General features: G+C 57.0%; 50 protein-coding genes and 1 riboswitch (1 of these 51 cut by a window edge). Of the genes, 16 read left to right on the plus strand and 34 right to left on the minus strand.

Going from position 1 to position 53,824, the window contains the following annotated elements; translation table 11 throughout:
* The 7 genes in view from selD to AC2FI9_RS13695 are tightly spaced (at most 7 nt apart) and all read right to left on the minus strand, a layout consistent with a single transcriptional unit that may run on beyond the window.
* A protein-coding gene (gene selD, locus AC2FI9_RS13665; RefSeq protein WP_496768311.1) for a selenide, water dikinase SelD crosses the window boundary here: on the minus strand, nt 1-138 show its beginning. It extends 2,022 nt beyond the left edge of the window; the window shows 138 of its 2,160 coding nt (coding positions 1-138); it begins with the start codon at nt 136-138; the stop codon falls past the left edge of the window.
* Between the two features lie 5 nt (nt 139-143).
* Nucleotides 144-530 carry a Na+/H+ antiporter subunit G gene (locus tag AC2FI9_RS13670; RefSeq protein ID WP_282119930.1) on the minus strand — a complete coding sequence of 129 codons (387 nt, stop codon included), beginning with the start codon at nt 528-530 and terminating at the stop codon, nt 144-146.
* A gap of 7 nt (nt 531-537) precedes the next feature.
* Entirely contained in the window at nt 538-807 is a 270-nt protein-coding gene (locus AC2FI9_RS13675; RefSeq protein WP_058274196.1) for a K+/H+ antiporter subunit F, read from the minus strand.
* On the minus strand, nt 804-1,304 hold the full coding sequence (locus AC2FI9_RS13680; protein WP_496768313.1) for a Na+/H+ antiporter subunit E: 501 nt from the start codon (nt 1,302-1,304) through the stop codon (nt 804-806). The genes AC2FI9_RS13675 and AC2FI9_RS13680 overlap by 4 nt, the downstream gene beginning before the upstream one ends.
* Nucleotides 1,301-2,845, minus strand: a complete 1,545-nt coding sequence (locus AC2FI9_RS13685; protein WP_496768315.1) for a monovalent cation/H+ antiporter subunit D — start codon at nt 2,843-2,845, stop codon at nt 1,301-1,303. Before AC2FI9_RS13685 ends, AC2FI9_RS13680 begins: the two co-directional genes overlap by 4 nt.
* Nucleotides 2,842-3,201 carry a Na+/H+ antiporter subunit C gene (locus AC2FI9_RS13690; RefSeq protein WP_108860216.1) on the minus strand — a complete coding sequence of 120 codons (360 nt, stop codon included), beginning with the start codon at nt 3,199-3,201 and terminating at the stop codon, nt 2,842-2,844. Before AC2FI9_RS13690 ends, AC2FI9_RS13685 begins: the two co-directional genes overlap by 4 nt.
* Nucleotides 3,201-6,071 (minus strand): monovalent cation/H+ antiporter subunit A, encoded by a 2,871-nt coding sequence (locus AC2FI9_RS13695; RefSeq protein ID WP_496768317.1) that lies wholly within the window; start codon nt 6,069-6,071, stop codon nt 3,201-3,203. Before AC2FI9_RS13695 ends, AC2FI9_RS13690 begins: the two co-directional genes overlap by 1 nt.
* 218 nt (nt 6,072-6,289) lie before the next feature.
* Here AC2FI9_RS13695 and AC2FI9_RS13700 point away from each other — a divergent pair, with 218 nt between their 5' ends.
* Both AC2FI9_RS13700 and AC2FI9_RS13705 read left to right on the plus strand, forming a co-directional pair.
* Nucleotides 6,290-6,763: a rhodanese-like domain-containing protein gene (locus AC2FI9_RS13700; RefSeq protein ID WP_496768318.1), complete on the plus strand. Its 474-nt coding sequence runs from the start codon at nt 6,290-6,292 to the stop codon at nt 6,761-6,763.
* Complete coding sequence (locus AC2FI9_RS13705) at nt 6,760-7,575, plus strand: CE1 family esterase (protein ID WP_496768320.1); 816 nt, start codon at nt 6,760-6,762, stop codon at nt 7,573-7,575. The genes AC2FI9_RS13700 and AC2FI9_RS13705 overlap by 4 nt, the downstream gene beginning before the upstream one ends.
* Here the strand turns inward: AC2FI9_RS13705 and mdoH are convergent, their stop codons facing one another.
* The 13 genes from mdoH to cbiE all read right to left on the minus strand — a co-directional run bounded on the left by mdoH (nt 7,576) and on the right by cbiE (nt 22,292).
* Nucleotides 7,576-9,444, minus strand: coding sequence for a glucans biosynthesis glucosyltransferase MdoH (gene mdoH / locus AC2FI9_RS13710; RefSeq protein ID WP_496768322.1), 1,869 nt, complete (start codon nt 9,442-9,444; stop codon nt 7,576-7,578).
* On the minus strand, nt 9,441-10,940 hold the full coding sequence (locus AC2FI9_RS13715) for an OpgD/OpgG family glucan biosynthesis protein (RefSeq protein ID WP_496768325.1): 1,500 nt from the start codon (nt 10,938-10,940) through the stop codon (nt 9,441-9,443). Before AC2FI9_RS13715 ends, mdoH begins: the two co-directional genes overlap by 4 nt.
* Complete coding sequence (locus tag AC2FI9_RS13720; RefSeq protein ID WP_496768327.1) at nt 10,937-12,154, minus strand: OpgC family protein; 1,218 nt, start codon at nt 12,152-12,154, stop codon at nt 10,937-10,939. The genes AC2FI9_RS13715 and AC2FI9_RS13720 overlap by 4 nt, the downstream gene beginning before the upstream one ends.
* 32 nt (nt 12,155-12,186) lie before the next feature.
* Nucleotides 12,187-13,557 (minus strand): tetratricopeptide repeat protein, encoded by a 1,371-nt coding sequence (locus AC2FI9_RS13725; protein WP_496726118.1) that lies wholly within the window; start codon nt 13,555-13,557, stop codon nt 12,187-12,189.
* A 181-nt stretch (nt 13,558-13,738) separates the two neighbouring features.
* Entirely contained in the window at nt 13,739-14,923 is a 1,185-nt protein-coding gene (locus AC2FI9_RS13730; protein WP_496768330.1) for a CaiB/BaiF CoA transferase family protein, read from the minus strand.
* Nucleotides 14,910-16,529, minus strand: coding sequence for a thiamine pyrophosphate-binding protein (locus AC2FI9_RS13735; RefSeq protein ID WP_496768332.1), 1,620 nt, complete (start codon nt 16,527-16,529; stop codon nt 14,910-14,912). The genes AC2FI9_RS13730 and AC2FI9_RS13735 overlap by 14 nt, the downstream gene beginning before the upstream one ends.
* A gap of 78 nt (nt 16,530-16,607) precedes the next feature.
* Nucleotides 16,608-17,066 carry a DUF302 domain-containing protein gene (locus tag AC2FI9_RS13740; RefSeq protein ID WP_496768334.1) on the minus strand — a complete coding sequence of 153 codons (459 nt, stop codon included), beginning with the start codon at nt 17,064-17,066 and terminating at the stop codon, nt 16,608-16,610.
* A 100-nt stretch (nt 17,067-17,166) separates the two neighbouring features.
* Nucleotides 17,167-17,910 (minus strand): precorrin-6A synthase (deacetylating), encoded by a 744-nt coding sequence (gene cobF, locus AC2FI9_RS13745; RefSeq protein ID WP_496768336.1) that lies wholly within the window; start codon nt 17,908-17,910, stop codon nt 17,167-17,169.
* Nucleotides 17,903-18,631 carry a uroporphyrinogen-III C-methyltransferase gene (gene cobA, locus AC2FI9_RS13750; RefSeq protein ID WP_496768338.1) on the minus strand — a complete coding sequence of 243 codons (729 nt, stop codon included), beginning with the start codon at nt 18,629-18,631 and terminating at the stop codon, nt 17,903-17,905. Before cobA ends, cobF begins: the two co-directional genes overlap by 8 nt.
* Entirely contained in the window at nt 18,628-19,944 is a 1,317-nt protein-coding gene (locus AC2FI9_RS13755) for a cobyrinic acid a,c-diamide synthase CobB (protein WP_496768340.1), read from the minus strand. The genes cobA and AC2FI9_RS13755 overlap by 4 nt, the downstream gene beginning before the upstream one ends.
* A complete protein-coding gene (gene cobM / locus AC2FI9_RS13760; protein WP_496768342.1) occupies nt 19,937-20,731 on the minus strand; it encodes a precorrin-4 C(11)-methyltransferase in 795 nt (264 codons plus the stop codon). The genes AC2FI9_RS13755 and cobM overlap by 8 nt, the downstream gene beginning before the upstream one ends.
* Nucleotides 20,728-21,096 (minus strand): cobalamin biosynthesis protein, encoded by a 369-nt coding sequence (locus tag AC2FI9_RS13765; protein ID WP_496768344.1) that lies wholly within the window; start codon nt 21,094-21,096, stop codon nt 20,728-20,730. Before AC2FI9_RS13765 ends, cobM begins: the two co-directional genes overlap by 4 nt.
* The gene (cbiE, locus tag AC2FI9_RS13770) at nt 21,093-22,292 is read right to left on the minus strand and encodes a precorrin-6y C5,15-methyltransferase (decarboxylating) subunit CbiE (protein WP_496768346.1); all 1,200 of its coding nucleotides are present in this window, start codon (nt 22,290-22,292) and stop codon (nt 21,093-21,095) included. The genes AC2FI9_RS13765 and cbiE overlap by 4 nt, the downstream gene beginning before the upstream one ends.
* On the opposite strand from cbiE, the gene AC2FI9_RS13775 reads away from it, so the two are divergent.
* The gene (locus AC2FI9_RS13775; RefSeq protein WP_496768347.1) at nt 22,291-23,040 is read left to right on the plus strand and encodes a cobalt-precorrin-6A reductase; all 750 of its coding nucleotides are present in this window, start codon (nt 22,291-22,293) and stop codon (nt 23,038-23,040) included. The genes cbiE and AC2FI9_RS13775 overlap by 2 nt on opposite strands.
* Here AC2FI9_RS13775 and cobJ read toward each other — a convergent pair.
* The 7 genes from cobJ to AC2FI9_RS13810 are packed head-to-tail and all read right to left on the minus strand — an operon-like array spanning nt 23,013 to nt 30,978.
* Nucleotides 23,013-23,765: a precorrin-3B C(17)-methyltransferase gene (gene cobJ, locus AC2FI9_RS13780; protein ID WP_496768349.1), complete on the minus strand. Its 753-nt coding sequence runs from the start codon at nt 23,763-23,765 to the stop codon at nt 23,013-23,015. The two genes, AC2FI9_RS13775 and cobJ, sit on opposite strands and share 28 nt — an antisense overlap.
* Nucleotides 23,762-24,490: a precorrin-2 C(20)-methyltransferase gene (locus AC2FI9_RS13785; RefSeq protein WP_496768351.1), complete on the minus strand. Its 729-nt coding sequence runs from the start codon at nt 24,488-24,490 to the stop codon at nt 23,762-23,764. Before AC2FI9_RS13785 ends, cobJ begins: the two co-directional genes overlap by 4 nt.
* On the minus strand, nt 24,487-25,116 hold the full coding sequence (locus tag AC2FI9_RS13790) for a precorrin-8X methylmutase (protein WP_496768353.1): 630 nt from the start codon (nt 25,114-25,116) through the stop codon (nt 24,487-24,489). The genes AC2FI9_RS13785 and AC2FI9_RS13790 overlap by 4 nt, the downstream gene beginning before the upstream one ends.
* Complete coding sequence (cobG, locus tag AC2FI9_RS13795) at nt 25,116-26,243, minus strand: precorrin-3B synthase (RefSeq protein ID WP_496768355.1); 1,128 nt, start codon at nt 26,241-26,243, stop codon at nt 25,116-25,118. Before cobG ends, AC2FI9_RS13790 begins: the two co-directional genes overlap by 1 nt.
* Nucleotides 26,240-29,533 (minus strand): cobaltochelatase subunit CobN, encoded by a 3,294-nt coding sequence (cobN, locus tag AC2FI9_RS13800; protein WP_496768357.1) that lies wholly within the window; start codon nt 29,531-29,533, stop codon nt 26,240-26,242. The genes cobG and cobN overlap by 4 nt, the downstream gene beginning before the upstream one ends.
* A gap of 3 nt (nt 29,534-29,536) precedes the next feature.
* Nucleotides 29,537-30,592: a cobalamin biosynthesis protein CobW gene (gene cobW / locus AC2FI9_RS13805; protein WP_496768359.1), complete on the minus strand. Its 1,056-nt coding sequence runs from the start codon at nt 30,590-30,592 to the stop codon at nt 29,537-29,539.
* Nucleotides 30,589-30,978: a DUF1636 family protein gene (locus AC2FI9_RS13810; protein WP_496726134.1), complete on the minus strand. Its 390-nt coding sequence runs from the start codon at nt 30,976-30,978 to the stop codon at nt 30,589-30,591. Before AC2FI9_RS13810 ends, cobW begins: the two co-directional genes overlap by 4 nt.
* 83 nt (nt 30,979-31,061) lie before the next feature.
* Nucleotides 31,062-31,271: riboswitch (cobalamin riboswitch) on the minus strand.
* A 571-nt stretch (nt 31,272-31,842) separates the two neighbouring features.
* Between AC2FI9_RS13810 and AC2FI9_RS13815 the strand changes: the two genes are divergently transcribed.
* Nucleotides 31,843-32,013, plus strand: a complete 171-nt coding sequence (locus tag AC2FI9_RS13815; RefSeq protein WP_496726135.1) for a hypothetical protein — start codon at nt 31,843-31,845, stop codon at nt 32,011-32,013.
* 242 nt (nt 32,014-32,255) lie between these two features.
* On the opposite strand, the gene AC2FI9_RS13820 is transcribed toward AC2FI9_RS13815, so the two are convergent.
* From AC2FI9_RS13820 to AC2FI9_RS13830, 3 genes are all read right to left on the minus strand, one after another.
* On the minus strand, nt 32,256-33,212 hold the full coding sequence (locus tag AC2FI9_RS13820) for a hypothetical protein (protein WP_496768361.1): 957 nt from the start codon (nt 33,210-33,212) through the stop codon (nt 32,256-32,258).
* A gap of 862 nt (nt 33,213-34,074) precedes the next feature.
* The gene (locus AC2FI9_RS13825) at nt 34,075-34,599 is read right to left on the minus strand and encodes a flavodoxin domain-containing protein (RefSeq protein WP_496768363.1); all 525 of its coding nucleotides are present in this window, start codon (nt 34,597-34,599) and stop codon (nt 34,075-34,077) included.
* Between the two features lie 134 nt (nt 34,600-34,733).
* Nucleotides 34,734-35,219, minus strand: a complete 486-nt coding sequence (locus tag AC2FI9_RS13830) for a hypothetical protein (RefSeq protein ID WP_496768365.1) — start codon at nt 35,217-35,219, stop codon at nt 34,734-34,736.
* Between the two features lie 271 nt (nt 35,220-35,490).
* Here AC2FI9_RS13830 and AC2FI9_RS13835 point away from each other — a divergent pair, with 271 nt between their 5' ends.
* From AC2FI9_RS13835 to AC2FI9_RS13870, 8 genes are all read left to right on the plus strand, one after another.
* Nucleotides 35,491-35,937, plus strand: a complete 447-nt coding sequence (locus tag AC2FI9_RS13835; protein WP_496768367.1) for a universal stress protein — start codon at nt 35,491-35,493, stop codon at nt 35,935-35,937.
* Nucleotides 35,938-36,284: 347 nt separating this feature from the next.
* On the plus strand, nt 36,285-37,070 hold the full coding sequence (locus AC2FI9_RS13840) for a formate/nitrite transporter family protein (protein ID WP_496768369.1): 786 nt from the start codon (nt 36,285-36,287) through the stop codon (nt 37,068-37,070).
* A 296-nt stretch (nt 37,071-37,366) separates the two neighbouring features.
* On the plus strand, nt 37,367-37,906 hold the full coding sequence (locus tag AC2FI9_RS13845) for a SnoaL-like domain-containing protein (protein WP_496741379.1): 540 nt from the start codon (nt 37,367-37,369) through the stop codon (nt 37,904-37,906).
* Nucleotides 37,907-38,253: 347 nt separating this feature from the next.
* Entirely contained in the window at nt 38,254-39,249 is a 996-nt protein-coding gene (locus tag AC2FI9_RS13850) for an HlyD family secretion protein (protein WP_496768371.1), read from the plus strand.
* A complete protein-coding gene (gene rbbA, locus AC2FI9_RS13855; protein ID WP_496768373.1) occupies nt 39,246-41,942 on the plus strand; it encodes a ribosome-associated ATPase/putative transporter RbbA in 2,697 nt (898 codons plus the stop codon). Before AC2FI9_RS13850 ends, rbbA begins: the two co-directional genes overlap by 4 nt.
* Nucleotides 41,943-43,061 carry an ABC transporter permease gene (locus AC2FI9_RS13860; protein ID WP_496768375.1) on the plus strand — a complete coding sequence of 373 codons (1,119 nt, stop codon included), beginning with the start codon at nt 41,943-41,945 and terminating at the stop codon, nt 43,059-43,061. It abuts the gene before it with no gap.
* A 196-nt stretch (nt 43,062-43,257) separates the two neighbouring features.
* Nucleotides 43,258-43,758, plus strand: coding sequence for an Hsp20/alpha crystallin family protein (locus tag AC2FI9_RS13865; RefSeq protein ID WP_496768377.1), 501 nt, complete (start codon nt 43,258-43,260; stop codon nt 43,756-43,758).
* Between the two features lie 150 nt (nt 43,759-43,908).
* Nucleotides 43,909-45,483: a trypsin-like peptidase domain-containing protein gene (locus AC2FI9_RS13870; RefSeq protein WP_496768381.1), complete on the plus strand. Its 1,575-nt coding sequence runs from the start codon at nt 43,909-43,911 to the stop codon at nt 45,481-45,483.
* A gap of 9 nt (nt 45,484-45,492) precedes the next feature.
* Here the strand turns inward: AC2FI9_RS13870 and AC2FI9_RS13875 are convergent, their stop codons facing one another.
* On the minus strand, nt 45,493-47,109 hold the full coding sequence (locus tag AC2FI9_RS13875; protein WP_496768382.1) for an MFS transporter: 1,617 nt from the start codon (nt 47,107-47,109) through the stop codon (nt 45,493-45,495).
* Between the two features lie 48 nt (nt 47,110-47,157).
* Complete coding sequence (locus tag AC2FI9_RS13880) at nt 47,158-48,378, minus strand: APC family permease (RefSeq protein ID WP_480647919.1); 1,221 nt, start codon at nt 48,376-48,378, stop codon at nt 47,158-47,160.
* Between the two features lie 263 nt (nt 48,379-48,641).
* Between AC2FI9_RS13880 and AC2FI9_RS13885 the strand changes: the two genes are divergently transcribed.
* From AC2FI9_RS13885 to AC2FI9_RS13895, 3 genes are all read left to right on the plus strand, one after another.
* Nucleotides 48,642-49,112, plus strand: a complete 471-nt coding sequence (locus tag AC2FI9_RS13885; protein WP_496768385.1) for a c-type cytochrome — start codon at nt 48,642-48,644, stop codon at nt 49,110-49,112.
* A 133-nt stretch (nt 49,113-49,245) separates the two neighbouring features.
* Nucleotides 49,246-49,695: a phasin family protein gene (locus tag AC2FI9_RS13890; RefSeq protein ID WP_496768399.1), complete on the plus strand. Its 450-nt coding sequence runs from the start codon at nt 49,246-49,248 to the stop codon at nt 49,693-49,695.
* A 60-nt stretch (nt 49,696-49,755) separates the two neighbouring features.
* Nucleotides 49,756-50,163, plus strand: coding sequence for a universal stress protein (locus AC2FI9_RS13895; protein WP_496768403.1), 408 nt, complete (start codon nt 49,756-49,758; stop codon nt 50,161-50,163).
* A 199-nt stretch (nt 50,164-50,362) separates the two neighbouring features.
* On the opposite strand, the gene AC2FI9_RS13900 is transcribed toward AC2FI9_RS13895, so the two are convergent.
* Nucleotides 50,363-51,637: an adenylate/guanylate cyclase domain-containing protein gene (locus tag AC2FI9_RS13900; RefSeq protein ID WP_496768405.1), complete on the minus strand. Its 1,275-nt coding sequence runs from the start codon at nt 51,635-51,637 to the stop codon at nt 50,363-50,365.
* A gap of 572 nt (nt 51,638-52,209) precedes the next feature.
* On the opposite strand from AC2FI9_RS13900, the gene AC2FI9_RS13905 reads away from it, so the two are divergent.
* Complete coding sequence (locus AC2FI9_RS13905; protein ID WP_496768407.1) at nt 52,210-53,442, plus strand: flavin-containing monooxygenase; 1,233 nt, start codon at nt 52,210-52,212, stop codon at nt 53,440-53,442.
* Nucleotides 53,443-53,497: 55 nt separating this feature from the next.
* Here the strand turns inward: AC2FI9_RS13905 and AC2FI9_RS13910 are convergent.
* A partial coding sequence (locus tag AC2FI9_RS13910; protein WP_496768409.1) for a LysR substrate-binding domain-containing protein occupies nt 53,498-53,824 on the minus strand: 327 nt, incomplete at its 5' end.

Consider the following 53,824-nt stretch of genomic DNA (forward strand, 5'->3'; position numbering starts at 1 on the left):
CGTGGGACCGGGGTTGATCACCGTCACCCGTGCGCCAGCCAGGGGGTTCATGCCCCACTTGCGCAGCAACAATGCATGAGTGTGACCGCCGCCGATTAAAACCAGATCGCGGGTTAGGGGCAGCGGTGGGTGGTGCATCAAACTCAGGACTTGCTGTGATCAGGGACGTCTTCGACCTGCTCAACAGCGTGCGTAGCCCAAAGTTCATCCTCGCCCGCATCTGGCAGATCGCTGGGCTTTTCATGGCGGTGAATGTGCCATTTGGCAATGAACAGGGCTGTGATCGGCGCGGTCAGGAACAGGAACAATGTGATCAGAAGTTCGTGTAGCGACAGGTGCTGTTCGATCAGAACCGAGTGGCAGATCGATGCCAGCAACACGCCACCCACACCCAGGGTCGTCGCCTTGGTGGGTGCGTGCAGGCGGGACATCGGGTCTTTCAGCTTGATCATCCCGTATGAGCCGACAAAGCCGAATATGCCCGAGACGACCAGGAAGAAGGCGATCAGAAGTTCTATGATGAAACTCATACCACCCTCACTCAATGATATTGCCACGCAGCATGAAGCGCGCGTAGGCAACCGTTGAGACAAAGCCCAGCATGGCAATGATCATGGCAGATTCGAAGAACACTTCTGTTCCCAGAGTCAGACCATATAGGATCAACAGAGCGATCGTGTTGATGACCATCGTATCCAGCGCAAGAACGCGGGTGCCGACGCCGTCTGCGGTGATGATCCGCCAAAGGCACATCATAATGGCCGCGCCGAAGCAGGCGAATGCAAAGGCGATTGCAATGTCGATCATTCGAAAATCTCCTTCAGGCGACGCTCATAGCGGCTTTTGATCTGATCTCGCACGGCGTCAGGGTCGGGTGCATCCAGACAATGCACGAGCAGGTTATGCCCCTGCGCAGACAGATCGCTGCTGACGGTGCCGGGTGTCATGGTGATTGTACCTGCCAGCACCGTGATCGCCTCGGGGGTGCGCAATTCCAGCGGGACACAGATCCAGGCCGGCTGACGATCTGCGTCGCGTTTGAACAGGATAATCCGGGCGACAGTGACGTTGGCGACCACGATGTCCCACAGTACGACCAGGATGTATTCAACAACCATAGGCCAGTTGCGCAGCTTTGGGCGATCAGGCCAGTATGGTTGGGTGATAAAGGGGATGATAATCCCCAGGATCAGGCCAAAGACCAGCGAATTCAGGGTCATGTTGTTGGCCAGCAGGACCCAAACGATGGTCAGCAGGAATGTCAGGTGCGGGTGCGGAAAAATCCGGTGCAGAAGTCTGATCATGCGTCGCCTCCCAATACGGCTGCGATGTAGTTTTCGGGTGTGAACAATTGTTCCGCCGTCTTGTTGGTATACTCCAGCGCAGGCCCGGCAAACACCGTCAGTAGAACAAGGCCTATTGCCATTGCGAACACGGCCGTGAAGGTCAGGGCGGGGTTCGGCTCGGGCGCAGGTACGGGCTGGGCTTCTTCTTCGTTCTCCGGATTCATTTCGGTGTTGTGCTGGGCATCATGGCTTTTCCAGAAGATCAATGAGCCTGCCCGGGCAAAACCCACGATTGTGACGAAGGAACCGATTAGGATTACGGCCCAGATAGCGTTTGCATCCGGGGCGTCGCGCGCGGCATCCAGAACCAGCAGTTTGCCGATAAAGCCCGACAGCGGTGGCATACCCGCCAGCGCAATGGCCCCCACGAAGAACAGAGCCGAGATCAGACCCGTTTGCGGCATCGGAGCCGTTGGGGCAATCGCGCCGCCCCGACGCTCCATCACCAGATCGGCGACCAGGAACATAAGCGCGGTCGCCAGGGTTGAGTGATAGACATAGTACAACGCTGCTGCCGTCGCCGTCTCAGTGAACAGCGAGATCGCGATCAGCAAAGTTCCCATCGATGTGATGGCACAGAACGCCACCATACGCGCGATATGCTGTGTGCCCAGAATGCCGATGGCACCAACGGCCAGCGTCACCAAAGCGGCGGGTTGTAACCAAGCACCAACAAGCCCCTGCGTAGCCTCGACCTCTGGGCCGAAGCCCAGTGTGTACATCCGCAGAATCGAGTAGGCGCCAACCTTGGTCATGATCGCAAACAGGGCGGCTACTGGCATGGGCGCGCTGGCATAGCTCGCGGGTAGCCAGAAATGCAGCGGCAAGACAGCGGCCTTGATACAGAACACCAACAGCAGCAAAACTGCACCAACCCGCAGCAGGGCGGTGTCATCCGCTGGCAATTCGGCCACCCGCACGGCCAAGTCGGCCATGTTCAACGTTCCGGTGACAGCATAAAGCGTGCCTAAAGCAAACAGGAACAGGGTCGAACCAAGCAGGTTATAGGCCACATATTGCACCCCAGCCTTCAGCCGTACTGCACCGCCCCCATGCGTCATCAGGCCATAGGACGCGATCAGCAGAACTTCGAAGAAAACGAATAGGTTAAAGGCATCGCCGGTCAGAAATGCGCCGCAGACGCCCATCAACTGAAAGTGGAATAGGGCATGGAAGTGTTTGCCCCTGTCGTCCCAACCGGACGCGATCGCATAAAGAACGATCGGCAAAGCCAGCAGCGCCGTCAGCAGCACCATCATGGCCGATAGCCGGTCCAGCACCAGAACGATGCCAAAGGGCGCGGGCCAGTTGCCCAGTTCATAAACCTGAATATCGCCGCCTGCCGCCTGTGCGGTGACGGTCAGGGCAATCCCCAACAGGGCCACCACCCCAGCGACCGAAAAGATGCGTTGCAGGTCCAGGTGAAAGCGCAGGACCATGATGATGAACGGGGCCAGGATCGCGGGCAGGACGATTGGCGCAACGATCCAATGGTTCATGCGTCTTCTCCCGGCGCGTCAACGCTGTCATGGGCGTTCATGTCGATATGGTCATCCTTCGAGGACAGGTAGGCGCTGAGTGCGATCATCACGATCACAGCGGTCATTCCGAACGAGATCACGATGGCCGTCAGCACCAAAGCCTGCGGCAGCGGATCGGTATAGGGCACCTCTTTGTATTTGTTCAAAACAGCAGGCGCGTCCAAAGCCAATCGGCCCGTTGCGAACAGGAACACGTTCACGGCGTAAGTCAGCAGAGACAGGCCCAGAATGACAGGGAAGGTCCGGCGGCGCAGGATCAGGAATATCCCGGCAGCAGTCATGACGCCAACGGCAGAGGCTACGAGCGCTTCCATCAGACCTGCTCCTTGCTTTCTTCTTCTTGCGGCGGATTGTCTCGCAATGGGTTGATATCCATCGGGAATTCCTGCGCCATACCCGGTTGCCACGCAAATCGGGACAGGCTGTCCAGCGCCAGCATCACGGCCCCTAGAACAGCCAGGAAAACGCCGGTGTCGAACAGGATGGCGGTGGCCCATTCGAACTCTTCCAGCGGTGGCCAGTGAATATAGCCAAAATCGCTGGTCAGGAACGGACGATCGTTAAACCACGCACCCAGACCAGTAGCGGCGGCAATCAGCACGCCCCAGCCGATGGAGCCATGGTAGTAGAACCTCTGGCGTTCGATGGCCCAAGTATAACCGCTGGCCATGTATTGCATCAGGAAGGCGATTGCGACGACAAGGCCCGCGATGAAACCTCCGCCCGGCTGATTGTGGCCGCGGAAAAAGATATAAGCCCCGACCATCAGCGCGATGGGCATCATCATCCGGGTCACGACCACCATCATCAACGGATGCGAGTCCCCCGATTGCGGCCAATGTGGTTTCCGGTTCAGCAGGTAGCTGCGGACATTGGTGCCCAGAACGGCCTCGGTCAGGGCAAAAATGATAAGCGCGGCAATACCCAGAACGATGATTTCGCCAAAGGTATCAAATCCCCTGAAGTCCACGAGGATGACGTTGACCACATTGGTGCCGCCACCACCTTTGTAAGAATTCGCCAGATGGAATTCCGAAATCGTCGGAAAGGCAAAATCCCGCAGCAGCAGCGCATAGATCAACGCGCCCGAACCAATGCCCGCCACGACTGAGATTGCAGCGTCGCGCCAGCGGCGCGCGGCGCTGCTGTCCCAGGGCGTATCCGTGGGCAGGAAGTTCAGCGACAGCAGCAGCAGGATCATCGTGACCACTTCGACCGAGATCTGCGTCAGCGCCAGATCCGGGGCGGACAGATAGTTGAAGGCCATCGAAACGATCAGGCCGACAACACCAATTAGCACCAGCGACAACAGGCGATTGCGGTGGAACCACATAATCGCCAGCGTTGCACCCACAAGGCAGATCCATCCGATAAGCGGTATGATCTGAATGGGCAGCGCCTCTCGCGTGTCGGGGCCAATCGTGCCGGTTGTATAGGCATAATAACCCAGCGCAAGGGTGAAACCGATCATAATGATCGCGTAACGGCTGAGGACGCCGTTATGCAAAGTATCGGTGATCAACCGACTGAGTTTTGTCAGCACGCCGATCACAGTATCAAAGATCACCTTGGCCTCGGGGCGTGGCAGGGCATTCCAGATTTTCTCTTCATGCCGATGCAAGCTCAGCAGGAACAGACCGCCCAGTGTCGCCACCACGGACATATAGAGGGCAGGTGTGAAGCCGTGCCACAGTTTCAGCGAGTAATAGGGTAACTTCTCACCGCCAATGACCGCGCTGGACACAACAGCGACCAATGGGCCCACGATGGCGGCAGAGTTCAATCCGATCAGAACCACCAGCACGACAAGGAAGGCAGGCGCCAGCCACAGACCAACTGGCGGATCATGCGGATGGGCCGGGTAATCATGCCGCTCCGGACCCAGGAACACGTGGCTGACAAACCGGAAGGAATAGGCCGCTGAAAACAGCGCCGCCAACAATGCCAGACCCGGCACAAGATAATGAGAGTGCAGCCAAGTGGTGTGAACGGTCTCTTCCAGCATCATTTCCTTGGATAGAAACCCGTTCAGCGGCGGTATGCCCGCCATCGACAGAGCGGCGATCGTGCCAATCGTAAACGTAATTGGCATCAGGTGGCGTAAACCACCCAGCCTCTTGATATCGCGGGTGCCGGTCTCATGGTCCACTATCCCGGCGGTCATGAACAGCGCGGCCTTGAACGTGGCGTGGTTGATGATGTGAAATATCGCGGCTACGGCGGCGATCTTTGTGCCAAAGCCCAGCAACATGGTGACCAACCCCAGATGCGACACGGTCGAAAACGCCAGAAGGGCCTTGAGGTCATCCTTGAACAGAGCGATCACCGCGCCCATCAGCATGGTAATAAGTCCAGTTGTGGCAACAATGTAGAACCAAGCGTCGGTGCCGGCCAAAACGGGCCACATCCGGGCCATCAGAAACAACCCGGCCTTCACCATGGTGGCCGAGTGCAGGTAGGCAGAGACCGGTGTCGGGGCCGCCATGGCGTGGGGCAGCCAGAAATGGAATGGGAATTGCGCCGACTTGGTAAAGCAACCTAGCAGGATCAGGATCAACGCGGGCAGGTAATAGGGTGACGCCTGGATCAGCTCTTTGTTCTGCAAAATTACGCTTAGGTCATAAGACCCGACGATATTGCCCAGGATCAGCATCCCGGCGATCATTGCCAACCCGCCAGAGCCGGTCACTGCAAGCGCCATCCGCGCACCTTGACGTCCTTCGGGCAGGTGTTTCCAATATCCGATCAACAGGAAGGAACTAAGCGATGTGAGTTCCCAAAAGATAAGCAAAAGCAGTATGTTGTCGGACAGAACAATCCCGACCATCGCGCCCTGAAACAGCAGAAGATAGGTGTAGAACTGCCCCATCGGGTCCTCGCGCGACAGGTAGAACCGTGCGTACAGGATGATCAGCAACCCGATCCCAAGGATCAGCAGAGCAAACAGGAAACCCAACCCATCCAGCATGAAATTCGCGTTCAACCCAAGGGCAGGTATCCACTCGAACCGCGCAGTTACAACGTCGCCTCGCATCACAGACGGGATGTGGATCAACAGACCCATCAGCGCCAGAAATGTGGTCAACCCAGCAGCAGAAGCAGCTGCATTTCGTCCTGCCCTGATCAGAAGAGCTGGAAAAACAGCGCCGAGAAAAGGAAGGGCCGCGATGAGGAATAGGGACAAGTGCGATACTCCGTTCTGGGCGGTCAAGTAGTACTGATTTTGTAAGGATAATTTTCTTACTGTCCAGCTAATACAACTCATTTGCCGCGCGCCAACACAGCGAGGCTGCGGCTTTTGCCTGCAAAAATGACGTGAACTTGAACTGCCAGGATAAATTCGGCGCGGATTCCAATTCTGCGCTGTGATAGAAACCTGGTGTCAGGTCAGGAGGGTGCGACGTGGCCCGAAACATAAACCGATCCCGCAGGTGGATATTGATCGGAGGCGGTGCCGCAGCGGCGGGGGGATTTGCGATACGCGAATACCGGCTTATTCCGCCTGACTATGCGGGACGGCAACTTAGCGTGCAGGATGCACATACGCAGGCCGAGGCCGGAGACGTATTGTTGCTGGACATTCGAACCCCGAAAGAGTGGCAGTCCACCGGGATCGGAGAGGGCGCCCAATCTTTGGACATGCGCCGTGATGATTTCATTCCCGCTCTGACGCAGCTCGTCAAAGGTGACAAGGGCGCGGCAATTGCATTGATCTGTGCGCGGGGTGTGCGCTCGGCGCGGTTGGGCAACCGGCTGACCGAGGCAGGATTTACGAATATTATTGATGTGCCCGAAGGCATGTTGGGGTCGGCCGCCGGGCCGGGATGGGTGCGCGCCGGATTGCCGGTTCGCGACTACGACAGGAGTGCAGTATGATCCGGGAATTAACACTGGCAACGGGTTTGGCGCTGGTCGGGCAGTCGGGGCTGGCCGCCTGTGCCGATCAGGAGGGTATGTGCGAGACCACCTCGGGTGGATATCACATCGAACTGCCCGAAGATGAGAACCCTCCGCTGGTGGTGTTTCTACACGGCTATGGTGGCACCGCCACCGGTACGTTGAAAAACCGAGGCATGGTGGAACCTCTGCTGGAGCGCGGCTACGCTGTAATGGCGCCAGAAGGGTCGGAGCGCAACGGGCGGCAAAGCTGGAACTTCTTTCCGGGTTGGGAAGGACGCGATGAAACCGCCTTTTTGACCGAAGCGGTTCAGAATGCCGCGGATCGGTTTGGCGTTGATACGGACCGGGTCGTTCTGGGCGGATTTTCGGCAGGGGCCTTCATGGTCTACTACCTTGCTTGCGCGGCACCCGACACATTCTCGGCCTATGTACCGGTGTCTGGCGGGTTTTGGCGTCCGGATCCTGAGTCTTGTGATGGGCCTATTCGGATGTTCCACACCCATGGCTGGACGGACAATGTGGTGCCGCTGGAAGGGCGCTTGCTGGGCGGTGGCCGGTTTCATCAGGGCGACATCTTTGCCGGGCTCGAGATTTGGCGCATCGCAAATGGCTGCGTTGATACGAAGCCCAGCGGGTTCTCGACCACTGGTTCTTTCATGCGCCGATACTGGAGCGGGTGTGACGAGGGCAGCGCGCTGGAATTCGCGCTGTTCCCCGGTGGTCATTCGGTGCCCAAAGGCTGGGCTGACATGATGATTGACTGGTACGAAGGCCTGCCGGGTGGCTGATCACTCGGCAGGGGTCATCACGCCTTTACCCTCGATCACATTCTTCAGTTCATCCCTGTAACGACGGGCCGAGCGTGTGATTGCGGGCTCGTTAAAGTCCTCTTTCATGCCAACCATACGGCGCGCTGCACCGGCTGACACGCCGCTGAGTGCGGACAAGGGGATTGCGAAGGCAAGGCTGATCGCGATCGGAGCCAACCAGATTGATACAAGACCGGACAGGATGCCCACGCTAAGGGCCGCGCCGCTGATCGTTTCGACCGTGTGGCAAAGGATCAGCGTGCGCAGACCATAGCTGCCGCCATCCCGCGCCTGAGGGGACCAGCCCTTTTGGATACCAACGGTGGTACGAATGACGGCGATCATCTGTTGCACCATCAGAATGGGGGCGTAGAGGATCGACAGAACAACCTCGGCCAGGAATGAGGTCAGGAATTTGCGCCCGCCACCGAATTCGGCATAGCGCACACCGCTGAGCGGCAGGGCCAGAACACCCAGCACCTTTGGCGCAAGCAGCATCGCGTACATGACCAGAATGATCAGCACATGGCGGGTTTCCGTCATCTCGGGCCATTGCGGGAACAGTGGATTGTCTGGGCTGAAATAGTGCAGGACCGAGGCATCCTCACCCTGACCGATCAGCGCCCACATCACCAGCAGCGCAAACCAAAGCGGCGACATCAGATATCCGACTGCGCCGTGGAACATGTGGAACCGTGAAACCGACTGAAATCCGGCTGAGCCCAACAGCTTCAGGTGCTGCAAATTGCCCTGACACCAGCGCCGGTCGCGCAGGGCGTGATCAATCAGTGTCGGCGGTGTTTCTTCATAAGACCCGCGAATGCGGGGCAGGAATCGCACGCCCCAACCGGCCCGACGCAACAGACCGGCCTCGACGAAGTCATGGCTCATGATCAGTTTTTCCTGACCATTCAGCGCCCGCAGTTTCGGCAAACCCGCGCAATTGGCAAATGCTTGGGTGCGGATAATGGCGTTATGGCCCCAATAATTGCCTTCCTGACCGCACCAGCGCGCAAGCCCTTCGGCAAAAGCAATTCCATAGACGCCATTGGCGAACTGCTGCATTCGCGCAAAGACCGATTGTGCCCCGATCAGCTGAGGATAGCTCTGGATCAAACCGGCGCCCGGGTCCCGGGCCAGCGCATCGGTCAATCGGGCTATGGCGCGACCAGTCATCAGGCTGTCGGCATCCAATACCAGCATGGCATTCCACTCGGCACCCCAGCGGCTGACCCAGTCGGCGATGTTGCCAACCTTGCGGTCGGTGTTTTGTTCGCGACGGCGGTAATACAGTTCCAGCCCGGGGACGAGGGTGGTACGCAGCGCCTCGACACTGGCTTGCTCTTGTGCGGCGATCTCCGGGTCGCGCGTGTCCGAGAGGATGAACATGGCATAGTGATGCTGCCCACCGCGCGCCTGCAAGTCTTCAAGCATGGTCCGGGCATTGCCCAGCACGTTCCAGGGAACCTCGTTATAGACCGGCGTCAACAGGGCAACGCGCAGCGGTTGGGCGCGACCCTGACGTACGGGGCGCTCCTGCCGGGACAGGGAAACCATACCTAGCAGTACGGTGCAGACGGTGAAGGAAATCCAGAAGAAGTTGAATGAAATCAGTGTCAGAAGGATGGCCTCGATCAGGTTGATGCCTTCGGCGTCGAACCAGTCCGTCATCACCCATAACAGTCCCAGCGTCGCCGCCATTGCGGGCGAAAACGCCAGCGCACGCCAGAACCCGGCCGAGGGACGTTTGGCATCAGGAACCTGTGCATCCCGAAACCCTGCGCTGAAATCCTGCGCAGGCATGGCCAGAGGCGTCTCAGGCGGCATGATATGAAGGTCGCTGCTCATGAGGTCCAACGGTATAGCCAGACCTCAGAGGCTGGCTGTTTGTCTTTCAGCAACTGCGCGCGCAATTCAACATGGTCGCGGTCGCCGGGCTCGAACGAAAACGCAAGCCGCAAACCCCCTGTTTCTGGGTTGCGCTGCAGTACGCCTTCGGACGTTTCGGCGTGTGGCGAGTCCACGAAAATGGTCATCGCCTCCGGGTCGTCAAACAGCTCACTTTCTTCAAAATCGATGACGGCCAGACGCCCTTCACCAAACGTGTTGTCGCCCATGGCCGTGTTGATCACGCGCGCCATCGGAGTGCGCTGGGGCTCATCCCCCCAGATCAGGCGATAGGACAGGTCGACCTGGCTGCCAGCCGTATAGGGTTCGGCAGGGCGCCAGTAGGCAACGATGTTATCGTAGATTTCCTGATCCGCCGGAATTTCAACCAGCGTGACCGAGCCCTTGCCCCAATCCGCACCGGGTTCGACCCACAGGCTGGGGCGTTTGTGATAATTCGCCTCAAGATCCGCGTAATCCGAGAACTCACGCTTCCGCTGCATAAGGCCAAAGCCGCGCGGGTTGGTGTCGACGAAGGACGAAATCTGCAGGCGGGTCGGGTTCGCCAATGGCCGCCACAGAACCTCTCCAGCACCGTTGCGCACCAACAGACCATCGCTGTCGTGTACGGCAGGGCGAAAGTCGTCAAACCGGCTGTGGTTGGTCTGATCGAACAGGAACATCGACGTGCCGGGGGCGATACCCACATGCGTCAGCTCTTCGCGTGGGAATAGTTTGGCTTCGATATCCATGACGCAATCCGCACCGGCGGTGACATTGAACCGATACGCACCAGTCACGCTGGGGCTGTCCATCAGCGCGTGGACGACCATATCGCGCTGGCCGGGTTTTGGGCGTTCCAGCCAAAACCGGATGAATTCGGGGAATTCCTCTCCATCCGGGTCGCCGGTTTTCAGGGCCAGACCACGGGCGGAGAGGCCATAGACCTCATGCAGGCCAATAGCGCGGAAATAGCTGGCTCCTTGCCAGACGCAGAACTCATCGGTCTGGCCGGGGCGGTGCATTTCGGTGCGCAGACGCAGGCCGGAGAAGCCCAGAGTGTCGTCGATTGGCAGTTTCGGGACGTCCTCGGATTTGTCGAACATCTCAAGATCAAACGCGACCGGAGTAGCCATTCCATTTTCAACGGTTTCAACTTTAACAGTGCGCGGGAAGTACAGGCCCGGTGTGAAGAAATCGACGTTGAAGGGCGTTTCCGTTTCATACCAAAGCGCGCGGTCCAGCCGGAACCGGATCGATCGGTATTGCTGGTATGTCAGATCCTGCCATTCCTGCGGCACCATTTCGCGTTCCGCATAAGGTCGGCTGGCCAGATCGCGGGCCATCTCAATGACGACATTGCGGTCAAATGGGACCTCGCCGCCGGTGGCGAAGGTCGCGGGCGCAAATGCAAGCGCCGACGTTGAGACCAGAAATGCGCGACGTGTAAAATTCATTTCTTAGACTTCCAAGGTTGTGACTTAAACCAAGCGGCCATGTATGCCACGCCGATGATCATCGCAAAGCCAATCATGTTGGCGACGAAAACACTGGCAACATCCCGCCCACTCAGGTCCAGACCGACGCCGATAAGTCGTGCTGCAGCCATCGAAAATACGAACACTGCCAATGATTGCTGACCAACTTTGGTGATGACGGTCAGCAGGAACTGCCAGACCTTGGCCGCGGTACCCTGACCGGTTGCAATCAGGCGATGTCCATGTTCCCCGGCGACAACCCAGCCCAGATAGGCGAGTGACAGGAAATGTAGATAGCGGAACAGGCCAAAATCGGTTTTGTCGCGGAACTCTTTTGTGACCGGCCAGACCTTGCGGATTTCGTCAGCCAGATCTGGGGCCACTGCGTTGATCCATGTGAACACCTTCCACGAACCAAAAGGCATCGAGAAGATCAGGAACAGTGCTGCCGCCCAGATCAAGGTTTTCGATACCGGGGGGGCCGGTATCCAGCCGCGCATGAATGCAAAGCCGGTGAAAAACAGCAGCTGCCAACCAAAAGGATTGAAGAACCACTGCCGCTCAGACCACGGCTCGGCCGGTAGGTCCAGAACGTCGGTCTGCGCGACCAGCCAAATCGCGACAGATGCTGCGGCGACCGCCCAAAACCCGATCCGGTAGAGGCCCATAAACATGGGCATCATCGCCAGAACCACCAAGTACATCGGCAGGATGTCGAAATAGTTCGGAACATAGGTCAGCGTAAACAAACCCACGATCTGAGGCGCAGGATCGTTGAAGAAGTGCTGCAAATTCAAAGACGACACGTAGGTCTTTTCAAACAGCCCCGATTGATCCAGCGCCGCCATTGACATGGCGACAAAGAAGAACAGACAGATATGCGCCCAGTAGACCTGCCAGATACGGAACGAGACGCGGGCGGTGCCCATCCACCAACCCTTGCGCAGGAACGCTCCGCCAAAGGCAATCGCCGACGCCATGCCCGAGCAGAACACGAAAATCTCGGTCGCGTCCGAGAATCCAAACCGCGCGGGAATCCACTTTGCCCATGGATCGTTTGGGATATGGGCGATCAGGATGATGAACATCGCGATACCGCGATAGAAATCCAGGCGCGGGTCGCGCGTGCGGGCAGGCGCCGCCGCAGAGGCAGCCACTGGCGCAAAATCAGAAGCGGGCGAAACTGTCGCCATACGTATTCTGTCCTTCTTGGTCTTAGTTTTTGTTATTCAGCAGGGACGCTTTGTGCGTCTCCGTTGTCGCGTGCCGCATCGATCAATGTGCGGCGCGCAAGAGCGTAATTGTCTTCGCCCCCGGCTCTTTTGGCGCGACGGTCATCCAGGATGCGCTCGACAGCATCCAGGCGGCCGGCGCGCAGGCCGGAATCAATTGTGATGCGCTCGAATACATCACGTTGGGCGTGGCTTCCACCTGCCAGTTGCATACCTGCTCGAGCGTTTGATAAAAAGTCGAAGGCGTCGCCGTAAAGGCCTTCGCCAAAGGCCTCAAGTCCTTTGGCGGCCGCAATGCCCGGATCGGACATGCGGATCGGGGTGTCCCCTTGATTGCGCTGCGCATCTTTCTGAATACGCTGCAACATCTTGCTGGTCGCCTCTGGGCGATTGTCGCCGGTCAGGGCCAGAAGATAGTGAAGATCGGCAAAGATCAGACAACCATCTTCGGTCCGCGCCGCACTGAGATCCGCCAGTTCTTCCCAGCGGTTGCCCACGTTGACCCCCTCAAGCTCAAGCCGTGACAGCAGGGACGTGGCGTTCGAGATATCGCGGTAGTCGTCGGTTTTGTCCTGACGGATGTAGTTGTCATACAGCTCCATCACCTGATCGACCTGACCCAGATCCAGATGCATCAGCGCCTTGTGCCACCAGACGTGATAGCGGAAGTTGTTGCAGTGGGTCCAAGCCTCTTCGCGACCCGCGAGCCAATCAAGGCCCAGCTGCGCGTTGCCTGTCATCTCATGCACGTGTGCAACGGCGTGCAGACCCCAGGCATCGTCCGACACCATCCACAGCGCCTGTCGCCCGGCGATTTCGGCCTTTTCGTAGGCACCGGTCTCTTCCAATGCAAAGGAATGACAACCCAGCAGGTAACCGCGGCCGGCATGATCGGGTTCATAAGCGGGCAGAACGCGCTCGATCGACCGGCGCATCCCTTCCGAGTCGCCAAGTACAAATCTCGTCGCGTGGCTGAGTTTCATGGCCAGCGAGTCTTGTGGGTGATCCCGCAGAATCTCTTCGAACTTTTGGATGGCTTGCGTGGGCAGGTCGGCCAGATACAGTCCCAGAGCTTCGACATAGAGCCGTTCGCGGGCCGAGACCGGCTGACGTTCCATGGCGCTGTTGGCGGCTGCCATTGCTTCGACGGCGACCGGCATCATCTCGCGGCGGCCCAGCAGGACCATGAACAAGCCTTTGATCGCGTGACCCAGGGCAAAATCGGGCTCAAGCTCAAGAACCTTGCCAAGATGCTGTGGCGTAACGGCGGCATGGGCCATGAACCCAAGCAGAACACCATCCCACGCCTCGGCACTTGCCGGGTGGCTAAGGGTGTTCATCTGTCCGAAAACGTCTTGCTTCATGTTCATGTTCCGATCCAATCGAGAATATCTACAGCACTTGATGTATCAGAGACTGTGGGCGGGTCGTATCAGTATCGGCCCTGCTCTCGAATTGGTGAAATGCCGTGTGGACAAAAATTGAAAAAAACCGCCGATTCAAGGGCATGTTTCAGCAACATGCCGCCGAAACGGGCACAGTGTTTCAATCGTCAAAGGGGTTTTTAGCGCGTAAAACGGCCTGCGTATCGGCCCCAAAGACGGGCGGGGCAGCCCGATATGTTACAGGTGTGCGCGACAGTTTCAGCGGATTCCCGATCAGTTGAACGTCGCCCGGTTCGGCCTGCATCGCGATCTGCATCTGGCGGGCTTCGACCTGATCGGTTGCAAAAACCTGATCCAAAGTCTGTGCCGGGCCAACCGGAACTTTGCGGGCCTCGAGATGCGCAATCATGGTCTCAGACGCGTGGGTCTTCACCACCGGACGCAGCACGGCGTTTAATGCGTCACGATTTTCCAGCCGGGCGGGGTTGGTGGCGAAACGGGGGTCATCAGCCAGATCGGGGTGCTCGATGCATTCACAGAAGCGTCGGAACTGACTGTCATTGCCAACGGCCAGAATGACGTGGCCATCGGCGGTTTCATAGACGTCATAGGGCACGATATTTGGGTGTCCGTTGCCGCGCCTTTGGGGCACGTTTCCCGAGGTCAGGTAGTTCACCCCTTCGTTGATCAACCAGGCAATCTGCGCATCCACCAGCGCCAGATCAATCTGCTGGCCTTCGCCGGTCTGATCGCGGTGGCGCAGGGCGGCCAGAATGCCGACACTTGCGTACATTCCGCACATAACATCGGCGATGCCCACGCCCACCTTCATCGGCGCGCCATCGGGTTCGCCTGTCAGCGACATGATCCCACCGTACCCCTGCGCCATCAGGTCATAACCCGGCTTAGACGCATTTGGCCCGGTCTGGCCGTAACCCGATATCGAGCAATAGACTAGGCTGGGAAAGTCTTGCGACAACGTGGCGTAGTCCAGACCGTATTTCGCCAATCCGCCGGGTTTGAAGTTCTCGATCAGAATGTCCGCATGCGAGGCCAACCGTTTGATTTCAGATTGCCCCTCGGTCGTGGTGATGTCGATAGCCACGGATTTCTTGTTGCGGTTGGCCGACATGAAATAAGCGCTTAGATCGGACCGGTTGCCTTGCGCGTCTTCGACGTAAGGAGGGCCCCATTGGCGGGTGTCATCCCCGCCGGTCGTGGGGTTTTCGATCTTGATCACGCTGGCCCCCAGATCGCCCAGCAACTGCGTGCAGGTCGGTCCGGCCAAAATGCGACTGAGGTCCAGGACTTTGACGCCCTTCAGCGGTCCTTCAGATCCGGCCATCATAGCCTCCACGATCAATTTCGGCGGCAATCACGGTGAAAGAGTTGGCCTTCAACGCCTCATTCAGGGCAGTGCGCAGTTCCTCGCGGTTTCGAACGGTGTGACCGTTGCCGCCAAACGCCCGGCCCATGGCGGCAAAGTCATGGCGGTCGAAATCGACACCTCTGTTGCCCATCTGGCGCTGACGTTGTTTCAGCTCGATCAACGCGAGGCTTGCATCGACAAAGACCAGAAAGATCGGGTTTCCGCCCATTTCGGCGGCGGTCGACAGCTCTCCGGCGACCATCAGGAACCCGGCGTCGCCCGAAAAACTGATAACCGGGCGGTTTGGTTCGGCCAGTTTCAGACCAATCGCCATTGGCACGGCGCAGCCCATGGTACACAGCGCCGAGGACTGGATCAGTCCGCGTTCCTCGGAACAATCCCACATCTGACTCAGCAAGATACGATGCGCGCCGCTGTCGGCCGTAGCCAGCGTTTCGGCAGGCAGGGTTGCACGGGTTTCGGCGATGACGGCGGCGGGACCCCATTCTTCGTCGGTCGGGAACGCCTGAGCCAGCGCGGCTTTGACCTGTGCGGGTTCACCGCCCGGCCACGTATCGCGGGCAGGGTTGCCCTTTGCCATGGCCTCCAACGTAGCACCCGTATCGGCGACCATATTCAGGCTGGCCTGATGCATATAGTGGTCATTGATCACAGCCGAGATGTCGATAACGCGCTTTTCTTCGGGGTCCCAGACCTCGCGCCAGCCTGGGCGCATCTCAATAGGGTCGTAGCCAAGGCACAAGACTAGATCGGCTTGTTCGACCAGCGGCAAAAGGTGTTTGTCGGCCAGCGGTGACAATCCGGCCCCGCCAAGGCACAGGGGGTGATCTTCAGCCACAACTCCCTTGGCTTTGTAAGTCGTGACAAAGGGGATGCCAAAATGTTCCAGAAACGCCTGCACGATATTGCGCGACCCGTCATACAGCACGTCCAGCCCGACAATCGCAATGGGACGTTCCGCGTCAGCCACCCAACGGCGCGCTTTTTCAAGGCAATTGCCCTCTGGCGCGACGGCTGCAGCCCTGACAAGTCGCCGCTTCTTGACGCCGGACACACGCATATCCGCAACCGAGATCGGAACGTCGATATGCACCGGCCCGGGGCGCGGCTGGTTGGCCAGCGATACGGCCTTGTCTGCCACGATATCCGCGCCCTGTGCCGTCAGTTTAAAGGTTCCTTTGGTGATCGAGCGATAGACCTGTGCGTGATCCATAACCTGATGGGTATAAGTCAGCGCTTCATCCGCATCGACGCAACCGGTCAGCACGATCATCGGCACCCGGTCCTGCAAGGCGTTGGCGACCACGTTGATCCCGTTCATCGCACCGGGGCCAAGCGTCGCCACCAGAATGGCAGGTGCACCGTCGCGGTGATGCACGGCTTCGGCCATGAAACCGGCGGCGTTTTCGTGCTTGGTCAGGTGAAAGGTGATCCCCGCCTGTTCCAGCGCATTCACCAACGTCAGAACCTCGCCACCGGGCATACCAAAGGCATGGCGGCATCCGGCCTCGAAAAGTCTTTGGGCCAAAAGGTCCGCGGCGCGGGGCGAAAGGTCCTGCATTAGTTATGCTCCGAAATACTACGTCATTGCAGATTGCGGAGGACGCGTCCGGACGCAAGCAGGTTCACGGCAGTGTGACTAATTGACTGCGGATTCCGCCACGGCCTGAAACTTTTTATCCAGTTCCGCCGCAATTTCTTGCAGTGGCTCACCGCCTTGCTGGGCATAGGGCGCAAAGACATGGCTTGGGGTTTTGTAGGACAAAGTCGCCGTGCCGTCCGCATTTTCGGTCACGTAGAACCGGATGGGCGCTTCGATCATTGCGTTGACCGAGGTTTCCAGAACCCGAACTGCATAGTCGTTGTTAAAGGCACCGATCACTAAGTTTCCGGGAATGATGATGCCACGGGCCGCTGCCGCCTTGGTGGGCCCGGCCTGCGTTACAACAATCAGACCGTTATCTTTGACCGCGGCCTTCGTATCCGCGACCAACGCTTGATAGCTTTTGGCGGTCGAATGAATGGCCCAGCCTGGTAGAGCTTCTTGCGCCAGCGCGGGAAAGGCCAGCAAACACAGTACGGTCGAAATAGCCTTCATTGCGCTGTCCTCTTGGGTACGGGTGCGAAGTTGATGCCAGAAACTCGTATTTCGCGCAGTCACAATCCCGTGGGTAGCAGCCGCAGTGGATGCTTTCGGATCAGTCCAGGCGCCTTTTCAGCAGATAAATGTCCATGATCCAGCCATGATCTGCCCGCGCTTTTGCCCGTGTTTCGATAATCTGCGACGCCAAATCAGCCAAAGGACCGTGGATCAGGATTTCTTCCTTCATCCCCACATAAGCGCCCCACCAGATTTCGTAGTCGGCCATCTCAAGGCTTTGAAACGAACACTCGCCGTCCAGCATAACAGCCACTTTTGAGGCATTTAGCGGCCAGCCTTCATCCCGAATGCGCCGACCTGTGGTCACGACATACGGCGCGCCCAGATCGTTGATCGGTATCGCATGCGCCGCTGTCAATGCCTGCAGCGCAGTGATGCCGGGGATCACACGTGTTTCCGGTTGGGGCTTCAGTCGTGAGGCGATGCGCAGCGAACTGTCATAAAGCGACGGATCGCCCCAGATCAAAAGAGCTACCCGCTTTGCATCAGGGTGCGCCGCGATCGCCTCCTGCCACCGCAGAGCGATGGCATCGTGCCATTCATCAACGCCGCGCAGATAGCCATCATCGGCGCGTCGTTTGGGAATATCAAAATATGCGATCTGTGGCGCAGTGTCGGTCACCTGCGCGATAATCTCTTCCCTCAAACCGGCCAGATCGGCTTTGTTCTCGCCCTTGCGCGGGATCAGGATCAGGTCTGCGTCCCGAATGGCACTAGCGCCTTGAAACGTCAGGTGGTCCGGATTGCCGGTGCCAATACCGATCAGGGTCAGGTCAATCATCGTCAGTCTCTGCAAGCGGGCCGTAAAGGATCAGGGCAGGGGCCGTGCCGATCTCAGCGCCCAACTTGTCCGCCAACTCACCAACCGTGGATCGGAGTAGTACCTGATCCGGGGTTGAGACGGATTCGGCCATCAGCGCCGGTGTTTCCAGCGGCAAGCCATGTTCATTCAGTGTCTTGACCAGCAAAGGAAATGTGCGCTTGCCCATGAATACAACGGTGGTGGCATCTGGGTCGGCAAGGGCGGTCAGATTCAGATCGTCCGGCAGCTTGCCACTGACATCGTGGCCGGTGACGAATTGTACGCGGCGCGCCGTGAGCCGTCGCGTCAGGGGAATGCCAGCTGCCGCTGCTGCGGCAACCGCCGAGGGGATGCCAGGGATAATCTCATATTCGATTCCTGCCTCGCGCAGCGCCACCAGTTCTTCTTCCAGACGCCCAAACAGACCGCCATCGCCGGATTTCAAGCGCACAACGCGGGCACCGGTTTTGGCGTAGTCCACCAACAGGCGGCTGACGTGGTCTTGTTTTGGTGACGGGCGACCGGCGCGTTTGCCGACGCCAACAAGGTCTGCGTCCTGATGCGCATGGCTCAGGATTGGGCCACTGCTGAGGTCATCGAACAGCACTGCGTCTGCCTTTTGCATCCGGTCCACGGCCTTAAGCGTCAGCAGTTCCGGATCCCCGGGACCGGAGCCAATGAACGAAACGAAACCGCTCATGCCTGCGCCTCAGCGATCAGGTGAAAGAATGTTCCGGTCACGTTGCCGCGAATTGATCCGGTTTGTGGTCCCTCAACCCCTTCAGCATCGAACACCCGCGCCAAAGGTGCGTCGGGTTGCTCGAGGATCGAAGAATAGTGAAACTCATGGCCACGCAATGTCGCTTCAGCGGCATACCCTGCCATTGGGGCCAGCAATTGCGCCTTGCGATACCCAAGATTGAACTTTCGTTTCTCATAGGACGTCACGAGCCCAAGCAGACCCGCCATCTGATGTCGGACCCCTTCCTTGTCGACCAGAGCTTCGCCCAAGGCCATATACCCTCCGCACTCACCATGAACGGGTTTTGTCTCCGCATGTTTGCGCAGACCGCTCAGGAATGTGTCGGCAGCAGCCAAAGTGCCCGCGTGCAGTTCGGGATATCCACCTGGCAACCAGACCAGATCGGCATTAGCAGCCGGGGCTTCATTAGCCAGCGGTGAAAACGGCAGGATTTCCGCCCCCGCCGCGCGCCAGCCTTCAAGCAAATGCGGGTAGGTGAACGAAAACGCCGCATCTCGTGCAAGCGCGATCCGTTGTGCCGGAGGCCGCGGCAGCGCGGCTGACGATGGCCCAATGGGGCCTGAGGAAGCCGCTGCCTTGATCGCCTCAAGATCCACATGCTCGCGCAGGAATGTGGCGTAACCGGCAATCGCGCTTTCCAGATCCGGGTGCTCGACCGCCTGAATCAAACCAAGATGCCGCTCGGGCAGGGTCAGATCTCCACGCCGGGGCAACACGCCCAGAACCGGCAATCCTGCTCGCTCCATACCCAACCGGGTCAGGCGTTCATGGCGTGGGCTGGCGCAGCGGTTCAGGATCACACCGGCAAACGGCAGGTCGGGGTTGTACATCCGAAACCCCAATGCGGTTGCCGCTGCCGATTGCGCCTGACCGCCCACATCCAGCACCAAAACCACGGGCCAGCCCATACGCTGCGCGGTTTCGGCGCTTGATCCGTGCCCAAGCTCTCCGGGCTTGGCAACGCCGTCGAACAGGCCCATCGAACCTTCGGCCACAACGATATCCGCGCCCTCGGCCTGGGCAGAAATCGCGTTCAGCAGCGGATCGGCCATCGCCCAGCTGTCCAAATTGAATGAGGCGCGTCCGGCTGCAGCGCGGTGAAAGGCTGGGTCGATATAGTCCGGGCCACTTTTGAATGGCTGTACGGTCAGGCCATCCTCGGCCAGTGCACGCAGAAGGCCCAGCATGACGGTGGTTTTTCCCGTCCCCGACGACGGCGCGGAAATAAGCAATCCCGGCGGGTTAGTCATCGCCGTGACTCCAGCTTGACCACGGGCTGTCCGCGCTTTGCGGGCGATACCGGCGGTCATAATCTTTTGAATACAGACAGCTTTCGTCAAAGCCTTCGCCCGCAAGGGCAGGACCGACCATAATCAGAGCGGTCCGGGAAATACTTTCGTCCAGCGCGTCTTTCAGGGTCGCCAATGTGGCGCGAATGATCCGTTCATCCGGCCAGCTGGCGCGGTATACCACTGCCACCGGGCAGTCAGCTCCATAGGCCGGGGTAAGGTCCGCGATCACGTTGTCCAGATTTCCGATCGACAGGTGAATGGCTAGCGTCGCGCCGGTCCGGGCAAAGTTTTTAAGCGTTTCGCCTTCAGGCATTGAGGACGCGCGCCCGGGCGTCCGGGTCAGGACCACTGACTGCGCCAAACCGGGCAAGGTCAGTTCCGTTCCCAGCGAAGCAGCCGCTGCGGCGAAGGACGGTACACCGGGGGTCACGCTGACCGGAATGCCCATCTCTTTCAACCGCCGGATCTGTTCACCCATTGCCGACCAAACCGACAGGTCTCCGGAATGCAGACGTGCTATGTCATGGCCAGCCTTATGCGCCGCCTCAATCTCGGCCATGATCTGATCCAGATCCATTGGCGCGGTGTTGATGATCTTTGCGCCCTCGGGGCAGTGGGCCAGAATTTCCTCGGGCACCAGCGATCCTGCATACAGGCACACCGGGCACGACGCGATGATATCACGCCCCCGCAGGGTCAGAAGGTCGGCAGCGCCGGGTCCGGCACCGATGAAATGAACGGTCATGTTTGTCCTCCGATGGCGACGGCGCAGGTTGCAAGCCGGTCGTCCGAGATCTGTCTGGGTGAGGTCAGCCACGCGCCTGTTCCGGCGGCGGCAAGGGCGGATGCTTCGGCTACGCTGCCGGTGCCATAGGTGGCACGGCTGCGGTTCGAGCAGGTCAGAGTGCGCTGTCCCGCCAGATCGGCAGCAGCGATGAAATGCAGGGGCAGGGCGGTCTCTGCAGCAAACTCCGACAGCGCGGCGTGACCTTCCTTGTCGGCAACAGTGGCCAGCGCGTCGACGTTTTGCCCAACGCTAGCCCGCTCAAATACGGCGCGCAGGCTGTCCACGGTCGCCGTTGATGAAAACCCTAACCCTGCGATGATCATAGGATTACGCTCCACTGCACCACCGGATATGCGGATTTCCAGCCGCGCCGAGGTCCCAGTGCCGAAGCCTGCGCCAGTTCGATGCGCAAAAGTTCTCCGCCTAGTTTTTCGTGCCATTGCGCCAGTAAGGCTTCGCTTTCCAGCGTCACAGCATTGGCGACCAACCTGGTGCCGGCGGGCAGGGCGGTGTGCAACCAATTCAGCAATTCGGTACTCAGGCCGCCGCCGATGAATACCACATCCGGAAACCCAAAGCCGTCCAGTGCGGTTGGCGCTGTGCCATGCACAACTTGCAGCCGGTCTTGCCCCAGCGTGTCGGCATTTCGGCGAATGCGGTCCGCGCGATCCTCGCGGGGTTCGATCGTGGTTGCGGTCAGGGTCGGGTCGCACATCAGCCACTCGATGCTGATCGAGCCGGTGCCGCCGCCGATATCCCACAGATGCTCGCCGCGCTTGGGGGCCAGCGCCGACAGAGTCAGCGCCCGCACGGGGCGTTTGGTGATCTGGCCATCATTTTCGAAGATATCATCCGGCTTACCCGAGGCCTTGGGCAGCGCCTGTCCTTCACCCGCAACTTCAAGCCCAACGCAGACTGGATGGTCGAACCCGCCCAGCAGGGCTTCGGTCAGCGACACGCTGCGCGACCGTTCGCGGGGGCCGCCAAGGGCCTCCATCACGTGCAACTGCGTATCGGCAAACCCTGTTTCGTTCAGATATGTCGCAAGCTCGGCCACCGCAGCGCCGTTGCGCAGCAACAGAATGGCGCGCAATCCAGGCGAAAGATGCGGGCGCAGACGGGTCAGCGGGGCGGCGTGCAGACCAAATGTCTGCGTACTTTCTAACGGCCAGCCCAGACGTGCCGCAGCGAGCGAGAACGTGGACTGACCCGGATGGGCTGTCCATTCTCCGGCGTCGAAGTTGCGCGCGATTACCGAGCCCGCGCCGAACCAGAACGGATCGCCCGAGGCCAGAACAACTGTTGGGCGTCCGCGAAACCCGGTCAGGATCGGCAGGCCGTCGGAAAAAGGCACGGGCCAATCTACGCGCTTGGCGCCTGTGTCGGGGATCAGTGACAAATGGCGCGGCGGGCCCATAATGATTTTGGCACGCTCCAGTACTTGACGACTTGCGGGTGACAGGCCATCCAGTCCATCTTCGCCCAAGCCCAAAACGCTTAGCCACGGAGCTTCATGCATGACCAACCTCCTGATCCTTGGTGGCACGATCGAGGCCAATGCACTGGCCAAAACCTTGGCCGATCAGGGCATCCCGGCAACCTATTCCTATGCCGGTCGGGTAGACAATCCAAGGCCGCAGCCCCTGCCAGTGCGTGTTGGAGGGTTCGGCGGCGTCGACGGCCTGGCCCGTTACCTGACGGACCACGCGATCACTCATGTAGTCGATGCCACCCATCCCTTTGCCGCGCAAATGAGTACCAACGCCATTTCCGCGTGTCGCGAGGCCGGGGTGCCCATGGCCGCTTTGACCCGTCCGGCATGGCGCGCGCAAGACGGAGATCGTTGGCAGCACGTTTCTGACATTGACGCGGCAGTTGCCGCTTTGAGAGGTCCTAAGCGGCGTGTTTTTCTGGCCGTTGGCCGCCTGCATCTTGAAGATTTCGCGGCTCAGTCCCAACATCACTTCTTGCTGAGGCTGGTGGATGAACCGGATGCACTGCCGCTGCCCGATTGCGAGGCGATCGTGTCGCGCGGACCTTTCACCGAAGCAGGGGACCGGGCGTTGATGCTGCAGCATGGCATTGAACTGGTTGTGTCCAAGAACTCTGGCGGTACCGGTGCACGCGCCAAGCTGGATGCCGCGCGCGCGATGGGCGTACCGGTGTTGATGATCGACAGGCCGCCCCTTCCGCAAAGGACCGAATTGTCGAACGTGACGCAGGTTCTGGACTGGTTGGCTCATTCCGGGGTGAACCTCGGGGTATAGACGATCGGCGCGCTGTCACGGTTGATGACGCGCGTCAGGGATGACCCGACAATGACGACGGTTTGCATGTCGGCCATGTCAGGTGTCGCCTCGGCCAGTGTCGAAATCCGGATCGCCTCATCAACGCGGGATACGGCGCGCGCGAACAGGATCAAGCGTTCGGGCTCACATTCTTCGCGTAGGATTTCCAGTGTTTTCACAAAGCCTTCCGGGCGGGATTTCGAGCGTGGGTTATAAAACGCCATCGCGAAATCCGCCTGCGCCGCAAGTCGAAGACGTTTTTCAACCAGCGACCAGGGTTTCAGATTGTCGCTGAGGTTGATGGCGCAAAAATCATGTCCCAGTGGTGCCCCGGCTCGCGCGGATGCCGCTAGCATCGCGGTGATCCCCGGCAGCACTTCGATGGGAATTTTGCGCCACTTAGCGGGGCCATTTTCCAGCGCCTCAAATACTGCGGCGGCCATCGCGAAGACCCCGGGATCACCCGAGGACACAACGACCACGCGCTTGCCCTCAGCCGCCATCTGCAACGCGTGTTGGGATCGGTCGATCTCGACCCGGTTGTCGCTAGCATGCAGCGTCAACCCGGGGCGTTCCGCCACGCGTGCGACATAGGGGATATAGCCGACCACGTCCGTGGCATCCATCAACGCAGCTGAAACCTCGGGGGTTACAAGATCTTCGTTACCAGGCCCCAGACCCGCAATCTTGACCCAACCGCTCATGGCCGCCGTCCTTGACCATGCACGATGATGATCGAGAAATAGGGCGTCACCTTTTCGCATGCCTCGGACAGTTTCGTCACCACCTGGTTCGGCATCTGCGCAAACTCGACAATCCATGCGCGGTCATACAAACCGGCTGTTTTCAGCGCGCGCTTTACCTTGTCTATATTGCGTCCGATTTTCATGACAACCAAAGCATCAGTCTGCGCCATGCGAATTGCCAGATCTTCTTCAGGCAGGGTACCGACCAGTACCGTCAGCACATCATCGCCCCAAGTGATCGGATTACCCGTTGCGGTCCACGCGCCGGACATTCCGGTGATGGCTGGCACGACCTCAACATCAGCCTGATCGCGCAAGCGGCTGTAAAGATGCATGAAAGATCCATAGAAAAACGGGTCGCCCTCGCACAAAACCACCACGTCCTCGCCCTGATCCGACAGAGCTTTGAGATGCGCGGCACAGTCCTTGTAAAAGGCCGAGAGCAATTCGTTATAGCGCGGATCATCCAGTGGAATTTCAGTCGTGACAGGGTATTCCATGGGAAACTCAACAGCGCTGTCCGGGATCATCCCATTGACGATCTTGCGCGCCTGACCGCTGCGACCGGGCTTGCGAAAGAACGCCACGTGGCGCGCATTGCGCAGCAGGCGGTAGGCCCGCACGCTCATCAGGTCCGGGTCACCGGGACCAAGGCCCACGCCGTATATCTTGCCGCCGCTCATTCGGCGCGGCTCGCAATGGCGTTGATTGCGGCTACGGTGATGGCGCTGCCGCCCAGACGGCCCTTGATGATGCAAGAGGGCACGGGCTGCGCCTCCCACAATGCGTCCTTGGATTCGACGGCACCGACAAAGCCCACCGGGCACCCGATGATGGCGGCCGGGCGTGGGCAATCGGGGTCTTCCAGCATATTCAGTAGGTGGAACAGAGCGGTCGGCGCATTACCGATCGCGACCAGAGCGCCTTCCAGATGCGGACGCCACAGCTCCAGAGCAGCAGCGGATCGGGTGTTGCTCATCTCAGCCGCCAGTGGGCGCACGCGTTCGTCATGCAGAGTGCAGATCACCTCATTATCGGCCGGCAGGCGGAAGCGGGTCACACCCTCGCTGACCATTCGCGCATCGCACAGTATAGGTGCGCCATTCTCTAACGCGGTCCTTGCGGCTGGCACGAAACCGGGCGAAAAATGTACGAATTCTTCCAGACCGACCATTCCGGCGGCGTGGATCATGCGAACCGCAACCTGCTCTTCATCAGCGTCAAAACGCGCCAGATTGGCCTCGGACCGGATTGTGGCAAAGCTTTGCTTATAGATCGCTGCGCCGTCGGTTTCGTATTCATAGGGCATCAGGTGAGGTCCATAGTCATAAGTGTTTCGGGTGTCAGCCCGCGTTGGGACGGCTCATCCCCCGCGCGACCGTTTTTGACAAGATCAAATCGTCCGTCGTTGCCGACCAGTGTAACATTTGCCGGACCCATACGGGCACAGCCTTTGGCGCAACCGGATACATGCAAACTTCCTGGGATTTGGGCGGCCAAGACGCGGGCAACTTCGCGGGTTTCCACCTGAGCTTGCGGGCAGAACGGTGCGCCGGGGCAGGCATCGGTTGTCATCAGCGGGTCGGTGCCATCTATGACAAAGTCCGGTGCTTGTATCGCCGCCCCGCCTTCCAGCAGAATCAGCCGCCATGGGGTGACCCGCAAGGCAGACGCCCCGCTGTCTGCAATGAGGTCAGAGAGCTGTCGCGCCGGCAATTGTCCGAACACCGCGCCATACAACACACCCAGATCGCAGACGCCGGGCTGCGGCGGTGTGCCGATGCCACCGGGCGCGCTGCCTTGCCACTCCGCTGGCAAATCCTGCGTCGCGGCCACCCGCGCCATGCGGCGGGTTTCTGGCGTGAAACGTTCGGAAAACCATCCAGCCAGAGCGATAAGCCGGTCAATTGCATTGGTTTCTGTGACCCGGCAGCCAGTTTTGGCCCCGTCGGCGCGCAGGATGAGGCCATCAGTACCTGCCTCGACCCGGATATCGGCCGAATCCGCCGCCAACAGGCGCTTGGGGCCAGTGTCGATGGCAAAGCCGAATTTGGCGGGCAGAGTCGGCAATTCCTCCAACCGATCGATCAGTTCCTGTGTCAGCTGTGCGGTTCGATCACCTGATCTGTATAGGGGCGACACCAGGATATTGCGGCGCACTTCAATACCGGGCTCAGCATCCAAAAGGTTCAGCGCGGCCAGTTCGGCCAGCAACGCTTGATGATCGTCTTCTTTTACCCCGCGCAGCTGTAAATTGGCGCGGTTGGTCAGGTCGATCGTGCCATTGCCAAATCGCTCGGCCAACTCACAAAGACCACGTGTTTGTTCGGCACTCAAACGGGCCAGACGCGGGCGCACCCGAACCACCAGACCATCGCCCGACATCATCGGCCGATGCGCGCCGGGGCACCAACCCTGAACGACCGGGGCGCTCATCCCAGCCCCTCCAGATCGGCCCGGATTGAGTTGCGGCGGGTGTTCCAAAGGCCCGCGTCCAACAACGCGCGGAACCTGTCCTGCATGGCCTGATACGCGCGCGGGTTGGCCCCTTGCAAAAACGCGTCGACCTCGGCGTCGCCCAAAGTGGCGTCGTGATAGAGGTCGAACAGATGCGGCGCGACCGTGCCTGACAGATGGGCGAAAGAGGCCATGTGATCCAGTGTCGCCGCAATTTCGGCAGCGCCTCGGAAGCCATGCCTACGCATGCCTGCAATCCAGTTCGGGTTGGCGGCACGCGCATGAACCACACGGCTGATTTCTTCAGGCAACGTTCGGGCGCGCGGGCTATCCGGGTTGGTGTTGTCCAGATGGTATAGCTGCGCCGTACCACCAGTGACTTTCTTGGCGGCGGCGAAACCAGCCTCGTGCGTGGCATAGTCGTTGGCCAACAGCAGATCGGTTTCGGTCAGATCCTGCAGGTGCACGAAACTGTCGGCATTCGTGACCCGTTGGGTAATGCCGTCCATATCCTGTGTGATGTGTTCGCCTTCCAAAGCGAAAGAGCTGGCCTCAAGCCATGCCTCACCCGCCTGCGCGCGGGCCTCATCCGTATAGATTTCGGACAGCTGAGTCATGTTCACGCCATAGCTGCCCGGGGCCGGGCCAAAGACGCGCGCCGCCGGGGCCTGTCCGGCATAAGGGTTCCAGTCCGGGGCTTCATCGCGATCCGACAACGCGCGAACAGCTTGACCATAAAGCGCTGAAAGGGTCGGGAACACATCGCGGAACAAGCCTGAGACGCGCAAGGTCACGTCCAGACGTGGGCGGCTGAGGTCAGTGATAGGTAGCACTTCGATGCCCGACACCCGCTCGGACCCTTTGTCCCAAACGGGTTTGACGCCCAGCAAGTGCAGCGCCATGGCAAACTCTTCGCCCGCCGTGCGCATCGTGGCTGAACCCCAGAGATCAACGATCAGCCCCTTGGGATAATCGCCCTCTTCCTGCAGGTGTCGCCGCACCAATTCTTCGGCCAGCTTCACGCCTTGGGTATAGGCTGCACGGGTGGGGACTGAGCGCGGATCGGTGGTATACAGATTGCGCCCGGTGGGCAGCACGTCTGACCGTCCGCGGTAGGGGGACCCGGACGGGCCTGCCTCGATCCGTTTTCCTGCTAGCGCGTCGATCAATGCCGTGCGTTCGGCATGGGAAGAAGGAGCCGTGTCAAAATTGGCGGTGCCTTCGGGCACACGTCCAAAGATATGCAGCCCGTCTCCGAACTGGCTTTCCTTGATGTCACAGACGAAACGATCGATCCGGGTGATCGCCTCGGCGATGCAGGTGGCCTGATCGAGACCGAGGTCGTTCTCCAGCCCGATGGCTTGCGCTTCGTCCCGAATATCTTCTTGCAGGCGGTCGCGGCGCTTCGGGTCCAGACCATCTGCGTTCGAGAACTCATCCAGCAGCGATTCCAGCCGAACCATCCGATCCGGGGTACCGCTTTCCTTCATTGGCGGTGGGATATGGCCGAGCGTGACCGCCCCGATCCGGCGCTTGGCCTGCGCGGCCTCGCCAGGGTCGTTGACGATGAAGGGGTAAATGACAGGCAGGTCGCCGATCAGCGCTTCGGGCCAGCATTCGTTGGACAGCGCGACCGACTTGCCGGGCAGCCATTCCAGCGTGCCGTGCGCGCCGATATGGATCAGCGCATCCGCACTAAGACCTTTGCGCAGCCAAAGGTAGAAGGCCACGTAGCTGTGGCGCGGGGTACGCGACAGGTCATGATAATCGTCATCACGCAACTCGGGCGTGCCGCGTTCAGGTTGCAACGCGACCAGCGCCTTGCCGCGGCGCAGGGCGGTGAAGTGGAACGCGCCATCTGCAAAGGCCGGATCATCCTCGGGCTTGCCCCAGACGATTTCGAGGTCTGCGCGCAGTTGTTCCGGCAATTCTGCTAGCGCAGTCAGATATTCGCCAAGCGACCACGTAATCCGCGCGTCCAACAACGTATCAGAAATCGGCTGGGCAGGAGCGGTGTCATACCCTTCGCCCAGCAGGTCAGACAGCATCGCCTCGGCCGAGGCCAAAGCATCAAGGCCTACCGCATGGGCCATCTGCCAATCCTTGCCGGGATAGGTGGACAGCACCAAGGCGGGCACCTGATCCCCTTTGGGCTTGTCGTTCAGGTTCAGCCAGCCGACGACACGGTCGATGATGGCCTCGATCCGTTCCGGTTCAGCCCGGTGGGCAAAACGTGAATACTCCAGATGCGGGTCACGCTTGCCCGGTTCCTTGAACGAAGCAATGCCTGCAGAAATTCGCCCGTCCACTTCAGGCAGGACAACGTGCATAGCCAAATCAGCGGGCGAAAGACCGCGTTCCGCCTCGGCCCAGGCTTTGCGGCGGGACGTAGCGAGAGCAACCTGAAACACCGGCACATTGGCGGCGTCCAGTGGAGAGGTGCCGGATGCGCCTTTGCCCGAAAACGCGGTGGCGTTGATGATGGCCGACGGTTCAAGGGAGGCGATGTTCTCGCGCAGCCAATCGGCGGCTGCAGGTGCTTTCAGCGAGGGAGCGAACATGCCTACAGCTTCGATGCCGCGTTCCCGCAATCGGCGGATCAGGGCTGCGACCGGGGCGGTGTCTGCAGATGTCAGATAAGCACGATAGAAAGTCACCAGAATACGCTTCGCGCCGCTCGAGAATGCTGTTTCGACCGGGACTACGCCACGATCCGGGCACCACGCGCCGCACTCTGGCAAGGTCTTAGCGCCCATCACCGGCCCGGCATAAAGCCCCGCCGCAAGCGCCATTTGAGCCAAGGCCGCTTGCGCCGCGACTTCGCCACCGGTGTCACACAGATGCGCAAGCCGCCGCAGGGTTGAGACGGGCAGGGTGGAGTAATCATCCAGCCGCGTATCCTCACGCCCATCGGCAGGTAGGACGGCCAGTGCGATCCCCTTGGATTGCGCCAGCGCCAGAACTTGCTGCAAGCCATAGGACCAGTAAGGCACGCCGCCGATCAAACGGATCAGAATGCCCTTGGCGCCCTCGAGCGTTTGCTCGACATAAGTGTCGACGGACAACGGGTGTTTCAGTGCTGTCAGGTTCGCCAGCCGCATTGTCGGCATTCGCCCTTCGGCCCCGCCACCGCGATGCCAGCCCGCCGCGAAAGCACCAAGGTCACTGTCCGAAAAGGACAGCACCACCAGATCCGCCGGACTTTGGCCCAGATCGGTCGGGGTCTCGGTTTCCTCGAGCCCGTGGCTTTCGCGGAAGACGACGTGCATGGCTTACTCGGCGGCCTCGGTCACGCCCACGAGGATATCGCGGATCGTGGCCTCTTTGATGTCGTCGTGTTCGGCGATGACCACCAGACGCGAACGGCGCTCTTCACCGGGTTCCCACGGGCGGTCATACTGGTGACGTACGCGGGCACCAACGGCCTGCACCAGCAGACGCATGGGTTTGCCCTGAACGGCGGCATAGCCTTTGACGCGCAGGATGTTCAGCTCATTGGCCAGACGTTCGATATTGGCGACCAGTTGGGCCGGGTCGGTCTGTTCAGGTAACTCGACGATGATGCTTTCGAAATCGTCGTGTTCGTGGTCGTGATGGCCATCGTGATGCGACGGACGGGCATCCATGTCATCCTCGGCGGCCGCTTCCAGCCCCAGCACGACGCGCACGTCTACGGCACCTTCGGCGACTTCGACCACTGGCAGCGGACGCGGAGCTTCGGCGGCGATGACTTCTTTGGCTTTCGCCACACCTTCGGCGCCCGCCAGATCGGGTTTTGTCAGCAGGATGATGTCGGCGCACGAGATCTGATCCTCGAACACCTCTGACAGGGGCGTTTCGTGGTCGATCGAGTCGTCAGCCAGGCGCTGGGCGTCCACGGCTTCGACACTCGGAGCGAAGCGCCCGGCGGCGACGGCCTCGGCATCGGCCAGAGCGATCACACCGTCAACGGTGATCTTAGAACGGATATCCGGCCAGTCGAACGCCTTCAGCAGCGGCTTCGGCAGCGCCAGACCAGAGGTTTCAATCAGAATGTGATCGGGGCGCGGCTCCAGCGCCATCAGTGCCTCGATGGTCGGAATGAAGTCATCGGCTACGGTGCAGCAGATGCAGCCATTGGCCAGTTCCATGATGTTTTCCGCCGGGCAATCCGGAATGGCGCAGGATTTCAGGATATCGCCATCGACGCCAACATCGCCAAATTCATTGACGACCACAGCCAGACGCTTGCCCTGCGGGTTCTGCATCAGGTGCTTGACCAGCGTGGTCTTGCCCGAGCCCAGAAAGCCGGTGATCACGGTGACGGGAAGTTTTTCAAGATTGCTCATTTCAGGGCTCCAATCGGGGGAATGCGGGCCGCACAGTTTTTGCGGAAATGTTCGGGGCGCTCACGCCATTTCACCAGACCGTCTTCAGCGGCCAGATATTTGGTGACGCCTTCGACGATGGTCTCGACATGGTCGGCCTCGTCGAGGTTTTCATAGACGAAGGTCCATCGGGACGGGCCACCACGCAAAACGATCGAACATCCCTGATCACAGTTCGACAGGCATTCCACCGGCTTCAGGTCCACGCCGTCAGGCAAACCCGCCTGTTCAAGCGCTGTGTGCAGCAAAGTGCCGGGTCGCTGAGCGTCATCTTCGATGGGCAACCCACGGCGGCATGTCGTGCAGACCAGCAATTCGACTGGTGCGGTCTCGGTCACGTCTCTCATCCCCCTAATCCTTTGTACGGGGGACGGGGTTTCATGCGGGCCACGTGTGCGACATGGACCCGACACCGGAACACCCCGCCCGGTTTCAACTTCGGGTGCTGGCAGGTCTCCCGGCTTGCGGATGTCAGAGCGTTTGCCCTGTCGGATGTCCCGCCTTCCCGGCCTATTGGGCCAGTGGCTTTGGGCACCCTCTCCGGTCACGGTCGCGGGGGCGGCTGTGCTTGGCGATGACATCGCTGGCACATTCCCTTTTCATCCATCCGAGGATGGACACCAACGCATGCGACATGCGGCACGGGCAGGGGGCTTGTCAAGCACGACTGAGGATTGAAAACCGGTTAAGTCAGAAAAGCGACCAGCCGAAGTCAGTCAGCGGCATCCGATGCGATCCGATCACGAAGCCAGGAGCAAAACAGCCCCGCAGCCGCGGATGATTGAGCGCTTCCGGGCTTGGCAATCAGGTAGTGCGGTTGTGCAAACGGAATCGCTGGACCGGCAATCGCAACAGGCGCGCCTTGGGCAATCGCGTTCTGTGCGAACCTTTGGGCAATATTAAGGAAGCGGGCAAAGGCGCGACAAAGACAAAGCACATCCCTCTACCACTGTCGCATTGTGCGTCGCGCCGTTTGTTCGCGGGAAAAGATTTGGCACGTGTGGCATTACTTTCAAACCGCTTCGACATTTAACCCCGGACATCAACGGCGACGGTTATGCTGTTCCAGAAGCCAGTAGGAACATGATACCCAAGTGTATACGCCCGAATTTGCGAAAGCAGCGCAGAAGGCTAAGTGTTTGAAAAAGAAGTGGAGGCGAGTACCAATTTCGAACTTGCGTAAAGGAATTAAATTTCTTAATAAATAACAATTGTTTAGTGAGATTTTATCGGTACGTGGGCTTGCGAATGTTGCGGGATTGTTGGTTGAAATTGTTCATTGGCTTAACGCCATCAAGGATGATGCTCGATTTTTGGTTCAAGTGGATTTTGGTGCAATGATCACAGCAACGCTGATTGCTTTCAGGCGCGTCGCAGCCTGAATGCGCCGTCACTCGACCTTCCGCCCGTCAAGATATGAGCCGGTGTTCGGATACCTTGAACGCTGCTTCAATAGCTGCACGATTTCGTCGGCAACAACTGCCATTTTGTCATTTGAAAGATTCTGATGCCGGTTTGCCAGAGTAGTCAGTAGTATACGTAATTCTTCATCCGGAATGGAGCTGTCTAGAGCCACCGACATAATGCTGGGGCTTACAACGCGTGCTAAAACAGTTGAGCGCCGTTAGACAATTGCTCCCGGATCGAACGTCGCGTTCTGGAGGTGTCTAAACCTGGTTCGTTCGTGAAGGTAAGTGTCGTGAGCGAACTTTTCCTCCGGTAGTCGTTTCTCTGCGATCTTCCGATGGAACCTTACAAGTCTAGCAACGTCTTTGACTACAGTGGTGGTCGTTTTCAGTACATCCAGCTTTTTGTCCGAACGGATGTATTCTCGAGCGTCCGCTTTGCACTTGAAACCTGCGAAAAGCAAAGCGTTTGAATCGAGTAGCAGTCGCACCGTGCGACTTTCCCCCATCGAAATGGTTATGCCAGGCTCCACCAAATGATGATGTAGAATAAAGTTCCTTAGACCCATGGCAAAACTATGCGCGCCGGAGTTCTTCCCGATTACCCTTCCAATTCCCCGGGTGTAAGATTCACTGTTTTCCAGCTTGGAGTATTTTCGGATACGTCTGCAAACATCTACGTATGAAGCATAAAGCGCAGAGAATGTTAAAAGATTGGATGTTGCCTTAGATTGTTCTCGAGCATACGCAGAGTTATCTGAGCGCTTGAACTCAAGAACGGTGTCCATCCCTGCCGTAGCCGCATTCAAACCAAGGCTTGCTTCCAGCATTGCGGCATGCACCCTTTCTAAGTTCTCCAGTGCGGTATGAACTTTATGGTAAGGGGAAAAGCGCAATGCGTAATTCCACGATTCCTCTTGCAGCTTTGAAGTGTATGCGGCGAAACCCTCTGGATGATCCGTGCTGCTTTCTGAAGTATATGATGCGACCGTCAGCGCTCGGTTTAACTCGGCGAACTGACCGTCTCCAAAGTCCCATCTCAGTAGGTCGACTTGAGAGAAACACTTCGCTAATTGAAACTCCTGTGTGGTAACACCCTTTGAGACGGATGCAAAAAGATCGTGTGGTTTAAAGCGATGCTTGGCAATGAAACTCGCAAAATCTTCTTTGGGCATTCGAAACCTAGCTAGTTTTGTTGATATCGCATCGAAGACTTTCCGACATGAACTATAAAATTGACTACTAGGGTGCCGCTCTCGGGCGTCTTCTGGTTCCAGCTTCAACCTATGCGGTTACTATCTAGGTATGATGAAGCTTGCAAATCTGTTCCGAAGACAACAACCCCAACCCAAAAACCCACTTTTGAGTTTTTTCGCACCGGCCAATAGAACACGGCGCGAATAAACCCACGTAACAATGCCATGGAAGGACCCGCGATTTTCTTCGGTGGACCAATGTATGAGTTCTTGGCTCGGTTTTGATGACTACGTGGGAGGGAAGGCGAACAAACACCGTCGGATTCTTCGCAATGAACGCAGCGGTGTTGTGCACTGTTTTCAAAGTGCGGGGAGCGGGGGAGGGGGATTCCTTAGAGCATTCTAGAAAAGTGTATTTCTGCGTTTTTTCACATTCTGCGCTATAGGGTATCCCCAAGTCTCCCCATAAATTTATAACTATATTTAAGTTATTGATACTAATAATAAATGCCCTGTTGTCACCTCCTCAAAACGGTCCCCGAATGGCTCCCCATGCTTCCCCGGCGCTCCCCGAGATTTTCTTAGATTCGCCGTCAGGCCCCCTGCGACCTGGCCGAATAACCAGTCTCGACTCCCCGGTAGGGAATGGCGGGGAACTGATATAGGGGCGCGGGGAAAACTGTGGCGGAGTTGAGGCATAGGTTAAACGCAGTTGGGCAATCGTACACCTGATCTGGCGTTGACACTCGATATAAGGATAACGCCAGCGCCCTCATCCGAGTCAGTGAAAGGCCGGCCGAACTCTGTCATTGGTTCGATGCTCTCCGAGGTGACGGCAGACCTAATCGTCCAGGAATGCTGTTACTGTTGTTTTCAACGCATCCCAATCAGTGAATTCTCTCAAGCCATCTCGTGGATCAATCTTCTGGCCTAGCATGACAACGTGTTGGACGATCTCTCTTTCAAAATACCCGTAATTATCAGGCCGTACGGCACCAGCGACCAAGGCGGTCGCGTCTGGTTCGAATTTTGTCCGCATCAGCATTTCGGTAAGATAGTCCCGCGCGTCCTCCTGACCTTTCTGAAAAGCAGCTTTTAGACTGACGGAAAGCAAAAGTGATTTTCGCGAGGATAATGCGTCATGGTGCCTTTCTAAAAACTCCTCGAACGGCTTGGGGTGCCGGCGTTCATGGACGGGAGCCGCAAGGATAACGTGGTCTACATCTTCCAAAGACACTGGACCTGCCAGTTGGTCGATATCGATCAGCCTAGTTTCGTATCCTGCCCCTAACGTGACTTTGTTGATGAAGCGCGAAATCTTGGCGGTCTGACCTTCAATAGTTCCGTAGGCAATAAGTACTGTCATAATGACGCTCCCGCAAACCGGTCTAAACAGCGAACTTACTATGCCGAAACTCTTCGCCACGGCCTTTGATTTCAATCAAAAATGCCGGTCTCTCTAAGCAATCTGGGTAAAGGCGCGACGTCGAAATGACTGGCTCATACTGTTCTGGAAAGCACAAAAGCTATGGCAAGCCAAAATCCAGTGCGTATGGTCATTGCACCGACGGTTCGCCATTCAAATGGCGTGCCACTAAGAGCCACTAATATTAGAACAGCAAACACCAATAGTGTAGATAAGCCAATCAACCAGGCAATGCGTTGTACCCAGAATGTGGATTTGTAGATTGCGAATGCGCCAATCAAATAGACAAATCCAGCCAGAAAATTGAACCAAAGCACGAATGGAACTGCATCTCCGACTGCAGCTTTGGCAGCAGCACCCCCAAATAGAGCCGTTCCCCCTGAGAAAATGGTAAGGAGACCAAAGAGTGCAGCGGCTACTGCAACTGGGCGAACCCAAGACGGAGACGAGGGCATCGTTGTTTTCCTCTGGAATAAGATTGAATTTCGTGTCGTAAGCAATCCGCCGTCCTCACCAAACGAACTGTAACGCACGTCCATAATTGCAATTCTTCTCGCCATTACCCTTGATCTTTATCATTGGGCTTAAATTGATACCCATTGGAAAAAGCAGCGTCTGCGGAAGGTTTTTCGCAATAAATATGTGCTGTTGCCTCTTTGGGTTGACCCGTTTGCAATTCCAACGATTCTTAAAGTTGGTTCGGTTACCGTGAATCTTCTGGAAATGGACGGACGACTACGCTCGAATTTGCAGCGAAGAGTGTTGATTTGAGTCAATGCCAGTTGCCGCAAGTTCGCCCATAGTGACCCTTCACAAAGGAGGGAGTGCGACATGTTCAATAAAATCGTGGTTGGCTTGGATGGATCGGAGGCGTCAGAATCAGCACTACGCGTTGCCTGTGATATCTCAACCAAATATGGCTCTCAAATTCACCTTGTCCATACACCTCAGCCGCAAACCGTGGCTTTCGCAATGGGCGCGGTTGCTGGCTATCACGCCGTCACGACAATGCCTTCAGACGAAGAGGTTCAGCAGGCTGCAGACAAGATCATTTCCGCGGGTAAAGAGATTGCCAAAGAATACAATCAGACGGTTTCGCAAACACATACCCAACGCGGTGATCCGGTCGACGAGATCATCGCATGCGCCAAGCAATGCACAGCAGACCTGATTGTGACGGGCCGCCGCGGATTGGGAAGCATTGGTAGCCTGATTCAAGGGAGCACCTCTCAAGGCATCAGTCGGAATGCCACTTGTGCGGTTTTGACCGTTGCCTAAATATCAAACTTGGTCCCAATCGGCACAAAAACGATGACGATCAATAAGCTTTGCATTGAAGCCTCGTGACAGAACTAAGGTTCGATGGCTACTCCGTGACGCTGAACTCCCGACCGTGAAAATGGAGTCAGATATCCACTGCTTCATGACGGTGGCAGAAAACGGAGGCTGAAACAGAGGTCATGGGTGCCTGTGGCGATGACCGGAGACCAAACTGTGTTAGGCGAAACTACCCGAACTGTGGTGGAACAGATGAACTTCCCCTTTTATTTGTGCATTGGTTCGAGGTCAGAAGATAGGCTGTAAATTTCCTGCTACGTAGATCCGTGTAAACTTTGGAGCCCGACATGAACACCCCGTCCCAGTTCGACGCTCATAAACCCTCTGAAATTGCGACGTTAGTTGAGACTGCCGGGGTCACAAAGGCAAAGTTGCCAATGGCACCCATGTTCGTTCTTGCGATGCTGGCCGGGGCATTCATAGGGTTTGGCGCAGCGGCTTATACGATGGCGGTTACTGGGGCAGACAGCGCTGCGGGGCCGATCCGCGTTCTGGGTGGCGCGGTGTTTTCCCTGGGCCTTATCCTGGTGATCGCAGGTGGTGCAGAATTGTTCACCGGAAATGTTTTGATGGTGATCGCAGCGGTCGACCGCAAGATACCGCTGCGACTGCTGTTTCGAAGCTGGGGCATCGTCTATGCCGGAAACTTCGCGGGCGCCCTCGGGCTTGCATTGGCCTTCTCTCTGACCGGCCTGCTCGAGGGGCCGATGGGCAATACCGCCGTGGTGATAGCCGATGCCAAAGCGGGGTTGGAACCGATGGAGGCCTTCGCCCGTGGCGCACTGTGCAACGGGTTGGTATGCCTTGCTGTTTGGCTGTCCTTTGCCGCCCGCAGCGTCGCCGGCAAGGTTCTGGCCGTTTTGTGGCCCGTCACTGCTTTTGTGTTGCTGGGGCTCGAGCATTCGATTGCGAACATGTTTTTCTTTCCGCAGGGTTGGGCGGCGGGGGCAACTGTGCCGGTTTTCTCAGTGGCGACCAATCTATTGTGGGTTACTCTGGGCAACATTGTCGGCGGGGCGGGAGGAGTCGCCTTGGCCTACTGGTTTGCTTACCTTGGCGCTACTAAAGGGTAAGACCCACTTCTTCGATCACTGCGCCCGCCAGAACAAAACGATCGGTTTCAGTTGGTTTTCAAGGCGTTGTCTAATTGTGCAGCCCAGAACAAGCTTTTCCTGCACTCAATAGTCTAGATGCCAGGAGCATGGTTGTCTTCGTGGTCGATATCGGTTGTCGCATGATAATGCAACACAAGGGGAAGCGGCACAGGCTTGCCTAAGTCCGCTGACCGGGATGCGAGTCGGTTGATCAGTCAGATATGAGAGTTGGATGCGGAGGTGACTCACCGACCACGAGGCAAGGAGATGGCGCATTGGCTGATGACGGTGCCGGGAATTGGGCCGTTCTTTACCACTGCACTAATTGCCCTCTCGTTCCCGAACTGGATTCTTCGCCAACATCTAAATTCATTGATCCTCGTCAAGATTGGAAAAGGCAAGATGTGATACAGTTGATGCCTAAAATGAGGGCTGTCATGGAAGAATTAGTCGATATTGGAAGAACATTTGTTCAGGCGATGCGTGATCGCAGGGGCCTTACAAATGTTGATGAAATGTATGCCGAGAACGCTCAATCCATAGAAGCGGTTGTGCCTCCGGTTCGACAGTTTCGCATCACCAAAGGCCGTGATGCTATCAAAGGGAAAAGAGAGGATTGGCTGGCAACTCATGAAATCATCGAATTCGACGTCGATGGCCCCTATGTTCATCCCCCAAACCGCTTCAGTGTGCGATATAAGGCTGACGTAAAGCAGAAGGAAACTGGACAACGTATCGCCTTGAGCGAGATTGCAGTTTATTCGGTAGCAGAAAGAAAGATTGTACTGGAAGAGTTCTTCATGTTGCCGAAGTAGGAGCGGCAACCCGCAATACTGACGCAGTGTTGGTTTCATCCGCACGCTGGAAGCGTGACTTGTAAGTGCTTTGACTCCATGGATGGACAATTGGGCATTTGTCTCGACCGCGTGATGCTTGCCCATGCGCAACAATTCCGTCAGTTCGGCGCAACCGAAATCGAAAGTCACGCCGTGAAATCCGCATTGAGCCATAGATTCGGGTTAACAATCAGACTGCTGCGCCGGTTTTCTACCCAAGTTTAGCTTGAACAACCCTCTAAAGGGCTCTGTTTGATCCAAAACAAAGCATTTTGCGGGGTTTGAGATAGCGTCACCTAGTAGCTCTAACCGCGGTACGCCAGATCATGAAAAAGAATGTGCGCGCAATACTGATCATCGTAATGCTCCTCCTGGCAGGTGCGGCGTTGTACATATTCGTTTCAGAAGACAGCAGCGAATTGCCAGTTGGATTTGTACAGGGCAATGGACGGATAGAGGCCGAACAAGTGGAAATTGCCCCCACCTTCGCAGGGCGGGTTGCAAAGGTTTTGGCGGCAGAAGGCAACTTGGTTGTTGTGGGTGAACTGTTGGTCGAGATGGACACTGATGAACTGTCTGCAGCGCTTGATCGCGCCAAAGCCGAAGTAGCATTGGCGCGTCAAGCCAAGGCCGAAGCCGAGGCTGTTGTTGTCCAACGAGAAAGCCAACGGCGTCGCGCGGCGCAGGAACTGGAACGGGCAAGGGCACTGTTGGCCGGTCAAAACATTTCGATGACAGTCTTTGAAGATCGCGAAACCGCATTTCAGGTTGCCGACGCCGTTCTGGGTGCCGCCAAGGCCCGGGTTGCAACCTCGGACAGCCAGATCGCGGCTGCCGAAGCCGAAGTGCGCCGGATCACTGCTCAGATCGAGGATGCTTCGCTTGTTGCCCCTATGCCAGGGCGCATTCTTTACAGACTGGCTGAGCCCGGTGAAGTTGTTGGCGCGGGTGAGCCGATTCTTACGCTTCTCAGTTTAGAAAACGTCTATATGGACGTGTACCTGCCCGCACGCGAAGCGGGGTTGATGCCCATCGGGGCTGAGGCGCGCATCGTACTTGATGCCTTGCCGGATTTTGCCGTTCCTGCAACCGTCACTTTTGTATCCCCCGAAGCCCAGTTCACTCCGAAGCAGGTAGAGACATTGAGCGAGCGTGAACAGTTGGTCTTTCGCGTTCGGGTTCGCATTCCTGAGGATCTGATCACAGAACGGATCGAACATGTGAAAACCGGCCTTCGCGGTATCACTGTGATCAGGCTTTCTTCTGACAGTGTATGGCCGGAATATCTGGAAAGGCGGATTCCACCCGAACTGTTCGAATGAATTCCCAGGCGGGCCCATCTGGTTTCTGCATCAGCGGTGTCACGCATAAGTATCGCCAGCGCATTGCACTGGATAACCTGTCGCTTGATCTGCCGATTGGTCAGCTTATTGGACTGATCGGGCCTGACGGGGTTGGCAAATCAACGCTTTTGGGTTTGATCACCGGCGCGAAGAAGCTTCAATCCGGCACAATCAATGTTCTCGGAGGCCCAATCGACGACCGCGCCCATCGTCACCATATCTGCCCTGCGATCGCATTTATGCCGCAGGGATTGGGCCGTAATCTCTATGCAGAATTGTCGGTGCGCGAAAACCTTGAGTTCTTTTCGCGTCTCTTCGGACAAGGGCAGCAGGAGCGTGACATCCGGATCGCAGCATTGCTTTCGGCAACCGGGCTTGCGCCTTTCTCTGATCGGCTGATGGGAAAACTCTCGGGCGGCATGAAGCAAAAGCTCGGGCTGTGTTGTGCACTGATCCATGATCCTAAGCTTTTGGTTCTGGATGAGCCGACCACCGGCATCGACCCACTGTCGCGGCGTCAGTTCTGGGCGCTGATCGACGCGGTCCGAGAGGCTTCACCCGACCTCTCCATACTGGTTTCGACAGCTTATATGGAAGAAGCCGAACAATTCGACTTTATCGTCGCGATGGATGCCGGGCGCGTACTCTTCCATGGTTCTCCGGCAGAATTGAAGGGGGAAGCCAGCGATCTTGAAACGTCCTACCGGCGGTTGCAGGCGCACGGAGATCCCCTGATCGCACCAAGGAAAGCGCCCACACATCACCGTGAGGCAGACCCAGTGATCACGGCACGCGGATTGACGCGGCGCTTTGGCGATTTCACGGCAGTCAATAACGTCGAATTCTCGATCAACCGTGGTGAGATTTTCGGCTTCCTCGGGTCGAACGGCTGCGGCAAGTCGACCACCATGAAAATGCTGACAGGTCTTCTGCCCGCAAGTGACGGTGAGGCGCTACTGTTCGGAAGACCGGTTGATGCACGCGACCTGAGGATGCGTCGCGAGATTGGCTATATGAGTCAGGCATTCTCGCTTTATGGCGAGTTGACCGTTCGGCAGAACCTTCAGCTTCACGCCCGCATCTTTGCGATCACGGACCGCGATAGGCGTATCGACGAACTGGCGGAACGCTTCGGCCTGATTGCACATATGGACACGCTGGCCACGGCGCTGCCACTTGGCATCAAGCAACGTCTTTCCCTGGCGGTCGCTGTGATCCACCGACCTCGCGTACTGATCCTGGATGAACCAACTTCGGGGGTGGACCCTGAGGCGCGCGACTCGTTTTGGGCGTTGCTGATTGAGCTTTCGAGACATGAAGAAGTGACGATTTTCGTCTCGACCCATTTCATGGCCGAAGCAGAGCGCTGTGATCGGGTGTCGTTCATGCACGCGGGCCGTGTTCTGGCTGAGGGAACACCGGATGAGTTGATCGCCGGGGCACAGGTAGACAGTCTGGAAGAAGCATTTGTCACGGTATTGAAGGCAGCTGACCCTCCGGCACCGGTGAAAGCTCCTGAGGCATCGGTTCATGCCCTTGATGACAGCGCTGGCGGGGGTATCAGGCGCGCACTGGCATATACGAGGCGTGAAACCATCGAGATTTTGCGCGACCGCGTGCGTTTGGCGTTTGCGTTCCTGGGCTCGGTGATCCTGATGCTGGTCTTTTGCTATGGGATTACGCTGGACATCGAAGAACTGGATTTCGCGGTACTGGATTTGTCACAGGGCCCAGAAAGCCGCGCCTACATTGCAGAGATTTCAGGATCGCGCTACTTCAACCCAACGCAGCCACTGACGAGTATCGGTGAGGGCCATGAACGGCTGGCCCGAGGAGATGCCTCGCTGGTTGTCGAACTCCCACCTGATTTCGGGCGCAAGATCCGCTCTGGCGAAGCAACGGACGTGCTTGCAATTGTGGACGGCGCAATTCCATTCAAGGGCGAGACCGTGGAAGGTTATGTGGCGGGGCTCCACAATACCTTTTTGGCGGCAATGGCCCGCCAAAAAGGTGTGCATCCGGTCGAGATCGCCCGTATCGAACCACGCTTCAGGTACAATCAGAGTTTCGAGAGTATTGCCGCAATGGCCCCGGCCATGCCTGCGATCCTTTTGATAATGTTACCGGCAGTTCTGATGGCGGTCAGCGTCGCGCGTGAGAAAGAGTTGGGAACCATCACCAATTTCTATGCGACGCCAACGACGCGTCTTGAGTTTCTGATTGGCAAACAAATCCCCTATATCGCAATCGCGTTCGCCAATTTCCTGCTCTTGGCCGGAATGACGGTCCTTGTTTTTGATGTACCGCTCAAAGGCAACCCGGTTCCCCTGGCGATTGGCGCGTTGCTGTATGTCTGGGCGACCACATCTTATGGGCTGCTCATTGCGACCATGACCTCGAGCCAGGTGGCCGCTACCTTCGCTACCGCCATCGCCTCGGTCGTACCGACCATTCAGTTCTCGGGCCTGCTGCAGCCGGTTTCAACGCTTGAAGGCGGTGCGCAGACAATCGGATCGCTCTGGCCGTCATCCTATTTCCTGCACCTGAATGTCGGTGCCTTCACCAAAGGGCTGGGCTGGAGTGCGCTTGCCCCCGATCTTCTCGCCCTGGCCTGTTTCGGGCCGGTGCTGACGTTGATCGCGGCCCTTTTGCTTCGAGCGCAGGAGAAGTGAATGCAACGGTTGTCCTGCATCTTCTGGCTTGGCTTGAAAGAAATGATGAGCCTTCGACGTGACTGGGTGATGATGGCGCTGCTGGTCTGGTCATTCACCCTGGCACCCGTGATGGAGGCGACGGGGGTTTCGAACTCGGTCAACAATGCCTCCATTGCATTTGCCGATGAGGATGGCTCGCCCCTTTCACGGTCTCTTGCCACGGCGTTCTTCCCTCCGGAGTTTCAACCCGTTGTCCAGATTGCACCGGGTACCGGAGCCGAAAAGATGGATGCCGGGTATTTCCTGTTTGTGGTTGCGGTGCCACCAGGGTTCGAGAAAGATGTTCGCGCCGGGCGCACGCCGGAAATTCAGGTTCTGATTGATGCGACGGCGATGGAACAGGCCGGGATTGGCGCAAACTATATCATCAATATCCTCAGCGCCGAGATCCGTCGCTTTGCCATTGGTGCGGACCTGGCTGAGTCATTGCCCGTCGATATCATCATGCGCAGTGCGTTCAATCCCAACCGTGATACTGTTCGTTTTGCCGGCATCGTGGCTCTCATCGGCCAGATCATGTGGCTGACCACGATCCTTACCGGTGCCGCAATGATCCGCGAGCGTGAACATGGAACAATCGAACACCTGCTTGCGATGCCGCTTACACCGTTTGACATTGCGATGGCCAAGATTTGGGCAAACGCTGCTGTGGTTCTGGTTGCCGCAGCCTTGTCCTTGACCTTTGTAATGCAGGGTGCCCTGGGGATCAGCATCGCCGGTTCAAAAGGGTTGTTTCTTTTTGGCACCGCCCTGTTTCTTTTCACGGCGACCGCACTTGGGGTATTTCTTGCAACGATTGCACGCTCAATGGCGCAATTTGCACTTTTGGTAATGCTGACAGTCCTTCCGATGCTGATGCTGTCAGGGGGAGAGACACCGATCGAGGGTCAACCCGACTGGCTTCAGATCGGAACATCGGTCCTCCCGTCCCGCCATTACATGTCCGCCAGCCAATCCATTATCTTCAAGGGTGTGGGGATTGAGACGGTCTGGCCAGAGCTCTTATGGATGGCGTTACTCGGCGCAATCCTTCTGGCGTCAAGCCTGATGCTTTTCAGACGCTCGGTGGCGCAATAGAGTTAGATCATTTTGCCCCTTGGCCTGGACGTATGACTGGTAATACGCCTTGTTTCATTTCAGAATGCCGATACGGTCGGGATGTCTCTTGACGCGATACCGAGGACACTTGGTTGCGCAAGATCAAGGCAACTAGATGCATCTTTTGCCATAATGCAGCCTCCCCCCAATCGCACCAAAGGAGGAGGATCAGAAAATGCTTGAAGACAAAAAACCACAACTGTTTGCTGGAACACATCCGCTCTCTGATAATTTTCGACGCGAAATGGAATCCATGATGTCGCGCTTTTTCGGGGGCGCAGCGCCATTCCTGCCGCTGGAAACAGCCGCGCAACGCACGGGCTTCCCGTCGTTGGACATGACGGGTGCGATTTCGCCGGCGATTGACATCCACGAAACGGATACAGCGATCGTTCTCACGGCTGAATTGCCGGGTCTCGAAGAAGACGACGTCGAAGTCGAAATCAAAGGCCGCAGATTGACCCTGCGAGGCCAGAAGAAGGTCACACATGATGACACGGGCGATCTGCGCGTTAGCGAGAGAAGCTTTGGCAGTTTCACCCGGACAATGACGCTGCCTGATGCAGTCGATATCGAGGAGATTTCCGCTGCGTTCGACAAAGGTGTCCTGCACGTCACGATGCCGAAAACCGAACCTCAGGATCCCAGCCGGAAGATTAAGGTCTCATCGAAATAGGCGCAATGGAGGCGCACGCGCAACCATCATGGTCCGGGCAGCATGCGCGGACCCTTGGTGTTCTTAAAACGAGCACATTATTGCCCACCATAGCGGTTTCACTGCTGGGCATGATAATGTGCCAATAGCGCTAGAGAACTGAGATGGACGATGCGGACGCCTGACAAAAGCGATGTGGAAAGTGAAACGGGCGATGTCCGTGCATTTCTGGAGAGCTTGACGGGGCCGTCCCGCGGAACCGTTACCTGGCTTGTCGGCAACGCTTTGGCTGCTTCGGTGGGTCCTGATCGTATCCTGAAGTTCAGGCGAAAAGAGGATTTGGCCCCGCATGACGAAGACGTGGCGACCATTCAGTGGTCGCAAGGCGGTTACGCGCTAAACGCGTTGCCTGGCCGGGATATTTGGGTCAATGGTCAAAAAACTGCTTCGGCAGTTCTTAGGCATGGCGACATGATTGAGTTCGGTGAAGAGGGGCCCATGTCGCGCTACAGGGTGTGTGACCACTCATTCCCTGCACATCACACGGTCGAAGACATAATAAGTGACGCTTATGTGTATGCGCGCTCCAGCCGACGACCCTTGGCCAGAAAAATGTCCGGTGCGCTGCGCGAAGGCGGGCGTCGGCTGACATCACAAACCACGGTTTTGTTCAGGGTTACCGTTATCGGTGTGCTTCTTCTGATCTTTGCCTTTGGCTATTTGCTTTTTCAGAACGACCGGAAGCTGGCGGACAGCCTTAAACAGGAATCTCTCAAGATCGAGGCGGTTGCTGTCATGCTTACGCAGACGCGAGAAGATGCACTGACGGCGGATGATCTGGTGGCGCTCAGAGAAGCGTTTGACAACCAGGTGATTTCCACCGAGCAGCGCCTTGGCACTTTGGAAGAACGCGCTGGTGCGTCAAGGCGAGTTATCACAGCCTCGACGCGATCTATTGCCTTTATCCAGGGTGCTTACGGATTGCGACAGACCGAAAGCGGCAAATTGCTGCGGCATGTGCTTGGCCCGGACGGGGAGAAACTAAAAACTCCATTCGGAAAACCATGGATTGAGCCAGATGCGGCAGGCGCGCCAGCAGAATTTCAGTTCACTGGAACCGGGTTTCTATTGCAGGACACCTCTCTTTTGGTGACCAACCGTCATGTCGCCTTGCCCTGGACGACCGGGGATCGGGCGCAGGCCCTGAAGGCAGCAGGGCTTGAAGCCGAGATACTTAGCCTGCTGGCTTATCTTCCAGAACAATCCAAGCCAATGGAAGCGGTATTGCTTAGGGCAAGCAAAACGGCCGATCTGGCGCTTCTGTCCGTTGATGCGAACCGTGTTCAAGGGCTTGGACTTTCACTGGCACCTCACCCGACGCGAGCAGGTGAAGAAGTTTTCTTGCTTGGATTTCCGACTGGCCTTAAGGCCTTGATTGTGCAGGCTGGGCCGGATTTTCTGAAAACGCTTGAGAGAGACGGCGCCGTCGATTTCTGGACTATTGCAAAACACCTTTCAGAGCAGAACAAGATCAGGCCTCTGGCCAGCCGGGGGATCGTCGCCCAGACCAGTGCCGGTGCAGTCGTCTATGATGCTGAAACCACAACCGGCGGAAGCGGCGGACCTGCCCTGAACCGAAATGGCGAGGTGGTTGCTATCAATGCCGCGATCTTACCCGAATTTGGCGGCTCGAATATTGGCGTTCCGGTGTCACACCTCAAGATACTTCTCGATGAAAGCGATTGATCCGCATATTCAATCGCGCGTCTGATAAGGCGAGTTTTGCACAAGAAAAACCACAGCCAGTGGGATGATGACAGAGATCAAGCCCACGGTAATCAGCAAGTTCCCTAAGTGGCTATAGTCAGCGACGGAGGCAACGGTACCCGTTCTGGGATCGGTAACCGCGCGGGTAACGGTAAAGATCTGATTCAGGTATTTTGTACCGAGACTGCTTGCTGACAATGCCATGTTGGTGAACGACGCCATGACCGCAAAAAAGGTAGCCTTCAGATGTGTTGGGGCGTTGCGCGCGATCCAAGCCAACATTGGGACCATCGCGATCTGACTCAGCGGTGACTCAACGGCTGTGTCAAGAATGGCGATAAACCTTGCATCCACGACCCCACCTGTGCGCGCGGCCGTCCATTCATGCACCCCGTAGTACAAGGCAAGGTTTGGCAGGGACAGCACTCCGGCGGCAATCGTGAGTAACACTACAACCTGCGCAATCGAACGACTTGCCATAAACGGCCTGAGGATAATCAGGCCAAGCAGAGCAAGTAGTGAGGTCAGAAGCGCTAGAATGGCCAGGAACTGTTCGTCAAACCCAAGCTCGTCGATCTCGAACCAGGTCAGGCCCGGTCCTGGCAAGGGAACTGCTCGAAAAACGAAAATGATAGTTGCTGTCCCGATCAGAACTTTGGCCTGTTTCCACTCCAGCTCTCTCAGCAAACGCGACATGAGGTAGAGAATGACCGTGAGCGACACCGCAAAAACGGTCTCTTGCGCGAAGGCAAAATTTGCGGTTCCCAACACTATGCTGAGAACAACAAACGCAAGTCCGCCCAGCAGTATCGGCCACCTTACTTCGGTGGTTTGATCTGGTCTGTGCAGAAGGTGTCCTCGACGAACGAGGCGACGCTGTATCAGAGCGTGAAGAACCACTCCACTGACAGACAACAGTGGGATAGCCAGGGCAATGAGATAGACCCGACCGTAGAGAACCAAACGATCGGCTTGCTCCAGATTTTCCGCCCCCGAAAAAATCCAGATGTTAACCGCGGCGACCCCTGCAAACCCGGATATGATCGCAATCCTGCCGAGGGTCTGCATGGTGGTGTGCCGGGCACGAACTTCGTCCTGAATAAACGCGCGTCCGTCTCGGTCCGATTGCGGCACTGCTTCGACTGTCATGGCGTCAGCAACGACATCCTGAATGGCATAACCTGAAGGAGCCAACATCAAGGCAACGACGTACCAATTCTCAAGTGGCATAATGCCGGCCATTTGGTCAGGCGCAGCCACAAGCCTGTACATGATGAGCAATGACGTCGTGATAAGGGATGCGCCAACGACAATCAGCAGGGATTTCCAGCGCCAGAACAGATCAACAAGATGACCCAGCGGCATTTTTAGAATCCACGGCAACCCGGCCCAGAATGCCAATCCCGCAACAGAGGCGGCGGATAGATTCAGATAGTCTTTAAGAAAAAACGCACCGACGACGGATGTTAGTCCCGAAACCCCGGCCGCAAAGTAAACCATCAATGGTGGCAAGTAAGACCATTGCAATTGTGCGACCAGATCAACGAAAGTCCGGTGCCACCAGCCTGAAATCCGCCTTCCAATTGTTGATCGGTCAGTGTTCATGCGTCAGTCGGACCCCGTTCTGATGACCCTGTGCTGTCGGTTTTCCTCTCAGAGAAATCCGGCACCAAAAAGCAGAGCGCTGGTCAGCACCCCAAGGATTGGCACAACAAGAGGTACGCGGAAATGTTCCCGAGTTGACCCTGGCCGGGACTTCAGCAATATCAGCGAGATGTTGACCAAAACAAACACTCCCAAAACGATCTGGGATGTGCGTTCCGCTAGTATGCCGATTGGCAGAGTTTGCGTCAGCAGAAGGATTATCGCAACTACCAACAGGGTTGCGACGACCGGTGTTTGGGTAACCTGCGGGACAGTCGCCAGTATTTTCGGAAGATGATCCCGGTCGGCAAGACCATAGATCACCCGCGACGCCATAATCATCTGGATCAAGACGCCATTGACTGTTGCAACAACCGCGACTGCGGCGAACCCTTGTTTGATTACTTCGGGTGCGTCGAAGAAAACCAGCGTGAGTGGGGCGGCCGAGGTCGACAAGGTATCGATAGGAACAACGAGCAGGACCGTGATCGAGGTCGCTAGATACAAACCCGTCGCCAGAACGAGCGTTAAAAGGATAGCCTTTGGAATTGTGTGGGTTGGGTCTTTTACCTCTTCCGCGACGTTTGCCATGTCCTCAAAGCCGACAAAGGCAAAAAAAGCCAGCAGAGATGCCGCCATAATACCGCGCCAGGTACTGAGCTCGAGCCCCGGAATCATCTCACTAATTTCATGGCCTTGCGGTTCCTGCACAGACATGCCCCAGCCAATCACAAAAAGAAGCCCCGCGATCTCGATGACCGTGATCACGGCTGCCACAAATACCGATTGTGTAATGCCCCAGAGTGCAATCAGCCCCATTACCGACACAACGCAGATCGTAAGCAATGCGGTGCCAAGCCCCGTCAGGGTGTGAAGGTATGAGGCCGCCCCAATCGCAACAGCGGAGGCTGAAATAATCCCAGACGCAGCAACGGCAAGACCGATTAGAACCGCCATCCAGCCCCTTTGAAATCCCGCTTCAACGTATGCCGCTTCACCCGCGCTTACGGGATAGCGTGTCGCGAGTTCGGCGTACGACAAAGCCGTCAGCGAAACGACGAGCGCTGCAACAAGAAACGAAACTGCAGCATAAGGGCCCGCGGCCTCGGCGGTTGCGCCGACGAGCACATAAATTCCCGCACCGACGGTAACACCGAGCCCATATAATGTAAGCAACGGGGTGGTGAGAGAACGTCGGAGTTTAGGGGACGGTGGATCAACTGTATGCATTCACCTCACTCCTTGATGGGCAATTGCCGGGTTACCGAAGCTGTGCCGCAAACAAGCACCCCGATGATAAACCAAGGGCTCATCACCGCTCATGCCGAGCTCCTTCTGAAACATTCATACTTTGATATGTAATTCTTTATTTGGCATTGATCTATATCATTAGGCGCTAAGACTGATCAGAGAGGCGGATCCGAATGCTGCGACCGTCGTTTCGTGATGGTTTTTCCCAGCTGGTACTCAAAGGTTGAATATGAGCGAGATCAATGAAGCATTCATTCGATATCGCGTATTTTCAACTCGAAATGCTGATCTCGGAGGAGGAACAGATGCTAGTTTGTCGCGGACTTCTTTTGTCAATATTTGCTGCAAGTGCTGCACTGGCGCAGGATATTGACCTTCAAAATGGGCACGATCTCTACAGAACTTATTGTTGGCAATGCCATGGTTTCGAGGCCACAGGAGATGGTCCAATGGCGGAGATGCTGGCGATAAGGACACCCGATCTGACGAGGCTCGCGGCCCAAAACGACGGTGTTTTTCCGATTGAGGCGGTGGCGCGTCAAATTGATGGTCGCGCACCATTGCTCGCGCATGGCGGAGAAATGCCCATTTTTGGAACAGCTTTGGACTCGGACCAAAAAGTTGCGCTGACCATGCCTGATGGCCAGCCGATGTTCGCAGGTGTGCCGTTGGCAAATGTGATTTACTATCTGGAGTCTATTCAAATCGAGTAGTTTGGTACAAATGCCGCCATTAGATTGTAGAGCACCACTGCCCACGTTTGTTGACGCCGGTTGATCTACATTAAGGTTATTTTCTACGGGAATTGGTAACATTCAGCATTGGGAAGATGAGGAGGAATCTCCGATGCCTGAAGAGAAGCCAAAATCAAGTTACTCCAACCCACTTGTCGATATTTTCAAGCAGATGCAGCCGTCTACTTCAGCCAATCCGTTTTTAGACGCTCAGCTTGAGCAATTCTGGGACACGCAGGAGAAGTCACTGAAAGAGGCAGAGGCCTTTGCTCAACATTGGTTTGAGAGGCGTCACGAGGCTGTTCGAACCGCGCTTGAAGCTGCGCGCTCGGCGTCTGCTGTAGACCCGACTGATCCGGCGAAAGCGCTGCAATCCATAGCAGAGTGGCAGAAGCACTCAGCCGAACGCCTTGTGGCTGACGCTCAGGAATGGTTCGAAACAGTTGCCCGATGTGCAGTATATGCAGCGGAAACCGAAGCCGAAGCTGTAGAAAAGACAATAGATGATGTCGCAAGTACAGCAAAGAAAGCGGGTAAGTCTTCGAAATCAGAACCGGTTTAGTGTGCCGCATCACTGCGGAGGCCGGAAAGATCGTAGCTGGAGCAATGGAAGGTAGCTAATATGTATAAAAACATTCTGGTACCAGTCGCGCTGGACAAAGATCATGATACACAGGCCTCATTTGAAGCTGCTCGTTTGCTGGCGAATGCAAATGCGGAATTCACAGTGCTCCATGTGCAGGAACCGATCCCTGCATATGTGGCATCCCAGATACCCGAGGAAGTTATGGCAAACACGCGAAAAGAGCTTCAGGAAGGCTTACATCGGAACGCTGCAGAGCTACCGGGCGCGAAACCGCGGCTTATCTCGGGGAGCGCTGGCCGAGCGATCGTTGATTTCGCAAATGAAAACAAAATCGATTGCATAGTGCTGGCCTCACACAAGCCGGGAATCGAGAACATATTTATTGGGTCGACTGCGAACCGGGTCGTTCACCACGCTAATTGTTCTGTCCATGTGGTCCGCTGAACCGGTTTCTGGTAAGCGCCGCACGTCGATTTAGCGTCGTGGATGAGTCGACTTTCCAGATCCCAGTTATTTTACGATCATCACACGCTGCATGAACATGTGGAAATGGAAGGCGTTGATAAGCTCAATGAGTGGGTCCGACTGAATGGATTGCGAAAGTTGAATTCAGGGGAATGGCAAAGCCATGAGCAAATACTTACTATTTCGGTATGTAGGTCCAAACGCCGATCTTTCCGCGTCTTCCTCTCAAATCTTGCACTCCGGCGGGAACCAATCTTTTGATTAAAGATTGCCCGATCTTGTCCGTCGGATCTATTGCCTCGATCAATAAATCGCTAACCACCAAAGAGGCTTTTAGTTTCCGGGACAGCTGCTCAAGCCTGCTTGCGACGTTCACGGTATCGCCGATGACACTGTATTCAAGACGGCGTTGGTTTCCGATGTCACCTGAGATAACGGGACCGAAGTGGATGCCAATCCCAATGCGTACCGGAGGAAGCCTTTCGGCACTCCTGTCACGGTTCCAGATGCTCAATGCCTCAAACATGTCAAAGGCGCATTGAAGTGCCTTTCTGGCGTCGTTCTCACTGGCCTCTGGTGTCCCGAAGGTCGCCATCAGCCCGTCGCCCAGATATTTGTCCAGTGTGCCTCCGTTCTCGAAAACTGCCTTGCCCAACCTGTCATGATACCCGCGTAAGAAATCAACGACATCGCTAGGGGCGTCGTTCTCGCACATGGAGGTAAACCCGATGATGTCAACAAACATGACAGCGACGTCTTGTTCACGCGCATCGCCAAAGCTGTCCTCGGCACTACTGAGACGGTCCACAACGTTTGGCGAAAAGTAGCGTGCAAGATTGGAGCGTGACCGCTCCGTACGAATTCGACTTTCTACAAGCCGCCGAGAGCGACGTACCAAGGCGGCGAGGCCAGCAGTAACAAGCAAGCAAACGATGATCTCTTGAGCCCAAAATCCCAGAAAGATGAAATTCGGATCAGAGCGCGCCATCAAAAAGTCCTCCACAGTGCGCTCACTAAGATCGAGGTTGGTATAGGCGCCAGGTTGGCTCACAAACCAAACCAGCATTCCTGTGCGCGCTGTAACGATGCAAAAACCGCACCAGAGAACCAGGCTTGGGCGAAAGCTGAATGCTGCCTGCATCAGGAAGAGATAGAAATAGGTGAACTGGCTTCCATTCATCAGGATCGCAGGTGGTAAATTGTATTCAGCGAAAGGGTTTGGAGTGCTGGAGATGAAAGCCAGCAAAGCACAGTCGATGGCAACGAAGACATAGTTCATTACACTGGCATTCGCGCTATGCTTGGCTGAAAAGTACTGCAAGATTCCAAGCACCGCGAATACTGCAACCTGAGAAATATCGTAGAGAAAGCTGGCACCGCGGCTTTGTGTGTCTATCGCAACCCAGATCAAAACAATACAAAGTGCTGTGGTTCGAACCTTCGCGGCCAGCAAAAGACCCTGCTGCTCTGCCTCGGCAAATCTGTCTTCGTTGCGACGCGTCAGCCGTCCTTGCGCGCGCTCTACAGCTGTACGATCAGCCGTTACGGGTTTCTGAAGATGCGTCACACCGCTTCCCTCCGATATCGAACAGCATAGCGGTCGTCGTCACGGACTAGAAGCGGAGTACATCTGGCTGCGGTTTGAGAACAGGACATTCGCCGCAGTGCGATATCTGGGTAGTTTGGGCTGAGGCTGTGTGAAAACTCCGGCCCACCAACTCTCTTGTCGAGCTCGTTTTCAGCGCCTGTGTAAATTGCTCTCTCAGAAGCGCGGAAGAACGCACATAAAGGGTATTTTCGACATATTTCGCCAACCGGTCAGAGTTTTCACACAGCCTCGGCTCATCGCAGACCTCGGAGCAAGTGCGGCAAGCACCCCGCCTCACATAATACTACCACCGAGGACGGCCCAAAGCCGCCATTTGCGCCAGCGGCATCGAAGGTCTAGTTCGAGCCCTGAGCGGACATTGATACATTGAAGCAACTAGCTGTCGCCGATAGAGTTTCATAGAGAGGTTTGCTGTTATGTACACCCTGATTGACACTGTGGTTGTGGGCGGAGGTCAAGCTGGTCTTTCCGTTAGCTGGCACTTAAAGCAGGCTGGCCTTGATCACGTTGTTTTGGACCGCGGGCAGATTGGCGATACATGGCGTAACCGTTGGGACTCGTTCTGCCTTGTCTCTCCTAACAAACTCTGCCGACTTCCAGGTTTCCATTACGATGGGGATGATCCCGATGGTTTCATGCTCCGCGATGAGATCGTCAAGTACATCGAAGACTATGCGAGCAGTTTTGGTCCGCCCTATCGAGGGGGCGTCGAGGTGGCTAGAATCGAGGCAAGTGCAGGACCGGGTCGGTTCAAACTAACCATATCAGATGGCGAAATCAGAGCGCAGAACTTGATCGTCACCGTCGGCACGCATCAACACCCGAATATACCAAGTTGGCATTACGATCTGCCCGAAAGGGTTACTGGCATACATACGTGTATCTATCGCAACTCAGCGAGCCTACCGGATGGTGCGGTATTCATTATTGGAAGTGGTCAGTCAGGGTGTCAGGTCGCTGAGGACCTGCACTTATCCGGGCGCGACGTACATCTCGCAGTGGGCAGTGCTGGCCGCATCCCACGTCGCTATAGGGGTCGCGACATTTTTGAATGGGACTTGGCGACTGGGTACATGAACATGGCGGTAAAGGACCATCCCAAAGGGACAGCTATCCGGTTCAAAGCCCATCCACATCTCTCAGGGCGAGAGGGTGGTCGTATTAATGATCTGCGCCAGATGGCGCTCGACGGGGTCAAACTACACAGCAAGGTTGAGTGTGTTCAAGACGGGTGTCTGATTTTGGCGGGCGGACTTGAAGAGACGCTCAAGGCAGTGGACGATGTGTGTCGCGCGGAAATGGAGAGCATCGACACGTTTGTTGCAGAGAATGGACTCGATGATCCCAAGGAAATTGTTGTCCCGATCAACTGGCAGCCCAAACCTGAACCACCGTTCTTCGACTTGGCTGCAGCAAATGTTTCAACCGTCATATACGCAACTGGGTTTCACCGCGATTTTGGATGGATCGACTTGCCAGTCTTCGATGAGACTGGCTATCCGCTATATGAGCGAGGTGCTACGGATATAGCAGGCCTGTACTTCTGCGGACTGCATTGGATGCATACACAAGGGTCTGGCCTGTTTTATGGCGTGGGCGAGGACGCGGAGTACGTAGTTGATCACTTGATTTCTACTTCGAACAAATAAGCTACGCGACAGCCTCGAGCCTAGCTTGGATCGAAGGTTTCCAACTGTAACAAGATCAGCTTCCAGAGTTGTGTCTCGATACGGCTTGTGATTGCGCTTTAAGCCAGTTGACGAACACCTTAGCCTCTGGGCGCTGAAATTCTGCTTGAGTCTGGATGTAATAGACGCCGAAGAGTGGCTCAGAGAACAACTCAATCATCCGGCCAGATGACAGATCGTCCTCGAAAAAAGCTCTGGCAGAATACGTGATACCGTCACCCCGGCGAACCGCAGTCATGATCAGGTTCCCCGGCATGTGATTGATCGTCAATGGCTCGGGAGGTACGACCCCATGATAGGTGAACCAGTCGGCCGCCTCGTTGGTGCCCAGTTCCTGCAACCA

The sequence above is a fragment of the Ruegeria sp. CDSA246 genome, assembly GCF_059611225.1.

Bases quoted from the DNA above. Each gene is read 5' to 3' on its own strand.
- AC2FI9_RS13725 (WP_496726118.1), bottom strand. From the start codon at position 13,557: ATGAAGCAAGACGTTTTCGGACAGATGAACACCCTTAGCCACCCGGCA.
- AC2FI9_RS13720 (WP_496768327.1), bottom strand. From the start codon at position 12,154: ATGGCGACAGTTTCGCCCGCTTCTGATTTTGCGCCAGTGGCTGCCTCT.
- cobN (WP_496768357.1), bottom strand. From the start codon at position 29,533: ATGCACGTCGTCTTCCGCGAAAGCCACGGGCTCGAGGAAACCGAGACC.
- AC2FI9_RS13690 (WP_108860216.1), bottom strand. From the start codon at position 3,201: ATGGAAGCGCTCGTAGCCTCTGCCGTTGGCGTCATGACTGCTGCCGGG.
- AC2FI9_RS13735 (WP_496768332.1), bottom strand. From the start codon at position 16,529: ATGCAGGACCTTTCGCCCCGCGCCGCGGACCTTTTGGCCCAAAGACTT.
- mdoH (WP_496768322.1), bottom strand. From the start codon at position 9,444: ATGAGCAGCGACCTTCATATCATGCCGCCTGAGACGCCTCTGGCCATG.
- AC2FI9_RS13885 (WP_496768385.1), top strand. From the start codon at position 48,642: ATGAAGCATTCATTCGATATCGCGTATTTTCAACTCGAAATGCTGATC.
- cobA (WP_496768338.1), bottom strand. From the start codon at position 18,631: ATGAGCGGTTTCGTTTCGTTCATTGGCTCCGGTCCCGGGGATCCGGAA.
- cobM (WP_496768342.1), bottom strand. From the start codon at position 20,731: ATGACCGTTCATTTCATCGGTGCCGGACCCGGCGCTGCCGACCTTCTG.
- AC2FI9_RS13790 (WP_496768353.1), bottom strand. From the start codon at position 25,116: ATGCCCTATGAATACGAAACCGACGGCGCAGCGATCTATAAGCAAAGC.
- AC2FI9_RS13740 (WP_496768334.1), bottom strand. From the start codon at position 17,066: ATGAAGGCTATTTCGACCGTACTGTGTTTGCTGGCCTTTCCCGCGCTG.
- AC2FI9_RS13775 (WP_496768347.1), top strand. From the start codon at position 22,291: ATGACCAACCTCCTGATCCTTGGTGGCACGATCGAGGCCAATGCACTG.
- AC2FI9_RS13680 (WP_496768313.1), bottom strand. From the start codon at position 1,304: ATGATCAGACTTCTGCACCGGATTTTTCCGCACCCGCACCTGACATTC.
- cbiE (WP_496768346.1), bottom strand. From the start codon at position 22,292: ATGCATGAAGCTCCGTGGCTAAGCGTTTTGGGCTTGGGCGAAGATGGA.
- AC2FI9_RS13895 (WP_496768403.1), top strand. From the start codon at position 49,756: ATGTATAAAAACATTCTGGTACCAGTCGCGCTGGACAAAGATCATGAT.
- cobJ (WP_496768349.1), bottom strand. From the start codon at position 23,765: ATGAGCGGTTGGGTCAAGATTGCGGGTCTGGGGCCTGGTAACGAAGAT.
- AC2FI9_RS13880 (WP_480647919.1), bottom strand. From the start codon at position 48,378: ATGCATACAGTTGATCCACCGTCCCCTAAACTCCGACGTTCTCTCACC.
- AC2FI9_RS13705 (WP_496768320.1), top strand. From the start codon at position 6,760: ATGATCCGGGAATTAACACTGGCAACGGGTTTGGCGCTGGTCGGGCAG.
- cobW (WP_496768359.1), bottom strand. From the start codon at position 30,592: ATGAGCAATCTTGAAAAACTTCCCGTCACCGTGATCACCGGCTTTCTG.
- AC2FI9_RS13835 (WP_496768367.1), top strand. From the start codon at position 35,491: ATGTTCAATAAAATCGTGGTTGGCTTGGATGGATCGGAGGCGTCAGAA.
- AC2FI9_RS13810 (WP_496726134.1), bottom strand. From the start codon at position 30,978: ATGAGAGACGTGACCGAGACCGCACCAGTCGAATTGCTGGTCTGCACG.
- AC2FI9_RS13890 (WP_496768399.1), top strand. From the start codon at position 49,246: ATGCCTGAAGAGAAGCCAAAATCAAGTTACTCCAACCCACTTGTCGAT.
- AC2FI9_RS13875 (WP_496768382.1), bottom strand. From the start codon at position 47,109: ATGAACACTGACCGATCAACAATTGGAAGGCGGATTTCAGGCTGGTGG.
- AC2FI9_RS13825 (WP_496768363.1), bottom strand. From the start codon at position 34,599: ATGACAGTACTTATTGCCTACGGAACTATTGAAGGTCAGACCGCCAAG.
- cobF (WP_496768336.1), bottom strand. From the start codon at position 17,910: ATGATTGACCTGACCCTGATCGGTATTGGCACCGGCAATCCGGACCAC.
- AC2FI9_RS13870 (WP_496768381.1), top strand. From the start codon at position 43,909: ATGCGGACGCCTGACAAAAGCGATGTGGAAAGTGAAACGGGCGATGTC.
- AC2FI9_RS13860 (WP_496768375.1), top strand. From the start codon at position 41,943: ATGCAACGGTTGTCCTGCATCTTCTGGCTTGGCTTGAAAGAAATGATG.
- AC2FI9_RS13905 (WP_496768407.1), top strand. From the start codon at position 52,210: ATGTACACCCTGATTGACACTGTGGTTGTGGGCGGAGGTCAAGCTGGT.
- AC2FI9_RS13670 (WP_282119930.1), bottom strand. From the start codon at position 530: ATGAGTTTCATCATAGAACTTCTGATCGCCTTCTTCCTGGTCGTCTCG.
- AC2FI9_RS13755 (WP_496768340.1), bottom strand. From the start codon at position 19,944: ATGACTAACCCGCCGGGATTGCTTATTTCCGCGCCGTCGTCGGGGACG.
- AC2FI9_RS13830 (WP_496768365.1), bottom strand. From the start codon at position 35,219: ATGGCGAGAAGAATTGCAATTATGGACGTGCGTTACAGTTCGTTTGGT.
- AC2FI9_RS13820 (WP_496768361.1), bottom strand. From the start codon at position 33,212: ATGCCCAAAGAAGATTTTGCGAGTTTCATTGCCAAGCATCGCTTTAAA.
- AC2FI9_RS13840 (WP_496768369.1), top strand. From the start codon at position 36,285: ATGAACACCCCGTCCCAGTTCGACGCTCATAAACCCTCTGAAATTGCG.
- AC2FI9_RS13685 (WP_496768315.1), bottom strand. From the start codon at position 2,845: ATGAACCATTGGATCGTTGCGCCAATCGTCCTGCCCGCGATCCTGGCC.
- rbbA (WP_496768373.1), top strand. From the start codon at position 39,246: ATGAATTCCCAGGCGGGCCCATCTGGTTTCTGCATCAGCGGTGTCACG.
- AC2FI9_RS13785 (WP_496768351.1), bottom strand. From the start codon at position 24,490: ATGAGCGGCGGCAAGATATACGGCGTGGGCCTTGGTCCCGGTGACCCG.
- AC2FI9_RS13675 (WP_058274196.1), bottom strand. From the start codon at position 807: ATGATCGACATTGCAATCGCCTTTGCATTCGCCTGCTTCGGCGCGGCC.
- AC2FI9_RS13765 (WP_496768344.1), bottom strand. From the start codon at position 21,096: ATGATCATCGCAGGGTTAGGGTTTTCATCAACGGCGACCGTGGACAGC.
- AC2FI9_RS13730 (WP_496768330.1), bottom strand. From the start codon at position 14,923: ATGGCCGGATCTGAAGGACCGCTGAAGGGCGTCAAAGTCCTGGACCTC.
- cobG (WP_496768355.1), bottom strand. From the start codon at position 26,243: ATGAGCGCCCCGGTCGTTCAGGGTTGGTGCCCCGGCGCGCATCGGCCG.
- AC2FI9_RS13850 (WP_496768371.1), top strand. From the start codon at position 38,254: ATGAAAAAGAATGTGCGCGCAATACTGATCATCGTAATGCTCCTCCTG.
- AC2FI9_RS13865 (WP_496768377.1), top strand. From the start codon at position 43,258: ATGCTTGAAGACAAAAAACCACAACTGTTTGCTGGAACACATCCGCTC.
- AC2FI9_RS13715 (WP_496768325.1), bottom strand. From the start codon at position 10,940: ATGAATTTTACACGTCGCGCATTTCTGGTCTCAACGTCGGCGCTTGCA.